This window comes from Oceanicaulis sp. UBA2681, from assembly GCF_002354675.1.
GTDB classification, from domain to species: Bacteria; Pseudomonadota; Alphaproteobacteria; order Caulobacterales; family Maricaulaceae; genus Oceanicaulis; species Oceanicaulis alexandrii.
The window spans coordinates 564,623-622,293 of record NZ_DEMB01000016.1; the positions used below are offsets into that span (position 1 = coordinate 564,623).

At 60.3% G+C, this 57,671-nt stretch carries 50 protein-coding genes, 1 tRNA gene and 1 pseudogene (1 of these 52 cut by a window edge); 29 read left to right on the plus strand and 23 right to left on the minus strand.

Features of this window, described 5'->3' with window-relative positions:
* Positions 1-293 (minus strand): annotated as a pseudogene (locus B3M53_RS14070) (peptidylprolyl isomerase); the annotation flags it as partial.
* Positions 294-548: 255 nt separating this feature from the next.
* Here B3M53_RS14070 and secA point away from each other — a divergent pair.
* From secA to B3M53_RS14085, 3 genes are all read left to right on the plus strand, one after another.
* Positions 549-3,329 (plus strand): preprotein translocase subunit SecA, encoded by a 2,781-nt coding sequence (gene secA, locus B3M53_RS14075; RefSeq protein WP_286800789.1) that lies wholly within the window; start codon positions 549-551, stop codon positions 3,327-3,329.
* 24 nt (positions 3,330-3,353) lie between these two features.
* On the plus strand, positions 3,354-3,830 hold the full coding sequence (locus B3M53_RS14080; RefSeq protein ID WP_286800791.1) for a GNAT family N-acetyltransferase: 477 nt from the start codon (positions 3,354-3,356) through the stop codon (positions 3,828-3,830).
* Positions 3,831-3,901: 71 nt separating this feature from the next.
* Entirely contained in the window at positions 3,902-4,993 is a 1,092-nt protein-coding gene (locus B3M53_RS14085; RefSeq protein ID WP_286800792.1) for a DUF2235 domain-containing protein, read from the plus strand.
* Positions 4,994-5,001: 8 nt separating this feature from the next.
* Here B3M53_RS14085 and B3M53_RS14090 read toward each other — a convergent pair whose 3' ends face one another.
* The 4 genes from B3M53_RS14090 to B3M53_RS14105 all read right to left on the minus strand — a co-directional run bounded on the left by B3M53_RS14090 (position 5,002) and on the right by B3M53_RS14105 (position 8,788).
* Entirely contained in the window at positions 5,002-5,982 is a 981-nt protein-coding gene (locus B3M53_RS14090; protein WP_286800794.1) for an acetyl-CoA carboxylase carboxyltransferase subunit alpha, read from the minus strand.
* Between the two features lie 100 nt (positions 5,983-6,082).
* Positions 6,083-7,024 (minus strand): site-specific tyrosine recombinase XerD, encoded by a 942-nt coding sequence (locus B3M53_RS14095; protein WP_286800796.1) that lies wholly within the window; start codon positions 7,022-7,024, stop codon positions 6,083-6,085.
* Positions 7,021-8,664, minus strand: a complete 1,644-nt coding sequence (locus B3M53_RS14100) for a hypothetical protein (RefSeq protein WP_286800797.1) — start codon at positions 8,662-8,664, stop codon at positions 7,021-7,023. Before B3M53_RS14100 ends, B3M53_RS14095 begins: the two co-directional genes overlap by 4 nt.
* On the minus strand, positions 8,648-8,788 hold the full coding sequence (locus B3M53_RS14105) for a hypothetical protein (protein ID WP_022700305.1): 141 nt from the start codon (positions 8,786-8,788) through the stop codon (positions 8,648-8,650). Before B3M53_RS14105 ends, B3M53_RS14100 begins: the two co-directional genes overlap by 17 nt.
* Before the next feature lie 121 nt (positions 8,789-8,909).
* On the opposite strand from B3M53_RS14105, the gene B3M53_RS14110 reads away from it, so the two are divergent.
* Genes B3M53_RS14110 through B3M53_RS14120 form a run of 3 tightly spaced genes read left to right on the plus strand, consistent with a single transcriptional unit; the run spans position 8,910 to position 11,859 of the window.
* The gene (locus B3M53_RS14110; RefSeq protein ID WP_286800798.1) at positions 8,910-9,470 is read left to right on the plus strand and encodes a shikimate kinase; all 561 of its coding nucleotides are present in this window, start codon (positions 8,910-8,912) and stop codon (positions 9,468-9,470) included.
* A complete protein-coding gene (gene aroB, locus B3M53_RS14115) occupies positions 9,467-10,576 on the plus strand; it encodes a 3-dehydroquinate synthase (protein ID WP_286800799.1) in 1,110 nt (369 codons plus the stop codon). The genes B3M53_RS14110 and aroB overlap by 4 nt, the downstream gene beginning before the upstream one ends.
* The gene (locus B3M53_RS14120) at positions 10,573-11,859 is read left to right on the plus strand and encodes an HlyC/CorC family transporter (protein WP_286800800.1); all 1,287 of its coding nucleotides are present in this window, start codon (positions 10,573-10,575) and stop codon (positions 11,857-11,859) included. The genes aroB and B3M53_RS14120 overlap by 4 nt, the downstream gene beginning before the upstream one ends.
* Here the strand turns inward: B3M53_RS14120 and B3M53_RS14125 are convergent, their stop codons facing one another.
* Positions 11,860-12,135 (minus strand): BolA family protein, encoded by a 276-nt coding sequence (locus B3M53_RS14125; RefSeq protein WP_022700309.1) that lies wholly within the window; start codon positions 12,133-12,135, stop codon positions 11,860-11,862.
* A 136-nt stretch (positions 12,136-12,271) separates the two neighbouring features.
* Here B3M53_RS14125 and B3M53_RS14130 point away from each other — a divergent pair, with 136 nt between their 5' ends.
* Positions 12,272-12,820 carry a J domain-containing protein gene (locus B3M53_RS14130; RefSeq protein WP_233345984.1) on the plus strand — a complete coding sequence of 183 codons (549 nt, stop codon included), beginning with the start codon at positions 12,272-12,274 and terminating at the stop codon, positions 12,818-12,820.
* Here the strand turns inward: B3M53_RS14130 and B3M53_RS14135 are convergent.
* Positions 12,817-13,683 carry a hypothetical protein gene (locus tag B3M53_RS14135; RefSeq protein WP_286800801.1) on the minus strand — a complete coding sequence of 289 codons (867 nt, stop codon included), beginning with the start codon at positions 13,681-13,683 and terminating at the stop codon, positions 12,817-12,819. The two genes, B3M53_RS14130 and B3M53_RS14135, sit on opposite strands and share 4 nt — an antisense overlap.
* Positions 13,684-13,854: 171 nt before the next feature.
* On the opposite strand from B3M53_RS14135, the gene B3M53_RS14140 reads away from it, so the two are divergent.
* The 4 genes from B3M53_RS14140 (at position 13,855) to B3M53_RS14155 (ending at position 18,947) form a co-directional block, all read left to right on the plus strand.
* Entirely contained in the window at positions 13,855-14,862 is a 1,008-nt protein-coding gene (locus B3M53_RS14140) for a hypothetical protein (protein WP_286800803.1), read from the plus strand.
* 116 nt (positions 14,863-14,978) lie between these two features.
* A complete protein-coding gene (gene cobS / locus B3M53_RS14145; RefSeq protein ID WP_286800804.1) occupies positions 14,979-15,968 on the plus strand; it encodes a cobaltochelatase subunit CobS in 990 nt (329 codons plus the stop codon).
* A gap of 9 nt (positions 15,969-15,977) precedes the next feature.
* The gene (cobT, locus tag B3M53_RS14150; RefSeq protein WP_286800805.1) at positions 15,978-17,912 is read left to right on the plus strand and encodes a cobaltochelatase subunit CobT; all 1,935 of its coding nucleotides are present in this window, start codon (positions 15,978-15,980) and stop codon (positions 17,910-17,912) included.
* A gap of 27 nt (positions 17,913-17,939) precedes the next feature.
* Complete coding sequence (locus B3M53_RS14155; RefSeq protein WP_286800807.1) at positions 17,940-18,947, plus strand: esterase-like activity of phytase family protein; 1,008 nt, start codon at positions 17,940-17,942, stop codon at positions 18,945-18,947.
* Between the two features lie 75 nt (positions 18,948-19,022).
* Here B3M53_RS14155 and rpmB read toward each other — a convergent pair whose 3' ends face one another.
* The gene (gene rpmB / locus B3M53_RS14160; RefSeq protein ID WP_022700315.1) at positions 19,023-19,310 is read right to left on the minus strand and encodes a 50S ribosomal protein L28; all 288 of its coding nucleotides are present in this window, start codon (positions 19,308-19,310) and stop codon (positions 19,023-19,025) included.
* 204 nt (positions 19,311-19,514) lie between these two features.
* On the opposite strand from rpmB, the gene B3M53_RS14165 reads away from it, so the two are divergent.
* The 7 genes from B3M53_RS14165 (at position 19,515) to B3M53_RS14195 (ending at position 26,242) form a co-directional block, all read left to right on the plus strand.
* A complete protein-coding gene (locus B3M53_RS14165) occupies positions 19,515-20,324 on the plus strand; it encodes a DUF3108 domain-containing protein (protein ID WP_022700316.1) in 810 nt (269 codons plus the stop codon).
* Positions 20,325-20,370: 46 nt separating this feature from the next.
* Entirely contained in the window at positions 20,371-23,205 is a 2,835-nt protein-coding gene (locus B3M53_RS14170) for a helicase-related protein (RefSeq protein WP_286800810.1), read from the plus strand.
* A complete protein-coding gene (locus B3M53_RS14175) occupies positions 23,202-23,486 on the plus strand; it encodes a S4 domain-containing protein (RefSeq protein ID WP_286800812.1) in 285 nt (94 codons plus the stop codon). The genes B3M53_RS14170 and B3M53_RS14175 overlap by 4 nt, the downstream gene beginning before the upstream one ends.
* 24 nt (positions 23,487-23,510) lie before the next feature.
* Complete coding sequence (locus B3M53_RS14180) at positions 23,511-23,945, plus strand: TerB family tellurite resistance protein (protein WP_040705221.1); 435 nt, start codon at positions 23,511-23,513, stop codon at positions 23,943-23,945.
* A 72-nt stretch (positions 23,946-24,017) separates the two neighbouring features.
* Positions 24,018-24,350 carry a ferredoxin FdxA gene (gene fdxA / locus B3M53_RS14185; RefSeq protein ID WP_286800813.1) on the plus strand — a complete coding sequence of 111 codons (333 nt, stop codon included), beginning with the start codon at positions 24,018-24,020 and terminating at the stop codon, positions 24,348-24,350.
* Between the two features lie 284 nt (positions 24,351-24,634).
* Entirely contained in the window at positions 24,635-25,153 is a 519-nt protein-coding gene (locus tag B3M53_RS14190) for a CarD family transcriptional regulator (protein ID WP_022700321.1), read from the plus strand.
* A gap of 183 nt (positions 25,154-25,336) precedes the next feature.
* On the plus strand, positions 25,337-26,242 hold the full coding sequence (locus B3M53_RS14195) for an RNA polymerase factor sigma-32 (RefSeq protein ID WP_286800814.1): 906 nt from the start codon (positions 25,337-25,339) through the stop codon (positions 26,240-26,242).
* 3 nt (positions 26,243-26,245) lie between these two features.
* Here the strand turns inward: B3M53_RS14195 and B3M53_RS14200 are convergent, their stop codons facing one another.
* From B3M53_RS14200 to B3M53_RS14215, 4 genes are all read right to left on the minus strand, one after another.
* The gene (locus tag B3M53_RS14200) at positions 26,246-27,037 is read right to left on the minus strand and encodes a hypothetical protein (protein WP_286800815.1); all 792 of its coding nucleotides are present in this window, start codon (positions 27,035-27,037) and stop codon (positions 26,246-26,248) included.
* A 55-nt stretch (positions 27,038-27,092) separates the two neighbouring features.
* On the minus strand, positions 27,093-29,204 hold the full coding sequence (locus B3M53_RS14205) for a TonB-dependent receptor plug domain-containing protein (RefSeq protein ID WP_286800816.1): 2,112 nt from the start codon (positions 29,202-29,204) through the stop codon (positions 27,093-27,095).
* Between the two features lie 84 nt (positions 29,205-29,288).
* Positions 29,289-29,699 (minus strand): hypothetical protein, encoded by a 411-nt coding sequence (locus B3M53_RS14210; protein ID WP_286800817.1) that lies wholly within the window; start codon positions 29,697-29,699, stop codon positions 29,289-29,291.
* 136 nt (positions 29,700-29,835) lie between these two features.
* The gene (locus tag B3M53_RS14215) at positions 29,836-32,622 is read right to left on the minus strand and encodes a TonB-dependent receptor (protein ID WP_286800818.1); all 2,787 of its coding nucleotides are present in this window, start codon (positions 32,620-32,622) and stop codon (positions 29,836-29,838) included.
* 235 nt (positions 32,623-32,857) lie between these two features.
* Between B3M53_RS14215 and B3M53_RS14220 the strand changes: the two genes are divergently transcribed.
* On the plus strand, positions 32,858-33,910 hold the full coding sequence (locus B3M53_RS14220) for a phytase (RefSeq protein ID WP_286800820.1): 1,053 nt from the start codon (positions 32,858-32,860) through the stop codon (positions 33,908-33,910).
* 582 nt (positions 33,911-34,492) lie between these two features.
* On the plus strand, positions 34,493-35,488 hold the full coding sequence (locus tag B3M53_RS14225) for a tyrosine-type recombinase/integrase (RefSeq protein WP_286800821.1): 996 nt from the start codon (positions 34,493-34,495) through the stop codon (positions 35,486-35,488).
* A gap of 20 nt (positions 35,489-35,508) precedes the next feature.
* Here B3M53_RS14225 and B3M53_RS14720 read toward each other — a convergent pair whose 3' ends face one another.
* Entirely contained in the window at positions 35,509-35,721 is a 213-nt protein-coding gene (locus tag B3M53_RS14720; RefSeq protein ID WP_349678846.1) for a helix-turn-helix transcriptional regulator, read from the minus strand.
* 75 nt (positions 35,722-35,796) lie between these two features.
* On the opposite strand from B3M53_RS14720, the gene B3M53_RS14230 reads away from it, so the two are divergent.
* Entirely contained in the window at positions 35,797-36,420 is a 624-nt protein-coding gene (locus tag B3M53_RS14230) for a hypothetical protein (RefSeq protein ID WP_286800822.1), read from the plus strand.
* A 109-nt stretch (positions 36,421-36,529) separates the two neighbouring features.
* Positions 36,530-37,189, plus strand: a complete 660-nt coding sequence (locus B3M53_RS14235; RefSeq protein ID WP_286800824.1) for a hypothetical protein — start codon at positions 36,530-36,532, stop codon at positions 37,187-37,189.
* Here the strand turns inward: B3M53_RS14235 and B3M53_RS14240 are convergent.
* The 3 genes from B3M53_RS14240 to B3M53_RS14250 all read right to left on the minus strand — a co-directional run bounded on the left by B3M53_RS14240 (position 37,156) and on the right by B3M53_RS14250 (position 40,876).
* Positions 37,156-39,474 carry a ThiF family adenylyltransferase gene (locus tag B3M53_RS14240; RefSeq protein ID WP_286800826.1) on the minus strand — a complete coding sequence of 773 codons (2,319 nt, stop codon included), beginning with the start codon at positions 39,472-39,474 and terminating at the stop codon, positions 37,156-37,158. The two genes, B3M53_RS14235 and B3M53_RS14240, sit on opposite strands and share 34 nt — an antisense overlap.
* On the minus strand, positions 39,467-40,564 hold the full coding sequence (locus B3M53_RS14245) for a hypothetical protein (RefSeq protein ID WP_286800827.1): 1,098 nt from the start codon (positions 40,562-40,564) through the stop codon (positions 39,467-39,469). The genes B3M53_RS14240 and B3M53_RS14245 overlap by 8 nt, the downstream gene beginning before the upstream one ends.
* A gap of 235 nt (positions 40,565-40,799) precedes the next feature.
* Positions 40,800-40,876: transfer RNA gene (locus B3M53_RS14250), tRNA-Arg, on the minus strand.
* An 81-nt stretch (positions 40,877-40,957) separates the two neighbouring features.
* Here B3M53_RS14250 and B3M53_RS14255 point away from each other — a divergent pair.
* The 3 genes from B3M53_RS14255 (at position 40,958) to B3M53_RS14260 (ending at position 44,059) form a co-directional block, all read left to right on the plus strand.
* Positions 40,958-41,512, plus strand: a complete 555-nt coding sequence (locus tag B3M53_RS14255; RefSeq protein ID WP_286800830.1) for a hypothetical protein — start codon at positions 40,958-40,960, stop codon at positions 41,510-41,512.
* A 76-nt stretch (positions 41,513-41,588) separates the two neighbouring features.
* A complete protein-coding gene (locus B3M53_RS14750) occupies positions 41,589-41,858 on the plus strand; it encodes a helix-turn-helix domain-containing protein (RefSeq protein WP_414690722.1) in 270 nt (89 codons plus the stop codon).
* Positions 41,855-44,059 carry a DUF5906 domain-containing protein gene (locus tag B3M53_RS14260; protein ID WP_286800832.1) on the plus strand — a complete coding sequence of 735 codons (2,205 nt, stop codon included), beginning with the start codon at positions 41,855-41,857 and terminating at the stop codon, positions 44,057-44,059. Before B3M53_RS14750 ends, B3M53_RS14260 begins: the two co-directional genes overlap by 4 nt.
* A 450-nt stretch (positions 44,060-44,509) precedes the next feature.
* Here the strand turns inward: B3M53_RS14260 and B3M53_RS14265 are convergent, their stop codons facing one another.
* Positions 44,510-48,328 carry a hypothetical protein gene (locus B3M53_RS14265; RefSeq protein WP_286800833.1) on the minus strand — a complete coding sequence of 1,273 codons (3,819 nt, stop codon included), beginning with the start codon at positions 48,326-48,328 and terminating at the stop codon, positions 44,510-44,512.
* A gap of 750 nt (positions 48,329-49,078) precedes the next feature.
* On the opposite strand from B3M53_RS14265, the gene B3M53_RS14270 reads away from it, so the two are divergent.
* From B3M53_RS14270 to B3M53_RS14285, 4 genes are all read left to right on the plus strand, one after another.
* On the plus strand, positions 49,079-49,498 hold the full coding sequence (locus tag B3M53_RS14270) for a response regulator (protein WP_286800834.1): 420 nt from the start codon (positions 49,079-49,081) through the stop codon (positions 49,496-49,498).
* A 78-nt stretch (positions 49,499-49,576) separates the two neighbouring features.
* Positions 49,577-50,371, plus strand: a complete 795-nt coding sequence (locus tag B3M53_RS14275) for an SDR family NAD(P)-dependent oxidoreductase (protein ID WP_286800835.1) — start codon at positions 49,577-49,579, stop codon at positions 50,369-50,371.
* Positions 50,372-50,413: 42 nt separating this feature from the next.
* Positions 50,414-51,844 (plus strand): bifunctional enoyl-CoA hydratase/phosphate acetyltransferase, encoded by a 1,431-nt coding sequence (locus tag B3M53_RS14280; protein WP_286800836.1) that lies wholly within the window; start codon positions 50,414-50,416, stop codon positions 51,842-51,844.
* The gene (locus tag B3M53_RS14285) at positions 51,841-53,001 is read left to right on the plus strand and encodes an acetate/propionate family kinase (RefSeq protein ID WP_286800838.1); all 1,161 of its coding nucleotides are present in this window, start codon (positions 51,841-51,843) and stop codon (positions 52,999-53,001) included. The genes B3M53_RS14280 and B3M53_RS14285 overlap by 4 nt, the downstream gene beginning before the upstream one ends.
* On the opposite strand, the gene pgeF is transcribed toward B3M53_RS14285, so the two are convergent.
* From pgeF to B3M53_RS14315, 6 genes are all read right to left on the minus strand, one after another.
* Positions 52,998-53,780, minus strand: coding sequence for a peptidoglycan editing factor PgeF (pgeF, locus tag B3M53_RS14290; RefSeq protein ID WP_286800839.1), 783 nt, complete (start codon positions 53,778-53,780; stop codon positions 52,998-53,000). The two genes, B3M53_RS14285 and pgeF, sit on opposite strands and share 4 nt — an antisense overlap.
* Positions 53,781-53,783: 3 nt before the next feature.
* Positions 53,784-55,226: a protein adenylyltransferase SelO family protein gene (locus B3M53_RS14295; RefSeq protein WP_286800840.1), complete on the minus strand. Its 1,443-nt coding sequence runs from the start codon at positions 55,224-55,226 to the stop codon at positions 53,784-53,786.
* 38 nt (positions 55,227-55,264) lie between these two features.
* The gene (locus B3M53_RS14300) at positions 55,265-56,191 is read right to left on the minus strand and encodes an alpha/beta hydrolase (protein ID WP_286800841.1); all 927 of its coding nucleotides are present in this window, start codon (positions 56,189-56,191) and stop codon (positions 55,265-55,267) included.
* Between the two features lie 60 nt (positions 56,192-56,251).
* Positions 56,252-56,482: a hypothetical protein gene (locus tag B3M53_RS14305; protein ID WP_286800842.1), complete on the minus strand. Its 231-nt coding sequence runs from the start codon at positions 56,480-56,482 to the stop codon at positions 56,252-56,254.
* 127 nt (positions 56,483-56,609) lie between these two features.
* Complete coding sequence (locus tag B3M53_RS14310; RefSeq protein ID WP_022700336.1) at positions 56,610-57,191, minus strand: DUF924 family protein; 582 nt, start codon at positions 57,189-57,191, stop codon at positions 56,610-56,612.
* 2 nt (positions 57,192-57,193) lie between these two features.
* Positions 57,194-57,671, minus strand: the end of a protein-coding gene (locus B3M53_RS14315; RefSeq protein ID WP_286800844.1) for a long-chain-acyl-CoA synthetase. It continues 1,337 nt past the right edge of the window; 478 of the gene's 1,815 nt are visible here — the last part of the coding sequence; the start codon falls outside the window, past its right edge; it ends in the stop codon at positions 57,194-57,196.

Here is a 57,671-nt window from a genome sequence, read left to right on the forward strand (position 1 = left end):
GCAATGGCGTTCTCCACCAGGATATTGCCCAGGATGCGCTCCTCAGCAGCAGCGAGCCGGAGACGGGCTTCCTCCTCGTCCTGAATGTCGCGCGCCACCGCTTCCAGCGCCAGAAGACGCTGATCGATGAGGTCAGAGAGCGTATCGCGAAACGCCTGGTCAGAGGGGCGCAGCGCTTGCGGCGCCTCGCTCAACCCCAGAGCGGCCGCTTCTCGCCGCACATCGTCAACGGTGATGACAGTGCCGCCCACGCGCGCGGCGATCTGGGATCGCTGCGCGTCGCGCTCCGCCATGAAGCGCAGTCCGCCCTGTGACGACAGGGCGCTGGAGGGCGATGATTCTTCAGCCTCTGGCGGGTTACAGCCCGAAAGAAACGCGATTGTGATGAGCGCGGCTGCTACATGCAGTCGGCGGGCTTGATTGACAGTCAATCAGGGCCTCCTTAAGTGACCTTTGACCTTACACGACGTGACAGTTGCGCCCAGGCGGCCGCTTCGGGCGCTCACGTCGTCTTTAATTCATTGTTCGCCCGTCAAGGCAGATACGTCATGCTCAACATCGCCCGCAAGCTTTTCGGCTCCTCCAATGACCGCGAGGTCAAGCGCATGCGTCCCATGGTGGACCAGATCAATGCGCTGGAGCCAGACTTTCAGGGGCTCGATGACGCAGCTTTGGCGCAGAAAACCGTCGAGTTCCGCGAGCGCCATGAAAACGGCGAAAGCCTGGACAAGCTCTTGCCTGAAGCGTTCGCCGCTGTGCGCGAAGCCGCCAAGCGCGCCCTGGGGCAACGCCATTACGATGTGCAGCTGATGGGCGGCATCGTGCTGCACCGGGGCAATATCGCCGAGATGCGCACGGGTGAAGGCAAGACGCTGGTCTCCACCCTCGCCGCCTATCTCAACGCCCTGCCGGGCAAGGGCGTGCACGTGGTGACGGTGAACGATTACCTCGCCCAGCGTGACTCTGAATGGATGGGCCGGGTCTTCGCCAAGCTGGGCATGACCACCGGCGTGATCATTCACGGCATGAGCGACCCGGAGCGCCGCGCCGCCTATGGCTGCGACATCACCTACGGCACCAACAACGAACTGGGCTTTGACTATCTGCGCGACAACATGAAGTACGCGCTCAATGACATGGTCCAGTTTGGCGGCCGACCGCTTGAAAAGGCTGAGCACCATTTCGCCATCGTCGACGAAGTGGACTCCATCCTGATCGACGAAGCGCGCACGCCGTTGATCATTTCGGGACAGACCGAAGACCGCACCGACTTTTACAAGACCATCGACCAGATCATCCCGATGCTGGACGATGAAGACTTCACCATCGACGAAAAGGCCCGCTCGTGCACCTTCACCGAAGAAGGCAACGAGCATATCGAACAGCTGCTGAAAGAACGCGAGCTGCTCGATGGCGACGCCGACCTCTACGACATCGAGAACATCTCTGTCGTCCACCACGTCAACCAGGGCCTGAAGGCGCACAAGCTGTTCGTGCGCGACAAGGATTACATCGTTCGCGAGGGCAAAGTCGTCCTGATCGATGAATTTACGGGCCGCATGATGCCGGGCCGCCGTCTGTCGGATGGTCTGCACCAGGCCATCGAAGCCAAGGAAACCGTCGAAATTCAGCCTGAGAACCAGACGCTGGCCTCGATCACGTTCCAGAACTATTTCCGCCTGTACAAGAAGCTCGGCGGCATGACCGGCACCGCCGCCACCGAGGCGGACGAATTTCATGACATCTACAAGCTGGGCGTGAACGAAATTCCGACCAATCGCCCGGTGCAGCGGATTGATGAGGAAGACGAGCTTTACCGGACCGAGGACGAAAAGTTCCAGGCCATTCTCAAAGCCATCGAAGAAGCCCACGCCAAAAACCAGCCGGTTCTGGTGGGCACGGTGTCGATCGAGAAATCCGAGCGCCTGTCTGACTTCCTCAAGAAGAAGAAGATCGTTCACCAGGTTCTGAACGCGCGCTATCACGAGCAGGAAGCCGGCATCATCGCCCAGGCCGGCGCGCCAGGGGCTGTGACCATAGCGACCAACATGGCCGGCCGCGGCACTGATATCCAGCTTGGCGGCAATGTGGACTACAATCTGCAAGAATGGGTGGATGCGGAAAAAGCCGCCGGTCGCGAACCCGATGACGCCGCGCTTAAAGCCAAGCGCGAGCAGTTCGAAGCGGAAGTCGCCGACAAGAAACAACAGGCGCTCGACGCGGGCGGCTTGTTCGTCATCGGTACAGAGCGCCATGAAAGCCGCCGCATCGACAACCAGCTGCGCGGACGTTCTGGCCGTCAGGGCGATCCGGGGCGCTCCGCCTTCTTCCTGTCGGTGGAAGACGATCTGCTGCGGATCTTCGCGCCGGAACGCCTGGACGGCATCATGCGCACGCTCGGCCTGAAAGAAGGCGAAGCCATTCAGCACCCCTGGATGTCGAAAGCGGTGGAGACCAGCCAGAAAAAAGTCGAGCAGCGCAACTACGACATCCGCAAGAACATACTCAAATACGATGATGTCATGAATGATCAGCGCAAGGCGATCTTTGAACAGCGCATCGAGTTCATGACCGCGAAAGACGTCTCTGACGTCATAACCGACATGCGCGAGACCACGGTCGAGGACCTGGTCACCCAGCATATCCCGCCGCGCGCCTATGCTGACCAGTGGAATATCGACGGGCTCAACGAAGAAGTGGTCAAGCACTTCAATCTCGAGCTGCCGATCAAGGAATGGGCCGCCGAGGAAGGCATCGCGGACGAAGAGATGCGCGAGCGCCTGATGAAGGTCGTCGACGAGACCTATGCCGAAAAGGCCGCCAATATCGGACCGGAGCTGATGCGCCGGATCGAAAAGCAGATCCTCTTGCAGACCATCGACCAGAACTGGCGCGACCATTTGCAGAACCTGGACGCTCTGCGTTCGGCAGTGGGCCTGCGCGGCTATGCGCAGCGTGATCCGCTCAATGAATTCAAGACCGAGGCGTTTGAACTGTTCGAACATCTGCTGGACCAGCTGCGCTATGAGACCACGCGCGTCCTGTTCCATCTGCGCATGGCGCAAAGCTCGCCGGCGCCCGAAGCGCCGCAACCGCCCAAGAACATCCAGGCTCAGCACATCGACCCGCAGACCGGCCGGAACGAGATGGAAGACAGCGACGCCCGCCCCGCACAATCCACCCCGTCCCCGACCGCCACGCGCGTCGCCGCCCAAAGCGTTGACCCCAAGGATCCGGGCACCTGGGGGCGCGTGCCGCGCAACGCCGCCTGCCCGTGCGGCTCAGGCAAGAAGTTCAAGCATTGCCACGGCGCCATCGGCCAAGCCTGAGCCTGAACTCCTTAGAGGCGCTTGATGTCTGACATACGCCTTTCACGCCTGGAGCCGGATCAGTTTGACGCCGTCAACGCCATGATCCTGCGCTCCAAGGCGTATTGGGGTTATGGCGAGGACATGATGGCCAAGATGGAAACAGTGCTGCGGCTCGACCCTGACGCCGCGCGAGAAGGTCGCGCCATCGCCGCCTGGACCGATGACGTCCCGCTCGGACTGGCGCAAATCAGCGCCCCCCGTGACGAGACTGTCGGACGGTGCGTCATGCTCGATTTGCTGTTCATTTCCCCAGACGCCATCGGGTCGGGTCTCGGCAAGCGGCTTTACGACTGGGCGCTGGAGCAGGCGCGTATGGCGGACGCGGATATCCTGCAAATCCTCTCTGACCCGAACGCACGCGGGTTTTATACCGCGATGGGCGCCAGTTTCATCGAGGACCGCCCCTCCAGGCTTATCCCGGGCAGAAGCCTGCCCTGGCTGGAGCACCGGCTCGCCTGAAGAGATAAATCCCTGATTGCATAATCCACCCCTATGAGTCAGTGTTCTATACATGACGGACGGAGGTGGTGATGAAACGACTGATCGTATGCTCTGACGGCACATGGCAAACCATCAGCCAGCAGGTGCCCACCAATGTGGCCAAGCTGGCGTTTTCATTAAGCGCTGCCGACACCACCACTCCCGCACGCCCGATCGAGCAGATCGTGTTTTACGATTCTGGCGTCGGCACGCCGTTCACCCAGAGCGATTCAAACTGGTTCAAACGCATCCTCAGTTCGCTGCGCAAGAAACGTCAGGGCGCGTTCGGCGGGGGTCTGGAAGAGAAGATTTATGACGCCTATCGCTTCTTGTCCTTAAACTATTGCGAGGGCGATGAAATCTGGCTGTTCGGATTTTCACGCGGCGCCTACACGGTGCGCTCGCTGGCGGGGCTCATCTATAATTCGGGGCTTCTGCATCGGCGCAATCTGGGCAAGCTGTCTGAAGCCTATGAGCTTTACCGCTCCAAGACCCTCAAGCCCTCATCCTGGAAGTGCCGAGAGTTTCGCGAACGCAACGGGTTTGAGCCCGACATTCATTTTCTGGGATGCTGGGACACGGTGGGCGCCTTGGGCATCCCCGACCTCTCTGACGATCATGAGATCAATGAACGCCTGAACGCGGAATACCGGTTTCACGACGCGCAACTGAACCGCAAAGTGCTTCACGCCCGTCATGCCTGCGCGCTGGATGAAACTCGAAAAGCCTTTCCTCTCACCCCGATGGAAGCCTCCAAAGACGCCCTGAACGAGATCGATCCCTTGCGGCAGGTCTGGTTTATCGGGCCGCATGGCGGTGTGGGGGGCGGTGAAGCGGCCAACACGCCCTTATCGGACATCGCCCTGAAATGGATGGCCGACCAGGCGCGCGAGCAAGGATTGTCAATTGAATACGCCGTCCTTGATTCCCGGCTTGACCCCGACCCGTTGTGCCCGTTCAAAGCGCCGGGCGGTCTCTTGAGCGCATTGGGTGACAAGGTGCGTGAAGCGCCGCCCCCCTCACAGGAGGCGCTGGCGTGTTTCCATCCCAGCGTCTGGGTCCGCTTTGATGATGAAGACGCGCACTATCGTCCCGCATCCATGAAGGACTGGGTTGATGTGGATCGCGACGCTCTGACCTGACGCTGGCGTCAGGTCTCCAGAAGCGAACGACCAATAGTCAGAAAGCGATCCCGGCGGCGCTGGCGCAACTCAGCGGGGCTCAACCCGTCAAGGCTCGCCAGTGCGGTCTCAACCGCATCCCCCACCCGCCGGATGGTGTCTGCGCGATCGCGGTGCGCGCCGCCCAGAGGCTCGTCGATGATTGAATCAATGATCTTGAGCTCGATCAGATCCTGCGCGCTGACTTTCATGGCGAGCGCTGCGTCACGGGCGCGAGCGCCGTCGCGCCAGAGAATGGACGCGCAGCCTTCAGGCGAAATCACCGAGTAGATCGAGTGTTCCAGCATCATCACCGTGTTGGCGGACGCCAGCGCCACAGCGCCGCCTGATCCGCCTTCGCCGGTCACCACGCTGACCATCGGCGTGCCCAGCGTCAGGCAGCGCTCGGTGGAGCGGGCGATCGCTTCAGCTTGGCCGCGTTCTTCCGCGCCAATGCCGGGATAGGCGCCCGCCGTATCCACCAAAGTGACCACCGGCAGATCGAACCGTTCCGCCAAGTCCATCAAACGCATGGCCTTGCGATACCCTTCAGGCCGCGCCATGCCGAAATTGTGCTTGAGACGGGTCTGCGTGTCATGGCCCTTTTCATGGCCCATGATCACGACCGGACGGCCTTTCAGACGGCCCAGACCGCCCACGATCGCATGGTCTTCCCCAAAGCGGCGATCACCGGCCAGATCTTCGAAATCCGTCACAAGGCCGGAAATATAATCGCGCAGGTGCGGACGCTCGGGATGACGCGCCACCATGGTTTTGCGCCAGGCGTCGAGCTTGGAATACATCGATTTGAGCTGATCGGACGACTTCTGCCGCAGTTTGGCGATCTCGTCCGCCGCATCCGGCGCGTCTTCGCCGTTCCGGGACAGGACGCTTTCAAGTTCTTCAATCTTGGCGTCAAGCTCGGCGATCGGCCGTTCGAAATCGAGATAGGTGCGCGTTGTATCTGACATGGACGGTCCTGGTGGATGGGCCCCGGTGGAGGGCGCAAACTAAAGGGCGCTCAAGCGCGAAGCAATCTATGCACTGTTATGAGCAAATGCCGGGCCGGTTTCACCCCTCAGAGCCTGTCTCATCATGGCTCAGCGGGTGCGCGTCATGCACCAGCGCCTTGAGTCGCGCCTCCAGCACATGCGTATAAATCTCGGTCGTTGAGACATCGGCATGTCCCAGCAAGGTCTGAACGCTGCGCAGATCCGCGCCATTGGCCAGAAGATGCGTCGCAAAGGCATGGCGCATCACGTGCGGACTGACCCGTTGAGGATCAAGACCCGCAGCCAGAGTCAGTTCTTTGAGACGTTGGGCGAACCGTTCGCGCGTCAAATGCCCGCCCTGCGCGGTGCGCGACGGGAACAGATAACGCGCCGCTATTGCATAGGCCGGCGCTTTCGGCTGGGGCAAATGCTCCGCCCGCACCGCCTTGTAGGCGTCCACAGCTTCCAGCGCAGCGTCGGTCAGGGGAATAAGGCGGTCCTTGCCGCCTTTGCCTGTGACGATCAGGCAGCGTTCAGAACGAGCGAAGCCTGACAGCGGCAAGGTCACAAGCTCGCTGACGCGCAAGCCGCCGGCATACAGCAACTCCAGCAATGCGCGCAGTCGCAGCCCCTCCGCCCCCTCCATGCGGTCCGCCGCGTCAAACAGCGCCTCGACTTGCGCTTCGCTCAAGACTTTCGGCAAAGGCCGCGGCTTTTTGGGGCCGGACAGGGTCTTGGCCGGATCATCGCCGCGCAGGCCTTCCTTGAGCAAGAACCGGTAATAGCGCTTCAGCGCGGAGAGCCGGCGCGCGGCGGTAGCGGGCGACAGACCGTCCGCAGCCAGGTCCGCCAGCAAGGCTTCCACATCACGGGTTTGCGCCTGTTCAAGACCAACGCCGCGCCCGCCCAGACGCGCGGCGGCGTCTTCAAGATCGCGACGATAGGCGTCGAGCGTATTGCGAGCGGCGCCGCGCTCAGCCGCCATCATGTCGAGGAAGAGATCAATCGAGCGCGCGCTCACGCAGCGTCCTCAATGACCCGCGCCAAGAGGTATTGAAGCGCCTGCCGACGCAGACCGGCGTGATCGAGCGCCAGCATGGCCGCAGCGCAGGTTTCAGCGTCAGCGGGATGGCGTTCCAGCAAGGACGCAGCGTGCAATTGCGTCTCGCCCAGAGCCCCGGCCCCGGACGCCAGCAGCAGCGGCCCCAAAGCGGGGGGCGTAACGCCCGTCTGGCGGGTCAGACCAGACAGCGCCTGTTGCAATTCACCCTGATCATCCGCGCCGAGCGCCACAAGGCCAGCCGCCTGACACAAGCGCTCAGGCGTCGCCGTCTCCAGTCGCGCCGCCAATAGCGCCATGAACGCATCATCCTCAATCTGATCGAGTGCTATGGCGTGGGCGAAATCAATCGCCACCATCAGGCCCGGCGCAGGCGGCTGCCACGCCGGAGCCGGCGTTTTCTCGTCTGCGTCTGGTTCAAAACCAGCGCCATCCAATGCCGGCAAACCGCCCAATTCGGAGACGGGTTGAGGCATGGGTTCAGGTTCTGGCGGACCGTCGAGCAAGGCTTCGCGCCAACGCTCGGCGGCGACGAGGTCGTCCGTCGCCAGGGCGGCCAGGACGAAATGGACGCCATGGGCGAGCGTGTTTTCGGTAATCGGCAGACTCGCCACTTCCGGCCCGAAGGTCAGAGCGGCTTCCATGAACAGGCCTTGCTGCGCCGCGTCCGACAGGCGGATGGCGAGAGCCTCGGCGGCGATCTCGCGATCGAGATCCTGGCCGATCAAGGCGCCCAGTGCCGCGGCGCGCTCAGCGCCCTCCATGGTCACCGCCGCTTCCAGCGCTTCAGGCAGAGTTTCAGGCAGGGCGATGGTGGGGCCGGTGCGTTCCGCCGCCAGATGCAGCCAGTTGGGCGCATCCTCATGCGGATACAGGCGCACGCCTGGCGCCAGCGCTTCCAGCAAGGTCAGCTGCAGCGCGGTGCGCGGACGAAAGCCTTCAGGCGCCGGCTGATTGAGCGTCAGGGCGTCAAACACCTGATCGAAAGCGGGCGTTTGCGCTTGGGCGCGCGCCAGTTCGGCGGTCAGCTCGGCGGCGGGGATGCGACCGTCCAGCGCCAGACAGCTGGCGCGCAATCGCAGCCAATAGGCCGCGTCCCGACCTTCCAGCAACGCATCCGCAGCCCGGCAAGCCTCTTGTGTGCGGCCCATCGCCAGCGCGGTTTCCGCATAGACACGTGACAACGCGTCTGATTCGTTCACCCGCGGCGTGCGCGCCATCAATTCATAGACCAGCTGAGCGCGGCCTGCGGATAAAGCCCGGTCTGCGCGTTTCGCGGCGAGCACAAAATCATCGCGTCCGCCGCGGGGCGGCTCGCTCGAGGACCGCAAAGCGGCCAAAGCCAGTCTCGCCGCAGCCGGGTTGCTCCATCCGGCGCTGGCGCGATCGGGCAGAACCGACAACGCACCGTTCAGCGCGCCCGCATGCCCTGAATTCCAGACTGTTTCGGGCAGGACTGAATTGACGCCCACTTCGAACGGATCGACAGCGCCCAGCTCGGCCACTTCAATCTGACCATCGGCAGGCCGGGCCTGGGCGAACGCCTGGCCGCATGCAAACACGCTTGCGGCCAGCAAAGCGGCTTTAATCGACCAATGCATCAGTCACCTCGACACGCACTTCTTCAGGGGTCGGCGCATTACTGTCCGCCAGTCCCAGCAAAGCAATGAACCCGCCGATAATGACCACCAGCCCTACGCCCAAGCCGATCAGAATGGTTTTCATGAGAGTGCCTTTTCCATGTCGCTCGCCCTGTGAGGATACTAAAGCAGGCGAATGCGGCGTTTTCCAGACGTCAGCAGTGATTGCTCGCCCGCGCAGCATTGGCGTATAGCCTTACAGTGTGATGACAAATTCTGAAAACCCGCTCGCGCTGACCCGGCATCTGGCGCTGGTCGGCCTGATGGGCGTCGGCAAAACAACGATTGGACGCAGGCTCGCCCGGCGGCTGGAGGCCGAGTTTCGCGACGCTGACGAAGAAGTCGAACGCGCCGCGGGCCGCAGCGTCAGCGAGATTTTCGCCGATTTCGGCGAACCGGCCTTCCGCGATGGTGAGCGCAAGGTGATTGGCCGTCTGCTGGAGGAGCCAGATCCTCTAATCATCGGGCTGGGCGGCGGCGCCTTCATCCAGGAGGATACGCGGGCGCTGGTGAAAGACAAAGCCATCTCCATCTGGCTCAAAGCCGATATCGACGTGCTGATCGAGCGGGTGGGCCGCAAGCCCGGCGCCCGCCCTTTATTGTCACAAGGCGATCCCGCCGAGATCATGGCCCGGCTTGAACGCGAACGCTCTCCCCTCTACGCCGAGGCGGACATTGTGGTGGACACCTCGGTCGGCAGCCATGAACAATCGGCCGACCAGGTGATGGACGCCCTCAGGACTTATCAAGAAGGAGTGCGCGGATGAGCGTGCTGCGCGTGATCGAGGTGAACGCGGCCTCAGGCGCCTACGAAGTCGTGATCGGGCGCGACGCTCTGTCCGCACGTGCGGACCGGCTGGCGAACCGCGCCCCACGCGGACGCGTTGTCATCGTCGCGGATTCACACGCGCTCAAACATCACGAGACACGCCTGGCCCAGGCGTTTGACGCGGCGAACCTCAAGATCGAACTCATCGAGATTGAGGGCGGCGAAAGCGCCAAGAGCTGGCGCGGGCTGGAAGCTCTCTGTGATCGTCTGCTGGATCTGAATGTGGAGCGCAGCGAGCCGGTGATCGCCTTTGGCGGCGGCACTGTGGGCGACCTGACCGGCTTCGCTTCGGCGGTTCTCAAGCGCGGCACGCGCTTCATACAGATCCCGACGACCCTGTTGGCTCAGGTCGACAGCTCGGTCGGCGGCAAGACCGGCATCAACACGCAGCACGGCAAAAACCTGATCGGCGCGTTTCATCAGCCAGACCTGGTGATCGCAGACACTGCCTTTCTCGACACCCTGCCCCGGCGCGAAGTCCTGGCGGGCTATGCCGAGATCGTCAAAGCCGGCCTCATCCAGGATGCGCCGCTGTTTGACCGCCTTGAAGCTCAGGGCGTAGACGCCGTGACGGGAGACGGTCTGGTCCAGGCCGTCGCGGACGCCGTTGCGTTCAAGGCCCGGATTGTCGCCGAGGATGAACGTGAAAGCGGCGTGCGCGCCTTGCTCAATCTTGGCCATACGTTCGGACACGCGTTTGAGGCGGAAGCGACAAAAAGCGCGCTGGTTCATGGCGAGGCCGTCGCGTGCGGGTTGGCGCTCGCTTTCCGGTTTTCTGAACGACAGGGCCTGTGCGCGCCTGAAGATGCGCGCCGCGTCGAACGTCATCTGAAGGCTGTGGGTCTTCCGTCCCGGATTTCAGAACTGCCCGGCGGGCCTTACACTGCGGATCGTTTGCTGGCGCGGATGCAGGACGACAAGAAAAATTCAGGCGGCGCGATTACATTGATCCTTGCGCGCGGCATCGGGAATGCCTTCATCACACGCGATGTGGATCACAAGGATCTGGCGGCGTTTTTGTCGAACGAGGTTGAAGACCAATGACTTTTGAACCGTGGATGGCCTGGACCGGACTTGGCATTTTGTGCCTGCTGGCCTTTTCAGGGTTCTTTTCAGGCTCTGAAACCGCGCTGACCGCCACTTCCAAGGCGCGCATGCTGACCCTTGAAAAAGAAAAGGATCACCGCGCGCGGCGGGTCAATCTGCTGATTGATGATCGCGAAAGCCTGATCGGCGCGATCCTGCTGGGCAATAACCTCGTCAATATTCTGGCCGCGTCGCTGGCGTCGGCGGTGTTTCTGGCCATGTTCGGCGAAGCGGGCGTCCCCATCGCCACTTTGGTGATGACGCTTTTGGTGCTGATCTTCGCTGAAGTGCTGCCCAAGACCTATGCCCTGTCGAACCCGGACCGTATGGCGCTGACCGTGTCCCTGCCGATCCGCATTTTCGTGATGCTGTTCGCGCCTGTGGTGGCCGCCGTACAATGGCTGGTGCGCGCGACTTTGCGCATTCTGGGTCTGTCGGTGGAAGGACCGGTCCTGTCCGCCCATGACGAGATCCGCGGTCAGATTGACCTGCACCACCAGGAAGGCGGCGTGGTGAAAACCGACCGCGACATGCTGGGCGGCGTGCTCGATCTGCGCGAGCTGACGGTGGACGACGTCATGGTCCACCGCAAAAGCCTGGTGATGTTCGACATCGACCAACCGGTCGAACAATTGGTGGCCGATGCGCTGAGCTGCCCGCACACCCGCCTGCCGCTCTATCGCGACGACGCGGAGAACATTGTCGGGATCCTGCATGTCCGCGACCTGGCGCGTGAACTGCACAATGCAGGCGGGGATTCCAGCAAGCTCGATATTGAATCCATCAAGCGCGAACCGTGGTTCATCCCTGAAACCACCGAACTGCTTGAACAGCTGACGGCGTTCCGCCAGAAGCGCGAGCACTTCGCCCTGGTGGTGGACGAGTACGGCGCCTTGATGGGCGTTGTGACGCTGGAAGACATCATCGAGGAAATCGTCGGCGAGATCGAGGACGAGCACGATGTCACCGTTGAGGGGGTCACCCCCCTGCCCGACGGCTTTATCCTGGTGGATGGCGGCGCCCCCATTCGCGACGTGAACCGCGCGCTGGACTGGGAATTGCCCGACGACGAAGCGGTCACCATTGCGGGCCTTGTGATCCACGAAGCTCAGACCATCCCCGAAGCGGGGCAGATCTTCCGCTTTCACGGGGTGCAATTTGAAATCCTGGAACGCCGCCGCAACCAGATCACCCGCATGCGGCTCAAGAAAGAGCCCGAGGCCGCAGACACGGACGATTGATCAACCCGCTTCGGCGGGCGCTTTCGCCTTGATGGCGAGGGCGTGAACCTGCGCTTTCAGCAGCTCGCCCAGCGCCTGATTGACCAGACGGTGACGCTGGACGCGGCTCTGGTCCGTGAAAGCGTCAGACACGATCTCGACGGTGAAATGGCTTTCCCCCGCGCGCGCCTGCTCGGAATGACCGGCATGAAGTGCGCTGTCATCAGTGACTTTCAATAGGGTCGGCGCCAGCGCCTGGGTCAGTTGGTCTTCGATTTGCTGCTTTACGCTGGACATTGTCATCCTCTGTTTATTGTCCGTCAGGCCGGTGCGCCCCATACTTGGGGTTATGGACGGCTCGTACAAATACCGACCCAAATTTAAAGACATCCGCATCAAGCCGCCCAAAACCGAGGCGCGGCAAGAGGATAAGGTGTGCGAGCATCCCCAGTGCCGGTCGAAAGCGACCGCGCGCGCGCCCAAGAGCCCGGCCAACCGGACCGAGTTCTACTGGTTCTGCCAACAACACGCCGCCCAGTACAACAAGGAATGGAATTTCTTTGAGGGCATGAGCGAGGATGCGGCCAAGGCCCATGCCGCGGCCGACATGTATGGCCATCGCCCCACCTGGGGGTTCGCGTCCGGCTCCAGCGCCCGCCGCGCCGCGCAGAACGCCAGCAAGGATTTCAAGGACGGTTTCGTCGATCCGTTCAATCTGTTCGGCGACGGCCCGCCCCCCGGACAGGAACGCGCCCAGCGCGAAGCCGAAGACCCGAACGCCGGGATGGGGCGGCTTCAAAAGCGCGCCCTCGATACGCTCAATCTCGACCCCAAGGCGAACAAGACCGCCATCCGCCGACGCTATGCCGAGCTGGTGCGCCAATATCATCCGGACTCCAATGGCGGCGACCGCTCGATGGAAGAACTGCTTCAGAAAGTGGTCGAGGCCTACCAGATCCTCAAAAGCTGCGGCATGGGCTAGGACTTTGTTACAGCCACCAGCTGACAACCTAACTCCCATGCCTCCATCCCAAGGGCAGCAAATTCTGCATCATCCTCAGTTTTAGACCGAGAGTATAAATCTTCACGCAGCCTCTTCTGCGCATCCCTATATTCTCGGAAAACTATCCTGTAAATCAATTCATCATTTCCAGTTTGATATAAATCATCATATATCTTTATCTGCCTGTATTCATCAAAACCCTTAAGTGTTGCATTTATTATTTTTGCTAAACTAGCATTCTTACTTTCATATAATTTGTACCTCCAAGCACTAGTCATTGCATCAACAGTTAAACCTTGCGCCTCCGTCGGATCGGAGCACACTGCAATATTATTTTGATCATAAACTACTTTATGGATTCCGTCGCCTTGGCCAGAAATTTGAAGTAAATTTTCTATCTCAGACGGACACATTATCAAAGACTCATGCAATATTCTTTTATTTTTATAAGCGAATGAATAATCATTCCAATTTGAAAACTTTGGCGCAATATAATATACTTCAGCACCTGATTTCTCAGCTTTCAGAAGGCGATCATACTGTCCATTCGGCTCAGCCGTGTCGACTTCAAACCTCCAAAATGGGCTGTTAAGTGTAGGCTTTTGCATCGATGGACTAGACCGCCGAAACCTCTTCAGCTCGTGCCCCAGTTTAAACTGAATTAAAAGCGGAAAACCCGGCTTATCAAAATGCACATCACACCCTATTTCTGCCTCATGTATCAAACTTGGCAAAAAGGGAGTTACCGAAAATCCGAGAGAAACAAGAAGCTCTTCACACTCTCTAGTCACCCCATAACCATATGAAAACTCTGAGAGCTTATGCGATATATTTAATAGCAATTCCCACCCCCTCAAACAAACTGGCACAACTTAACAATAACCGCCAAATTTCCGGCTTTGACAGCACACATTAACCTTTCGAGACAACATATTTCAAAAGCTTAATCTGTCGGACAGAACCCAGATAGGTGACCGTGGTCATTTTGCGTTCTCCACACTGGGGAGGACCACATGTTTCTGACATCACTTGCGCTCACGCTGACGTTGGCGAATTGCCCGGCAAACGCCCATTGCCTTGAAGACGAGAACCTGCTCGCCGTTTCCACCAGCGCAGAGCGCGCCGAGCTGATACTGTCCGCCATGCAGACGGCGGAAGCGCGCTTTGCCGACGTGTTCAAACGCATGCCGGGCCTCACCGCTGTCGTCGAGGACAGTTCGGAGTTTCCCGGCTTCACCTCCGCGCTTGATGAGGCAGGTTATATCGTCAAACCCTGGGTCTCCCCTGAAGCCATGCGCGCCCAGCTTGAAGCCCAGGTGCGACCGGCGGTCGAGGCGCAAATGGCGGGCTCGCCGCAAGCGGTGATCGACGCGACAATCGAAGCCGCCCTGACAGGCCGGGTCGAGAACAATGAAAAGGTCCGCCACGCCGAGGCGATCATTGCGCATGAGCTGGGGCATATGTGGGTGAAGGATCTCTATGAATGGCCGCAGGTCGATACAGGCGACGCCCGCGCCTATGGGGCCGCAGCGGCTCCGGACTGGTTTGATGAAACCGCCGCGGTGCTGATGGAGAGCGAGGCGCTGACGCAAAGCCGACGCTCATCCTTGTGCGAGACCGCAAGCGATGATCTTCCGGGTCAGTTCGAACGTTATTTCAGCATGGAGCATCCGCTGTTGCAGCTGACGTCGCTGGCGGCGGACCGCGCTGCGGCGGCCGCAGCCGCAGCTGGGGAGTCCTCTGACGGTCCGCGCATCATGGTGATGTCCGGCGATACCCTTGCAGCCCAGGGCGCGGACATGATCGGCACCCTGCAATTCTACGGGCTGACCCGCGCCCTTATCGACTATCTGGTCATCCAGACCGGCTCCGAAGCCGTCTTTGATGAGCTGGCGCAGGCGCTCGCATCCGGTCAGTCTTTCGACGACTGGCTGGCGACGGGCGAGCACGGGCTTCCTGAAAGTCGCCAAGCGCTCATCGAGACGTTGACCGCAGGCGTGACGTCAGACTGCGCGGCCTGATCCCTTTGGGCCAGACGCGGTGCTGAACAGCAGTGGCGACAGGGCTTGGACACTCTATGTCTGGGGCTTATGGTTTGAACCACCCTGTCGCGCTGCAACAAAGAGCCCTTCCGCGTATGACCGACGATACCCTGATCAGCCTCACCCCCGACACGACCGCCGATTGTCAGGCCTTGTTTGGCTTTGATCCCGGATTTGAGGTCCCCGCCTTTTCCGGTCGCGATTCCCACGTGCCAGATATTGACGACACCTATGTGTTCGACCCCGCCACCACGCGGGCCATTCTGGCGGGTTTCGCCTTCAACCGCCGCGTCATGGTTCAGGGCTATCACGGCACGGGTAAATCCACCCATATCGAACAGGTCGCCGCGCGTCTGAACTGGCCGATGATCCGGGTCAATCTCGACAGCCATGTGAGCCGGATCGACATGGTGGGCAAGGACGCCATTGTCCTCAAAGACGGCCAGCAAATCACCGAGTTCCAGGAAGGCATCCTGCCCTGGGCCGTCCAGCGCCCGGTCGCCTTGTTGTTTGACGAATATGACGCCGGTCGCCCCGACGTGATGTTCGTGATCCAGCGCGTTCTGGAAGCCTCAGGCTCTCTGACCTTGCTCGACCAGAACCGTGTGATCCGTCCGAACCCGAATTTCCGCCTATTCGCCACCACCAATACGGTGGGCCTGGGCGATACGACGGGGCTTTATCACGGCACCCAGCAGATCAACCAGGGTCAGATGGACCGTTGGTCTCTGGTCGCGACGCTGAACTATCTGCCCGCCGAGACCGAACGCCAGATCGTCGCCGCCAAGCTGGGCGAAGTGGGCAAATCGGAAGCCGGCGCCAAGATGATCGCCGACATGGTGACGGTCGCCGATCTCAGCCGCGAAGCCTTCATCAATGGCGATCTGTCCACCGTGATGAGCCCGCGCACCGTTCTGACCTGGGCGGAGAACACCCAGATTTTCGGTGACGCCGGCATCGCCTTCCGTCTCACCTTCCTGAACAAATGCGACGAGCTGGAACGCCCGATCGTGTCGGAATTCTATCAGCGGGTCTTTGGCGAGGATCTGCCGGAAAGCGCCCTCGCCGCCGGCACTGCAGCCTAAAGGCTTTTCATGTCTGACGCTTCGCCTGCTGACCAGTTCCGGCGCGCGCTGTCCGCTGCGACGCGCGCCATCTCTCACGACCGCGAACTGGACGTGAAGTTCGGCGGCGACTCCGCGGCGTTGTCGAACGGCAAGGTCGTGCTGCCCAATCCGCCGGAGAAACTGACCGCGGATGATGCAGCAAAATTGCGCGGCAAGGCCGATGCGCTGGCGCTGCGTCTGCAGCTTCATAATGCACGCTCGCATCAGACCGCCCTGCCGCCGGGCGCCCGGGCGCGGCAAATCTTTGACGCCGCCGAACAGGCGCGAGTGGAAGCCCTGGGCGCGCGCGCCATGCGCGGCGTGGCCGATAATCTGGACGCCGCGCTGGCCGATCGCTGCCGCCGCGAAGGCTGGAACCATGCCGAGGACCGGCAAACCGCGCCGCTGGCGGACGCCATCTCCATGCTGGTGCGTGAGCGAGTGACGGGCCGTCCGGCGCCCGAAGACGCCAAGGGCCTGATGCAGGTCTGGCGCGAGGATCTGGAAAGCAGCGCAGGCGGCGCGCTGGATGCGCTGGCGGGCGCGGTTGATGATCAAACCGCCTTTGCCCATGCTCTGCGGCAGGTGATCCGTGATCTCGACCTGACAGACGAGCTGGGCGAGCACGACCAGGACGAAGATGACACTGACGACAGCCAGGATGACGCCGGCGTCGAGCAAGAGCCCGAAGCGGGCCAGGACGATACGGACAACGATCCTGATCAGGGCGAGGATGAGGACGACGCCGCCGACGCCAAGGGCACCGCAGCGGACACCGATGACATCCATTTCGCCGAGGACAGCCAGACCCGCGTCGAGGCCGATGACGAGCCCAGCGAGTCCATGCAATCGGCGAAACCCAACTGGGTCAGCCCGCCGGGCGAAGACCCCAACGCCTACAAAGTCTTCACCGACAAGTTCGACGAGGTGATCCAGGCCTCCGACCTGTGCGACACCGCCGAGCTCAATCGTCTGCGCCGCACGCTCGACCAGCACCTTAAAGGGCTCGAAAGCGCGGTCGGCCGCCTCGCCAACCGCCTGCAACGCCGCCTGATGGCCCAGCAGCAGCGCTCCTGGTCGTTCGATCTTGAAGAAGGCATGCTCGACCCGGCGCGCCTGCCCCGCATCATCATGGACCCGATGATGCCCTTGAGCTTCAAGCAGGAAAAAGACACCGATTTCCGCGACACGGTCGTCACCTTGCTGCTGGATAATTCAGGCTCCATGCGCGGACGACCGATTCTGGTGGCGGCGGCCTGCGCCGACATTCTGGCGCGCACGCTGGAGCGGTGCGGCGTGAAGACCGAAATTCTGGGCTTCACCACCCGCGCCTGGAAGGGCGGACGCTCAAAAGAGGAATGGCTCAGCCAGGGCAAGCCGCCTCATCCCGGCCGCCTCAATGATCTGCGTCATATCATCTACAAGGCCGCCGACGCGCCCTGGCGGCGCGCGCGACCCAATCTGGGCCTGATGCTGCGCGACGGCCTGCTCAAGGAAAACATCGACGGCGAGGCTTTGCTCTGGGCCCATAAACGCCTCATGGCGCGCCCCGAACAGCGCCGCATCATGATGGTGATCTCCGATGGCGCTCCGGTGGATGACGGCACTCAATCGGCGAACTCGCCTGCCTATCTTGAAAAACATCTGCGCGAAGTCATCGCCATGATCGAGAACAAATCCGATGTGGAATTGCTCGCCATCGGCATCGGTCATGACGTGACCCGTTATTACCGCAAGGCGGTCACCATCGTGGATGTGGAACAACTGGCGGGCGCGATGACCGACCAGCTGGCGGCTCTGTTTGATGAGAAACGCGACCGCAAAGCCGACAGCAAAATTCGCGCAAAAGGCGAAAACAAGGTGCGCCCGTCCAGCGGCTCGGCTATGAAACGGGCTGTGACCGGTACGCGCGCTCGACGCTAGGGGCGCGCCTTTCTCAAGAGGCTCGCCATGATCCGTACGGCTCTCACCGCCGCCCTTTTCAGCCTGACAGCCGCGTGCGGCGGACAGGCTCAGGACGAGTCGCCCTCATCAGACGCAGGCTTGTCCGTCGGCGCTGAGCACGTGGTGCTGTTTCCAGATGACCCCGGCCGCATGCGCGTCGGCGATCTTCGCTATACCGGCGGAGTTGAGCTGAGCAGCACTGATGAGCGCTTCGGCGGCTGGTCCGCCTTGCACGTCAGCGGCGCCTCCGACTCCCTTGAGCTGATAGTGGTGTCAGACCGGGGTGGGCTGGCTTATGGACGGCTGGAACTGGATGACCGGCAGAGCCCGCTTGCTGTTCAATTGGATCGCTATGAACCGATGACGGACCTGAACGGAGCGCCGCTGGAGGGCGCCGCAGCTGATGCGGAAGGCCTGGCGATGCTCTCCGAGAATGAGATGGCCGTCAGTTTCGAACGCGACCACCGCATGTGGCGGTACCAGCGCGAATCGCCGTTGATCGCAACGCCTCTGGCCTTGCCCCCTCGCACGCAAGGCGTCGGCGACAATGCGGGCCTTGAAGGGTTGGCGATTGACGACGCCTCTTTATGGGCCAGTGTCGAATACCCGATCCGGGGCGAGGAGACTCACACGCTCTGGCGCTATGACCGCGCGGATATGGACGCGGCTCCAACTGAATTTCAGCTCGCGCTCGATCCCGATTACGGAATCACCAGCCTTGAAACCGACAGCGCCGGCGGTCTGTACCTGTTGCAGCGTTTCTACCGGCGCGATGTGGGCAACCGGATTCGCATCCTGCACCTCACGGCGGATCAAATCGCAGCGGCGGGTGAGGCGGCGCTAGAGCCCGCGCTTCTGGCGGAGCTGACTGAAGACATGACGGTGGACAATTTTGAAGGAATGACAGTCACAGAGATCAATGGCGAGACGCGCCTGTTGCTGATCTCGGACGACAATTTCAACGAGGCTCAACGCACGCTCCTGCTGAGCTTCGCCCTCGAACCACGAGACTGAGTCCCGGGCATCACGCACAGAAAAACGCCCGCCGTTTCCGGCGGGCGTTGTTTCTCGCGTCAAGCTCAGAGCAGCTTAGGCAGCTGCAGCGGCTTTCTTCAGCTCGCGCTTGATCTTCAGCGCGGCGCCAGAGAGCTGCTCATCACGAGCTTTCAGCAGGAATTGGTCCAGACCGCCAACATGGTCAACGCTGCGCAGCGCCTTGGCGGCGATACGCAGACGGAAAGACCGGCCCAGAGACTCAGACGCCAGCGTCACCTGACACAGGTTCGGCAGAAAGCGGCGCTTGGTCTTGTTGTTGGCGTGGGAAACGTTGTTGCCCGAAACCGGACCCGTCCCAGTAAGTTCGCAGCGGCGCGACATAGCTTCCACCTTGTTCCACAACAGTCGTAAAATCATATGCGACCGCTTACATGGAAAATCCAAGGTGCGGCGCGAGAGCGGGCGATGTACCGGTCTGGACCGCCTGCGTCAAGGCATAGGCGCACAGAGACTGGCGTTCATCTTGCAGCCAGATCGCGTTAGATAGGATGCAAACTCGGCTGGGGCCGAAGGAATTAGAGTGAAATGCTGACTGTGTCGAATTACGCCCGCATGACTTTGGCGACCCTGGCTGTCGCGAGCCTTCCTGTGACCGCCAGCGCCCAGAGCGTTGAACCGCCCCAGCAAATCTACGCCCAGTATTCAGGCTCGGTGCTGATCTTGAAAGTCGCTGACATCTCCCTGTCCGCCGCCTTTCAGGACGGCACCTATTCGGCGGCCGCGACCTTTGAAAGCGGCGGTTTGCTGCGCTGGTTCGACGACACCAATATCGAGGCGACCACATCGGGCTATCGCGCGCCGGACTCACTGCGTCCCTATCGCTATGAGCACATCAATCACGCCAGCAACAAGGGACGCGTCGTCGGCATCAATTTCGATGACGGTGTCGCCATGCCGGACGTTCAGCCGCCCTTCGGCTCCATGGGCGAGCCGCCCGCCAATGATGAAGAACGCGCGGGCGCGCTTGATCCGATCTCGACCCTGCTCGGTCTGATGCTGTCGATACAATCAGGCGAGGACGAGATCTGCCAGGGTCGCCTGCCCGTCTTTGACGGCAAGGCGCGCTATGATCTGCGCTTTAATAACGCTGGCCCGGATGACGTCCGCACCCGCGGTTGGAGCGGCGAGGCTATCCGCTGCCAGGCCTATATCGAGCCGATCAGCGGCTATGATGAAGGCGATCGCCCGGACGCTGAGGAAACCAATCGCCCGGTGACGATCTGGCTGGCGCCGATCGAGAGCGTCTATGTGCCGGTGCGGTTCCGCGCCCAGACCCGGATCGGGTCGATCAACATCACCGCGACGCAACTCTATGCGGGCGACGCTTCGCAATAAGCCCTTGCCCACCTATCTGTAAGGCGAAACCACGCTGGAGAGCGTCATGTCACGCGCCCGCGCTGGCGATAGCCGTATCGCCGCGATCCTAGGCCCCACCAATACCGGCAAGACCCATCTGGCGCTTGAACGCATGATGGCGCACAGCACCGGTGTGTTCGGCCTGCCGCTACGGCTGCTGGCGAGAGAGCTTTATGACAAGGTCGTCAAGGCCAAGGGTTCCGCCGCCGTCGCCCTGATCACGGGCGAGGAAAAGATCGTGCCCCCGACCGCGCGGTTCTTTCTGTGCACGGTCGAGGCGATGCCATTGAACATGCGCCCGGCCTTTCTCGCCATTGATGAAATCCAGCTCGCCGCAGACCCCGAGCGTGGGCACATCTTCACCGACCGGCTGCTTCATGCGCGCGGCACTGCGGAGACCCTGTTTCTGGGCTCCACCACCATGCGGCCTATCCTGCGCCACCTGATCCCGGAAGCCGAGATCGAGGAGCGCGAACGCTTCTCGGTGCTGACCTATGCCGGCGCCAAGAAGCTGACCAAACTTCCCCGGCGCTCCGCCATCGTCGCTTTCAGCTCCGAGGACGTCTATTCCATCGCCGAGCTCGTGCGTCGTCAGCGCGGCGGCGCGGCGGTCGTCATGGGCGCGCTCAGCCCCCGCACCCGCAACGCGCAGGTGGAGCTTTACCAGTCTGGCGAAGTGGACTTTCTGATCGCGACAGACGCGATCGGCATGGGGCTGAACATGGATGTGGACCATGTGGCCTTTGCCAGTTTCTCCAAGTTCGACGGGCGCAAGCGCCGTCAGCTCTTCCCCCATGAGATCGGGCAGATCGCCGGACGCGCAGGCCGGTTCCGCTCTGACGGCACGTTTGGACAAACCGCCGACGCCCGGCCTCTGGACACAGATATCATCGAGCGGGTTGAGAACCACACCTTTGAACCTGTCCGCAAGCTGACCTGGCGAGAGACCCTGCTTGACCTGCGCTCGCTGGACACGCTTCGCCGGTCCTTGAACCAGCCTTCTCCCGATCCCGTGCTGGAGCGCGTCCGCAATGCAGCCGATGAGCATGTGCTCGACCTTGTGTCGCGCGACAGCGATATTCGCGAGCGCGCCGCCGCTCGCGACGGGACCGCGCGCTTGTGGGATGTGTGCCGAACGCCGGACTTCCGCAAATCCAGCCCGGAAGAACATGCGCGTCTGGTTTCAACACTTTACATGCACCTGACTAGCGCCAAGGGCTATTTGCCCGACAGCTGGCTGGACGCCCAGTTGACGCGGCTGGCCAAGACCGCTGGAGACGTGGATGCGCTGGCGCAAAGACTGGCTTATGTCCGCACCTGGTCTTACGCCGCCCACCGGAAAGACTGGACAAAAGACCCTGAATATTGGACGAGCCGTACCCGAGAGGTTGAAGATCAGCTCTCGGACGCGCTTCATGAGCGCCTGACGGCCCGTTTCATCGACCGGCGCACCAGCGCGCTGATGAAAGGGCTGCGTGAGAAAACCGATTTGCAATCCGGGCTCAACCGCCTGGGCGAGGTCACTGTGGAGGGCCATTTCGTGGGACGATTGAACGGGCTGAGCTTTGAAGCCGACGCTGCGGGCGAGCCTTTGGCGCGCCGGGCCGTGGCGAACGCCGCCATGAAAGCCGTCCGTCCGGAAGTGAACCGGCTCCTGTCCCAGCTCTCCCAGGCTGACGATGCGGAACTGGCTCTGGGCGAAGACGGCCTGCTGAACTGGAAAGACGATCCTGTGGGGCGCCTGAAAGCGGGCGGTGATCCGTTCACCCCCGGCGTTGATCTGATCGGCGGCGAGCTGGGGTCCAGCGAACTGATCGCGCAGGCCGAAAAACGCCTGATGACATACGCCGCCGAACAGGCGAAGGCCCGGCTCGAACCGCTTCTCGATATGCGCAAGGCGCTCAAGGAAGAAGGTCGCCTCGACGGCCTGGCGCGCGGCGTCGCCTATCAGCTGGTGGAAAATTTTGGCGCCATGTCACGCGCCAAGCTGGCGGATGAATTGTCCGCCCTGTCCGTGCCCGAGCGCCAGTCCTTGCGGCGCGCCGGCGTGCGCATCGGCGAGCATGCGGTCTTCATGCCGGCATTGCTCAAGCCCGGCGCCGCGCGGCTCCTGTCCATGCTTAAGGCGGTGCATGAGGGCGATATCGATCGGGCGGTCAATCCGCCGCCAGGCCTGACCAGCATTCCCAATGATCGCCGTTACACCCTGGCTGATTATGCGGCGGCCGGTTTTCAGCCGTGTGGGCCGCGCGCTGTGCGTCTCGACATGCTGGAGCGTCTCGCCGATCTGATCCGGGATCAGCGCTCTGAAAACAAGGAACGGCGGTTCGAGCCCAATGCGCCCATGACGGCGCTGCTGGGGTGCTCCAATGAAGATCTGCGCGAGGTTCTGAAAGCCCTGGGCTATCGCCGCGTGCAGACCGCGACCGAAGAGCAACCCGAATTGTGGGCGGGCCGGTCACGCTCCAGCGCCCGTCCGGCGCTAGGCGGAAACAAGCCCCACGGCAAGGGCAAAGGTCCGCGCAAGGATGCGCGCGCCGCCAAGCCCGCCCCGGTTCAGGACAAGCCGATCGACCCGGATTCGCCCTTCGCCGCGCTCGCAGCGCTGGATCTGGAGCAACCCAAACCCGCCGCCCAGAAACGCCGCAAGCCGCGCAAGAAGTCCAAGGCCAAGCCCGCCGAAGCGCATGCAGACGAAACTGCGCCGGAGGCGGCATCCGAGCAGTCGCCCTCGCCGACCGATGCGCTGGACGCTCAACAGGCTGCGCCTGCAACGCCGGCAGAGACGACCTCAGATGAGACCCAGGCAGACACCGAAGCCGCATCTGACACGGCGGAGACGACACAAGAGCGCTCATGAGTGAGCACGGCCCAGCCCAGCGCTGCGATGTCTGGCTGTTCCGGACACGATTGTTCAAGTCGCGCGCGCTGGCGGGACAGATGGTCGAGAAAGGCGCCGTCCGCATTGACCGCGGGGGCAAGGTGATGCGCCTGACCAAAGCCTCAAGCCCGGTCCGCGCGGGCGATCAGCTGGTGATCCGGCGCGGCGATGCGCCCTTCCGGCTTGTCATAGTGGACCTGCCAGAGCGGCGCGGTCCTGCCATTGAAGCCCAGGCGTGCTACAGCCTTGCCACTGACTAAAGCATCAAGTTTTCTGGATTGATCATGTTTGAAACCCTGAAACGCCTTTTCACATCCGCAGAGCCCGCAGCCCGGGACGCTCTGACCCCGGAAGTGTGCACCGCCGCGCTGATGGTTGAAGCTGCGCTCTCAGACGGCATTTACGCCGATGTTGAGGAAGCCGAGATCGTATCCGTGCTTCGCACCGGTTTTGACCTCGATGAAACCAAGGCCGCCGAGGTGTTGCAAGAAGCGGAGGAACTGGCGGAAGCCGCCGTGGACCATCACCGCTTCACACGCGTGGTCAAGCAATTGCCGCGCGATCAACGGCTCACGATCCTGACCGATCTGTGGCGCGTGGTCCTTGCGGATGGCGAACGGGACGCGCATGAAGATGCATTGATCCGACGCTTGGCGCCGCTGCTGGGCCTGTCAGATCGTGACCGCGCCGAAGCGCGGCAAGCCGCCTCGGAGCGTTGACAAACGCCCTGCAGGGGGCCATGTCCCCGCCAACTTATCGTCTCTTATTCCTGTCCCGAGGCCGCCCGAGCGATGACCTATATCGTCACTGACGCCTGCATTCGCTGCAAATTCACCGACTGTGTCGAAGTCTGTCCTGTGGACTGCTTTTATGAAGGCGAGAACATGCTTGTCATTCATCCTGACGAGTGCATTGACTGCGGCGTCTGCGAGCCTGAATGTCCGGTTGAAGCCATCAAGCCGGACACGGAAGACGATGCAGACGGCAAGTGGCTGGCGCTGAACTCAAAATACGCCACCGTCTGGCCGAACATCACGGTGCGTAAAGACCCGCCTGCCGACTATAAAGAGTTCGAGACCATCATGAACAAGCTGGAGAAATACTTCTCCGAAAAACCGGCTTGAAAATCTCTGATCTCATTCAAAATCTTAGCGATCGGTTAACCGCGCTCCGCGTGCGGAATAGACACGACTGCGCATCAAGTTGAGTTTTTGCAGTTTTTCTGTTATGATCTCTGTCTTCGGTAAGCGCACAAGCGCGTATTCCGGGACAGCAACCGCCTTGATGTAACTGTATCATAGAAAGTCCGACCGCTGATCTTCCACTTAGATCAGATCGGGTTTTCGTGTGGTCTATTCTGACCCGCAAACATGACCAGTTCGGCAGGCTTTGGACGAGAGGGCCTCGTATGACCAAGAAATCCGCCAACGATAATAAGACGTTCAAGAAAAGCGACTATGTGGTCTATCCAGCCCATGGCGTGGGCCGCGTTGTGGGCGTCGAAAAAGAAAGCGTCGCCGGATTTGATATCGAGGTCTACGTCGTCTCCTTCGAGCAAGACAAAATGACCCTGCGCGTGCCGACCGCCAAGGCGACCGATGCGGGGATGCGCCCTCTGGCCAGTGACGATGTCCTGCAGAACGCGCTCAAAACCCTGAAGGGCAAGCCCAAGGTCAAGCGCACCATGTGGAGCCGCCGCGCCCAGGAATATGAAGCCAAGATCAATTCCGGCGATCTGATCTCCATCGCGGAAGTCGTACGCGACCTGCACCGTCAGGAAGATCAGCCCGAGCCGTCCTATTCCGAGCGCCAGCTTTATGAATCCGCGCTCGACCGCATGGTCCGCGAAGTGGCGGCGGTTGAAAAAGTCGATCGCGAGGAAGCGCTTGAGCTTCTGACCACCACCCTGACCAAAAAAGCCGCCTAAACCCCGCTTCGTCCCGTCAGGACATTCACAGTTCAACGCCCCGCCAGAACGATCTGGCGGGGCGTTTTGCGTTCCACCCCAGCAAATTGTGAACTATCACATCAGAGCGTGATCCAGGTCCGGGCATCGTTCGTATAAGCTCATGAACAAGTTAGTGGCCCATGCGAAACGAAAGCGAACAAGATGTCACAATCTGCGCCGACTCGCTCCGCCCCATCGCGCTCCGTCGACCCTGATCGGCGTTATATGAAGCAGGCGATGGATGCTCCTTTGCTCGAGCGTCAGCAAGAGCTGGACCTCGCCACCGCCTGGAAAGAAAAGGGCGATGAAGAGGCGCTGCATGCGCTGACCACGGCCTATATGAGGCTGGTCATCTCCATCGCCGCCAAGTTTCGCAATTACGGCCTGCCGTTCCCCGACCTGGTTTCGGAAGGCAATATCGGTCTGATGCAGGCTGCCGCGCGCTTCGAACCGGAACGCGAGGTTCGCTTCTCCACCTACGCCACCTGGTGGATCAGGGCCTCCATTCAGGATTACGTCCTGCGCAACTGGTCCATTGTGCGCACCGGCACCACCGCGGCCCAGAAATCATTGTTCTTCAATCTCCGCCGTCTGCGCTCCCTGATCAAGGACACCAGCTCTGGCGCGCTGACACCGGAAAACCGCGCCTATGTGGCCCAGGCCCTGCGCGTCGGCGAAGACGATGTGGAGAAGATGGCGAGCCGCCTGGCTGCTGTGGATCGCTCCCTGAACGCCCCCTTCACTGAGGATGGTGAAGGCGAATGGCAGGACTTGCTACAGGATGACAACCCGGACCCTGAAACGCAGGTCATGGAAGGCCGCGACCAGAACCAACGCGCGCAATGGCTCGGCCAGGCGCTGGGCCGGTTGAGCGAGCGAGAACAGCTGATCATCCGTGAGCGCCGTCTGGGCGAGAATTCTGTCACGCTTGAGAAACTGGGCGAACGTCTGGGCATCTCAAAAGAACGGGTCCGCCAAGTGGAGCATCAGGCGCTGAAAAAACTCAAACAATATCTGACCGAAGTGGTCGGAGACCCGGAAGAAGCCGGCCTGATCCCTACCGACTGACGTTCAAGGCAAAGGTGTCGGGTCTGGCGCATCGAGGATTTCGATCTGCGCCGGACTCGACACATGGATCATGGGTCCATTCTCTGCATACAGCCAACCTCGTACGCGAATGACGGCGCCCTCCAACTCGGCCGGGTCCGAAAGCCCCTGCGCTTCAAACCGCTCGCGGTCCGCCCGGTTCAGGCTCACCGTGAAATCTGTGCGCCAATTCAGGCCAAAATTGAGATAGAGGCGGCCATTGCGCGCCTCTCCCACCGCCACGACGCGGCCTTCAATGATCTGGGCGCTGTCGAGTGTCTGGGCCAGGCGATCGGGGTCCGGATCGCGGATTGTAAAATCACCGCTGCCCCAAGCTCCCTCTGCGGCCAGTCGCGCTTCCGCTTCCAGCGCATACAGACTATAGGCGCGCTCGTCCGCGCCAGGTCTGGGCCAGACCATCGCCTGCCCTGAGCGAACCATGTCCGCGTCGAGGTACGCCTCACCCTCCATCCGATCAAACAGCGCCAGAACCACAGCCCGGTCATATCGGTCGCGTCCCGCCTCTGTTTCAATCAGCATCAGCGCCGGCCCTGCTTCATCAAGAAGACGTTGAAGCTGTTCACGGGAGTCTGGCGTCTCCGCGCCTCGTATTCCTGCAAGCAGGGCGGTTTGCCGTGCGCCCTCTTCATCCAGATAAGTGAAGCTGTGGCCCGAGCGCGCACCCAGAGGCGCGACGCTCGAAACCTCGGCCCGTTCCGGCGCATGACAGGCTGACAGGCTGGCCAAAACCAACACGCAAAGCGCGATTTTGAGCATTTAGAACTCCCCCAGAAGGAGAGCATACTGCCTGTCAGCCTCACAAGGTCAAAGCCTAGAAGCGAGTATTGAGCCGCAACCAGACCCCCGCGCCGGCGCCCGGCAGACGTTCGCCAACGGGCACGCCGAGACCTGAATTGCGATTATAGCCCGCCAGGTGATCGCGATAGGGCTGGTCGAGAATGTTCTCGACGCCCGCAGACAGGCTGACCTGATCATTGACCGCCCAGCGCCCGTAAGCGTTCAGCACCACATGACCCGGAGTTTCCAGCTCGCTGTTCTCAGCGGACACCTTGTCCTGCTCGGCGACCATGAGCGTTTCGACGGTCGCGGACCACACCGCCTGCTCATAGGTGGCGCTCAGGAGCAAGCTGGCGGGGGTGATGCGGTAGAGGTCATCGTCCACATCATCGCGTTCGCCGCGCACATAGGTCAGCACGCCGTCCAAGCGCCAGCTCGGCGTCAGGACCAGGCCGAAATCCGCATCGAAGCCGTACAGCCGTGCGTCCACATTGGAGAAGCGCAAGGGCGTCGGGTCCCCGTTCATCGCCGACACCATTTCAAGCGGCGTATCGGCGACGCCGGGCGTATTTGGATCGGCCGGAACGCCCTGGATGTAATCATCGACCCAAGCGACATAGACGGTCGGCCGCAGATACGCTCGATCCGAAGCATAGTCGAAACCCGCTTCAAGGCTCGTCGCGACTTCCGGGTTCAGATCCAGCGTCCCCACATAGGTGTTGCCGTCCGCCAGACCGCCAGACGCTGTGATCGGAAGCCAGCCATAACGTTCAACCTGCCCGGCGACGCGGGATTTGCGCGCCAGCGCGCCCCGCAGCGTCAGGGTTTCTGTGACGGGCCGCGCAAGGCGCAGCAGGCCGTCCACCGTCACATCATCCCAGGAGTGATCCGCCGAAGAGAACGCCGCCGCCAACATGCGCGGCCCCATGGGCAGCGCCGCTCCGAGAGACGGCTCACCCGCATCTGCGTCATGAGCGTCAAGCCGTACGCCGGCATACAGCTCGTAAGCGGAGAGCGGCCCTTCCCATTCGGCATAGACGCCCGTGCGCGCCAGCTCCACATCAGGGAATGGCGTGACGAAAAAATCCGCATTCATCGGATTGGTGATGGTGGTGTCATGGCGAATGTCTGCGCGGTCCAGTCCGAGACGCAAGACACCGTCACGCAGGGCGCGTTCCGCATCGAACCCGAATGTCACGGTTTCAGAACTCGCCAGAGTCTCTCGCAAGCGCATGGGCGCCGGCGCCGGGCGTTGATCAAAGTTGTTCATCGCGTGATCGACGCGCGCATGCTCGGCGCGCACTGACAAGCTCCATGCCTCAACCTGCGTAGTCAGGCCCAGACGGCTTGTGGAGGTGTCCATATAGCGAATGTCCATGGGGAAAGGCGGGTTACCCGTCTCACCGCCTTCCTGGCGCCGGAAATCCGCCGTCACTTCAGTGTTCGCGGTCAGGCGCAGGCCATAGCCCATACCGTAGACATCGCGCGCATGGCCGGTCCCGCTCAGGGTTCCATAGGGCGTGTCTCGATCCTCACCGCGCTCTGTGGATGCGATCACTTCAAAGCGCTGACGATCCGTCGCAATCCCGGCTACGCCGCCGACGGCATAGCTTTCATCCACGCTGCGCACGATGGAGGTGATATCCGCGCTCAAAACGGGGCTGGTGGTCTCGGCATAGTCGACATGCTTGAACACCGCGTTCACGCCCGCGCTCAGGGACGGCCCCTGGCTCACCGGCGCCGGGCCGCGTGTCACTTCCAGCCGCTCCAGCAAGGGCGCCGGCGCATAATGCAGCGGCGGATCCATCAGGTTGGGGCCGCCCGAATGGAAGGCCTGCCCATCAAGGCGAACAGCGACACGCGCGCCATAAAGACCGCGATACTGGACCTGACCCGATAGCGCGCCGTTATCCACGAGCGCCGCGCCAGGCAGGCGCGCGGCGAGACCGGCGGCGTCCGGCGCCACCGCGGGCGCCAACTCGGTCGGGACGGCGGTCGCATCCGGAGACAGGGGCGAACGGCCCGTAACGGTGATGACATCCACCCAGCGTGGATTGTCAGACTGGGGCGCAGCCTCGGCTGTTGAGGTTGAGGCGGCGGCGGACAAGGCGAGCGCAGACGCGCCCGCAAACAGGATGACAGACATGGTTTCTCGTTTCACAGAACAGATTCCGCGCCCGCCCCACGGGACAGACGCCGACACGCGCCTTCCGGCGCGGCGAGGAGAAGATCAGCTGTAAAACGGAGGCGCGCGCAGCCCGACGGGAGGGCCGGTGGGCGTGCGAGGGCTCGCCTGGTCAATCCGCACACACACGGGCTCGCACTGGATCGGTGTTCGGTGCGCCAGGCGCGGCGCGTCTGCAACCAGCGCCGCAACATGCCCCAGCGCGCAGGCGACGCAGTCATAGGGTTCAAAGCCTGATGGGTGGTCCTGTGGCTCTTCCAGTCCGGTCAGTGCGACCAGTTCGGCGATCTGGGCGCGGGCTTCCGCGTCCAGCTCCATCGCCAGCGTGCCGCACAGATATTTCGCCTCATCAAACCCTGCGGCATAGGCCGTCGCCGCCATGGACGGCCACAGCGCCTGCAAGGCGATGAAGGCCGCCGCAATCCGGCACAGGACAGGGTGAGACGCACGAAACATGACTGCGCTATAAGACAAGCTCGCCTTTTTTGGAAATACCCGGCGCGCGACATAGTGCAGCGGACAGCAAAGCGCCCCGGAGCTATTCGCTCCGGGGCGCTTGCAGTCCATGGGGCGTCGTTAAAGACGCTCAGGCCTAGCCGCCAAAGGTGTAGCGGAAGCCGAACTGGGTCTGCCAGCCATACTCTTCATACTGGGAGTTCAACTCAACTCCGCCATCGCGGAAGGCCGCACGGAACGGCTCGTCAAAGGCGTTCTTGAAGTCGAAATACAGACGCAGAGTATCGGTCAGATCGTACTTGGCGGAGAAATCAATCTGGGTGTGTTCCAGAGCGATCCGGTCTTCCGCCGCTTCGCCGCCCAGCTCATCAATGAAATCGTCGCGATACGACAGCGCAGCGCGCAGATCGAGACGTCCGTCATCATAGCCAAGCATCAGGTTGAAAACGTTCTGGGACTGCAGCGGCAGCGTGATCTCACGGCCATCCGCCAAGGTCGCTTCGGAGTCCACATAGGTGTAATTGGCGCCGATGATGGTGTGCTGCAGAACGCTCGGCAGCATGGTGAGCGCCTGCTGGTAGTTGAACTCGAAGCCCAGCAGATCAGCCTCGTCAATATTTGCGAATGTGGTCAGCTCGTTGATGTCTGCGCCATTCAGCTGGCCCGGATTGTCATCCACAAAAGTCGCGATCAGATTGTCGATCGACTTGTAGAACACGCCGCCGGAGATCACAGCGTCTTCGGTGGGATAGTACTCCACCATCAGATCAAAGTTCTGGGCCTGCTGGCGATCGAGATCCGGATTGCCGGCTTCGGCCTCGTCATCATCGTCGATGACGATGCGCGGCGCCGTCTGCGCCAGGTTCGGGCGCGAGATCGAAGCGTAGTATGCACCGCGCACGATCACGTTCTCGGACGCTTCATAGCGCAGGTTCACGCTCGGCAGCCAGTCGTTGTAGGCGTTCTCGGCGCTGACCGAGGTGACGCTCTCAAGATCTTCGTCGATCTGGTTGCCAGTGGTGTCAAACTGGGTGTCTTCAACCCGGACGCCCGCAACGATACGAAGGGCGTCGATGTCCACAGAGCCCATCAGATAGGCCGAGAAGACATCTTCCGAGGCGGAATAATCATCCCCGGCGCTGGCGAACAGCGTATCGGTGTCATCGAGTTCGAAATTGGCGCGGTTGGCGTTGAAGAAGCCGCGAACCGTCTGAGGCACGGCAGCCGGACCGAACTGACCCAGCGGATACTCCACCGACGATGCGAAACCGGCCAGGGTCAGGTCATCGCCGGACCCGTTGTCATAGCCGCCATACACCAAGGCGGTCGCATCATAGGACTTCTCACGCGTGCGATACTGGACGCCGCTCTTGATGAAGCCGAAATACTGTCCGAACGCCATGTCGCGCTGAACGTTGAACTGGAAGGACCATTCATCGTCCTCTGCAACGCCGTTCAGGAATTCGAGACCATCAAACTCATAGTTTGACGCATCCAGATAGGCGGCCTCAGCGGCAGCGTCGCCGAAAATCACTTGCGGCAGCATGGCGTCGTTCACATTGACGCCGAAAACGCCCTCATCGAACTTGGCGCGGAACCCGGTATCGATCCGGTCGGGCTCGGCTTCTTCGGCATAGGCGTAGGCCAGCTGGTAATCGAGCGTCCAGGGACCGGTGAAGGTCTCGCCGCCCACAGCGATGGCGTAGATGGTCTGCTCTTCCAGACGATCCTTGATGTCGCGGTCGACTTCGAACTCATCGCCCGTGGACGCGTCAAAGAAGGCGCCGCCGCCAGACGAGCTGTCGAGATAATCAGGGTCTTCAAACTTGTTCTCGACCCGCGAGCGATATTCCTGATCGGAGAAATCGGAATAAGTCGAGCGCAGATAGAGGTTCGTGGATTCAGTGGCGTCAAAATCGAGATTGAAGACCACGGAGGTGCGTTCGCGCGTGATGTCGTAATTGCGGTTCTCAAACTCACCCGGGAACGGAACCGACACGCCCGTTTCCCAGCCACCATCCACTTCGGCGTTTTCCGAGCCGAACTTGCGGAGCTGGTCGGAGATTGACAGAGCGACGCCCAGACGGCCATCCATGAAGTTGTCCGCGAACGTCAAAGAGCCGCGATAGCCGAACTCTTCCACCACGTCCGCATAAATGCCGCGCAGGCTGAGCTGCAGCAGGCGCTCGTCCTGATCCAGGCCCGAAAGCGTCTCGATCTCGATATTGCCGCCAATGGTGTCGCCCGACATGTCCGGGGTCAGCGACTTTGAAATCACGATCGAGGACAGGACATCGGAATCGATCACATCGAGCGGAACCTGGCGGTTGTCCGCTTCCGGGGACGGCAGGCGCACGCCGTTCACCGTGGTGGTGTTCAGGTTCGGGTCAATGCCGCGGATCGAGACGAAGCGGCCTTCGCCCTGGTCATTGAGCACGTTGACGCCCGCGATGCGGCGCGCGGCCTCCGCCACGTTTTCGTCAGGCAGGCGGTCCACAGCGTCGGCGGACAGAACCGAAATGAGACCTGCTGCGGCCCGCTGTCGGTTCAGCGCGCTGGTCAGCTGACCGCGCTGACCGATAATGAGAATATTGTCATCGGCGGCGACGTCCGCGCCCAGCACGAAATTGGTCTCGACCTGATCGTCGGCGCTGATCAGGGTGACGGAGCGGGTCTGGGCGTCCGCGCCCAGATAATCCACCATCAGGGTGAAATCACCTGCCGGGACATTGCTGAGACGGAAGGAGCCGTCGCGCGCGGAGGACACCGTCTGACCGGTCTCGGAAATCCGGACAATGGCGCCCTGAAGACCGACCGTTCCGGTCGATTCTGTCACACGGCCGGTAATCTCGCCCGCCTGGGCCGCCCCCGCCGCAAGCGCCATCATGGACGCCGCACCCAGCAAACTGGTCATACGCTTCATCTGAAAGTCCCCCGACATATATCAAGACGCAATAAGTCACGCGCAAACCTGCACGCTGATAGGAAGGGGTTATGAAGAGCTCTGGCGACACTTTCATGTTGCGTGGAACACGGCTTTGTGTCGGCTGTACGCACTCAATATGACAATGCTTGAACGCGACTTGTCCAAGACAGGACACTCCCTTTATGCAAGCTGCCGAGAGAACCGGTTCAGTCCGACAAAAGGGGGATGCGTTATGCGCGCGACAGTTTCTATGCTCTTTGTGACAGCGTGTGCAGGCGTATTGAGCGCCTGCTCAGAGGCGCCAGGTCCGAGCCTTCCACGCGTCTCTGTCCCCGCCAGCATGGAAACAGCTGCGGTCGCCGGCGCTGGCGACGCGGCGGATGATCCCGCCCTGTGGCGCGCCACAAACCCGGCCCAGTCGCGCATCCTGGGCACAGACAAGAAAAGCGGGCTCTACGTTTACACGCTGGACGGGGAAACCGCCCAATACCTGGCCGCCGGGCGCATGAACAATGTCGATGTGCGCTATGGGTTTGAAGCCGGTGAGGAGACCGTGGACATCGCGGTCGCCTCAGACCGCACCAATATCGCGTTGGCGGTCTTCTTCATCGATCGTGAAACGGGAACGCTGAGCGCGGCGCCCGGCGGGGTCCTGCCGCTCGATTTTGTCGACCCCTATGGCCTGTGCCTGTATCAGCGCCCGTCCGATAACGCCCTGTTCGCCTTTGTCACAGAAGACGACACCGGTCGCCTGATGCAGCAACGCCTGTGGTTTGAAGATGGCGCCATGCGCAGCGAAACCGTTCGCAGCTTCTCTCTGGGAACGATCACCGAAGGCTGCGCCGTCGATGATCAGACAGGCACGCTCTATATCGCCGAAGAGAATGTGGCGGTCTGGATCTATGACGCAGAGCCAGATGGCGGCGAAGCGCGCACCAAGCTGGCGGATGTGAACTCTGACAGCCTGATCGCCGATGCGGAAGGCGTGGCCCTGTGGCCGCAAGACGGCGCGGCGCCCTGGCTCGTCGTCTCCAGCCAGGGCGATAACGCCTATGCTGTCTTCAACACCGCTGACAATGGCCTGATTGGCCGTTTCGAGATCAATGGCGGCGAAATCGACCGCACCAGCGAGACCGACGGCATCGACGTTCACGCCCTGCCTTTGCCTGGCTACCCAGAGGGCGTGTTCCTGGCGCAAGACGACGCCGAAGACACGGGTGGCCAGAACTTCAAGCTTGCAGACCTGGCGGCGGTCCGCGCTGCGCTGACCCAGGCGCCGCAATAAGCATTCGCCGGGGTGACGCGCCCGTCATCCCGGCTTATTTTCCGCGAGCGTGTCCCCGTAGCTCAGCAGGATAGAGCATCAGATTCCTAATTAAGTTCAATGGCTTAGATGGATTTGGATCTAGATAGCTCGGCTTCCCTTTTTTAGTGGTAAAAATACCGGTTAATTGGACGACGATGTATGTATCCGCAGGGACTTTGACACGTCGCGTTACCATTGCGCTCCAAAGGCTTTCGGTGCGTTACAAGTTGCTGCGAACGACTTGGAAGAGCTTTGAGCAAGCTCCCATACCGCTACCAGGCTGTTCGCATTGCTACAACGACGCCATAGGAAGGGGCTCCCCATAACTGATCGGGAGACCCATATTGTCGCTTCAGACACCAATCAACGCGCCCACCTCTTTGAAGCTCAAGCTGACAACGGCTGCTATCCAGAAACACCTTGTTCCACCGCTCACGGCGGGCAAACCGACTGTCCTTTACGACACTGAGGTTACCGGTTTCGGAGCCTACAGAACGTCCGCCAAAATGCCTGGAAGTTTCTTTATTCACTTCCGCATCGGCAAGCGGATGAGAAAAAAAGGTGATTGCTCGCGTATCTGAGATTTCCGTCGCGGACGCCCGGGCAGAAGCCATCGAGCTCAAGCTAGCGGGACGCAAAGGCGAAGACCTCATTCAGGCACGAAGGCTGGCGGCTGAACGCGGGCTCACTCTGGGAGATGCCTATCCGCCTTACTTGGAAGCGCTGAAGCGCAAAGGTGGCTCACCGCGGACGTTCAGCCAGTACAAGTCCAATTGGAAGCTCTGCCTGTTGCCCAATGCCAACAGACCGCTGGCGCAGATCACTAAGCACGACCTGCGAAGCTGGCACACCAGCTGGGGCAAGCGCGGGCCGACCACAGCGAACAAAGCTCTGGCCCTGTTTCGTGCGATCTACAATCACGCCATAAGGACCACTGATGGCTTGCCACCAAACCCTGCCATGGCAATTGACCCGTTTCAGGAACGGAACTCTCAGCCCGTCTTGACTTGGGAGGCGCTGCCGGAATGGCTGGATCTTGTCGATCAGCTGGAGAACCCTACGAGAAGGGCGTTCTGGCGCTTCGTTCTTTACTCGGGCCTTCGCAAGAGGGACGCCTGCACGGTCCGTTGGGATGAGGTCTTTGAAGACCGTGTTCACCGGCCCAATCCAAAAGGGGGACGGAACAAGGCCTTTGACCTACCGCTATCAAGCCAGCTGAAAGCGATACTCGCGGATGCTCGTGAAGCGCACACGGTGTTCATGCCGAACTCACCGTTCGTGTTCCCAGCAGCGCGCAGTGTGGACGGCCACATTGAGCGCACGAGCGAGAAGACGATCCCTGGAGTGACCCCACACGTGCTTCGGAGAACATTTGCGACGGCGTGTGTTGAAGCGGGCCTGGACCCATACACCACGAAGCGCCTGCTCAATCACACCACTGCTCGAGGTGATGTAACGGCGCTGTACGTGAAACCATCGAGCGATTTTCTCTTGGAAAGCATGGGGCGAGTGAGCGACTACATCGACCGGAAGTCAGGCAAACCTGCAGTGCCCTAGCCTAAGGAGCTCGCCATCTTTTAGCCTCGCGGCTTCAGAAGCTGCCATGGTTCAACATCGAGAGCTGTGGCAAGCCGCGAGAGGACGCCGACTGTGGGGTTGCGAACGCCGCGCTCTATACCGCTGATGTAAGTCCGATCCATACCCGCATGGTCGGCGAAAGCTTCCTGGCTAAAGCCTCGCTCGCGCCGCAAACGCTGGATATTAAGGGCAAGGACGTGACGCAACTCCATCGGACTTGCGTCTACGGTTGATGACTAAAATACCACGGGTTATGAGTCACAATCGATGTGAGCATCGAGGGTGGCTTGAAGACTCTTTCCGACTACGGCCTAGACGGGCGGGAGGCGCTGGCCGGTGTCATCCGGCAAACCGCCTATCGCGACCTAGCGCAGGCTGTTGCCTCTCTTACAATCTTCAGTCATCCGGACACCGTCGCTCAAACGGGTGCACGAGCCCTGTTCCCTATCGTGCGCGATGCCCGACGGCGTGGAGAGACTGAGGAACGAGAAGGGCGGATTATTGGGTTTGATGACAACAAGGCACCGACAGACGCATTTTTGTGGGCCAACGAGATTAAGCGGAGACCACAGGACCTTCAGTTCAATCATGTCTATGCGCTCAGTGACGATGTGGAATGCTACACCAACCTCGCCAACCTCTGCGTCTCACCCGCGTTTCTTGCAAAGCTGACCGACACCAATCCGGAGATCACAGAGCTTCTCAAATTCCGCGTGTTCGACCTTTATGGCTGGTATCCGGATGGGACCCGACCGCCGAATCAGCCTGATCGCTATACCAAGTTGGAATGGTCCGATACTCTTCCTGTAATTCGAGGTGTTGGGGCGGTAGTGTCGGATCAACTAGCTCGAAGGTCAGACCGTACCGCCAGGATGATCAGTGTGACGGGCTGGCTGCTCAGTGAATCGTAGGCGCAATCAAGCATGGACCCTCGCTTCGGCTGGATGAAATATGCGGGTGACTTCAGATTGTTAAACGGTACGCGGCAAGTGAGAGACTATTGGGACATGGGACGCTGACGTGAAGTTTGAGGCCTACGACTATATCGGTGTGATCGTGCCCGGATCGATCCTGGTCGTGACTGCGTCGCTCCTCTTCCCTGAGTGGACGTCCTTGCTTGGGGCTTCCATAACGCTTGGTGATCTGGGTTTGGTCTTAATCTTGGCCTTCCTCGCCGGACATTTGCTTCAAGCGGTTGGCAATCTGTGGGAGACCATCGTTTGGAGTGTGATGGGTGGAATGCCCTCGTCATGGCCTGCAAGGGTCAAGACGCTCCTACTAAGCGATGACCAACTCAATCGGTTGGACGAGCGGCTTCAAGCAGACTTCTCGATTGATCGAACCGAGCTTGCGGATGGACGCGCTATGATCCGAGAAATCATGGTCCGGATAAAACGACAAGGCGATGTAGAGCGGATTGAGCGATTCAACCGGAACTATGGTTTGATGCGCGGCGTTGCTGCGGGGTTGCTCGTGGCTGGCCTACTTGTCCTAGTGCTGGAGAGCGAGTCCTGGCCGATCGCTGTAATGCTTGGCGTGGCTGCAGGTGTCGCAACTTACCGAATGGTGCGGTTCGGAATCCACTACGGACGCGAAATGTATGTCGAGTACTTAAGCCTTCCAGTTCCCGATACGCAGCAGACAGATCAATCCAAAGCGTCGTCAGGCTCCAAGACATAAAATCGATCAGCGGACACCCCCGTAATCGCCATCAAGGTCGGTAGACCACGTTGCGCATCCTGATCGACAAAGCGGTCAAGCGTTTGACGGTCCGTTTCGGATGCCGTGGCGCTGGAATTGGGGTGGGAATGCCAGGTTCCAACTACGCCAATCCTATTGAACGTGCGCCGGATAAACGCGCGCTCCTGCCCGGTTCGTCCAGACCGAGCGAGATCTATGCGAGAGGGCCCAGCTTTGCTTCCGGGAGGCTCCGGCGAGGCATAGAGGACATAAATGTCCGATGTGGCTTCGTCGATTACGCCATAAAGATACCCGCCAGTTTCTGAGGGGCTGTTCTGCTCACGCTGAGAATGCATGGCGTCGAGGGCGGACTGCACCACCACCACCCGCCAATTGCGAAGATCGGCGACATTCTTAAACGCGTGAACTGGCTCCGGTTCAATGACACGCGTCTCTTTGGTGAGACCATGTTCGTCGATCTCGTGGAGCAGGACGGCAGGCTCGGACGTCTCGCCGAGCCGCGACTTTGCAAAAGCAAATGCGGTCGACGCGTGAGCGTCGACTTTGTACGCGGGCATGCGGGTGGTCAAAGAGCGGCACCCGAATCCGACCAGCAATTCTTCGTCCTTGAACGTGCGCGATTGTTCATATTCCAACCATGCGCGGATTACAGGCTCCTGGTGATGGAGCGCAATGAGCTGGTGGTAGAGGCAAGCCAGTGTTTGGGGGGCGCCTGTCTCGGTGATGAAGGTGACGCCAAGGCGGCCTTTATGAAAAACCTCAGAACGCACAATTGGACGCGCGCTCCATCTACGATGCGAGAGCCGCGACCGAACTTGCGGCTCGGCTGTTAGGTCGATCACGACCTCGGCAGCTTTGATTTCAGCGTCGAGCGTCTCCGTTGAAAGAAGGAGAACGTCCTCTGAGCGAGCGGCTACCGAAGCGTCCTCAGATCGAAGCTGGACCAAATCACGCGCAATCTCGCTCTTGCGTTCCCTTACATAAAATAGGTCGGCCTGGTGTCTCGCGACATTGTGAGGCAAAAAATAATCCTCATCGATCACGCGAATTGCACGTGTCCCGCCGCGACTTGCGTAGTTAAGGAAGGCCGAACCCAAGGCTCCAGCACCGATGATCAATGGCGATGGGAGAGGCTTTTCGCCTGAGACGGCCGACAGCGTATCGGCTGTCGCCGGCGCGAGACCGATGAGATCTCGAACGGTCGTCCCGATCGCCCAGCAATCATCGACAGACGATCCGCGTTCAAGGTAGAAAGCGCGAAGTTCGAGCGACCGCGCGGTTTCGTTTTCGGCAAGCCCGGCGATTGTCGGGTCGAGCGGGCTAGGGCGCCAAAGGCCGACGACAAGGACGAAGGCCCGCCTATCATTAGGAAGCTTGTCCGGTACGCGTACCTTTGGAGAGCTGTCGCCGAAATAGAGGCCCACTGTTACCGCGGCTTCCTCTGCGGCGCCCCACAATCCGGCCTCTTGCAAACCGACCTTCAGGCTTTTCATATCCCGCCAGCGATTAAATCGGGGGACATGGTCTATGCGCGACTGCTCGGGCCAGCAAAAGATGACCGGAATAGCTGCACCGAACGGACTGCCAGGTGGCGGGCCGTTGAGCATCTCATGCTTTGCGGCCTTCCGCTTGGTCTCATCCGCCGTGTCGATGATCGGCGTGTCAGCTCTAAGGAGGACGTCTTGCCCATTTCCGATTCTCACATGGGCTGAAAGGAAGGCGTAGCCTCCTTGGGGAAGGCTTTCTGCATGGGTTTGCAAGGCTTTCGCGTCTAGATAGCCGAACGCCCAGTTTTTCGAAAACCCCAGCGGAACAGGATCCCATCCATCGTCCGACAGAGCGCCAATTTTGGCGTCAGCAAGCCAGTCGCTCAGCCTGAGCAAAACACCTTCAATACCGGTGCGGTCGTAAATGGCTTGAACGCCGGAGCGGGCGAGGCAGAGCCAAGCCGGGTCATCGTCCGCAGTCGGATTAAGGTGTGGCAAATCTCTTGGAAAGTCAGCCCGACCACTATGAACCCACGGGGCTCGGCGCCCAACTGCGTCCAAAGTCTGATAGATCAGCCGGATCGGCTCCACGTCGAGAATGGGGGCGTCAGGCACGCCGTCCAATAGCTGGTCAGTCCTAAAATCAAACTGGATTTCGATCCTGTCGTGCTCGTCTCCTGCTAGCACGACAGTCCCATCAATAACCGCCGGGAAGCGCTTGATCCGCGCAAGCTCCCAAAGGATTTGACGCGGCGGCGTGTCGTCTTTTTCAGCCATATCCGCCGCCGCCAGCAGACGCAGGCGTCGCGCCTGCGGCAGCCCCTGTGCCGGCGATGCTCAGCACAGGCCCTAAGCTGGTCAGTCGAAACACGATATCCTTGGCTTTCTCGCCCTTCTTTCCCGCCGTAACACGGAACCTGGAGCGGACGGCGTCGTTAACTGCCGCGCCTTGAGCGAGCATCTTGTGGTACCTGTCCCTAGCTAGAGGGTTCGGCGGCGTCTTCTCGGTAAACTTCCGAGAGCTCGAGACAATGTGCGGAGAAGAACCGACAGGGTTGTTTAGCCCGTTATAGGCGTCGTCTGACCACTCGAAGCTTTCCTTGCCATCTTTCTTCACTGCGCGCCCCATCGAGTGGCGGGAACAGTGATGAGGGGCGAGAAGAACGTTCCAATTTTTCTGATCGAAGTTGTAGTCGTGGTTGATCCGCTCCCACACATCGACGGTCGAATCACCACCCAGGACGATCTTCGACACCTTTCCGCCAACCTTGACGGACCACTGAATGACCAAGCTAGACGGGTTGGAGCTGTTTTTCGGCTGGTCGCCGGTTGCCTTCGGGATATCGGCTTCTTCAACCGTTGGCGCGAGCAGCCGCCATTCGACACCCGGGGCAAGGGACTCTGCCGCTCCGTTTGTTGCCGTAAGGATCCGAAGCCGGTTACCAGCTTTACTGCCAGCTGGCGTACCCATCAGGGCTTTTCGGCGTGCAATTTCATCAAGAACAGGTTTTGAGGTGTCGGTCGTATAGTTTGGATCAGCGGCGTAGGGGGAGCACCAGATCTCATCCACAACAATTGAGACGTCGCCTTCGTCCGGATCGGAATCCCGTTTATCCGGATCACCGAGGTGGAAGACCTCACTAAAGCCTAGCAGGTGGTCTTCATCGGGATGGGTGAGCACAAAAACATCCAACTGATCGTTGTCGCAGGCGTCGCGAATAGTCGGCGCAAAGTCATTAAAGTCGTCATCATCATCCGTACACCCGGCCCTGTAACGGATGTCTGTCATCACAGTTTTTCCATGCGCCTCAAGTAGCACGGCGTCCCCGTTGTCGACTGAGAAAAATGTAATCTGGTGTGTTGTCATGGCCAGCCTGTCCTTACATCACGATCCAGAACATATTGGAAACGGAGAAGCGCGGCGCAAGGGCTGAATCTTAAAAAGTTCAGCATATGTTCTCTGGATACTAATTTCACTTTCCAACTATGACCTGAGTCCCGCGCCGCCCTCAATTGTGATGAGATTCCACTGGTCGGCAGTGGCCTGCATCGATCCAATTTTGTTGGATTTTGTCCAACGTCCTGTGACGTCCGACAAGCGGTGGTGTCCCCGGCAGGATTCGAACCTGCGACCCCTAGATTAGGAATCCAGTGCTCTATCCGACTGAGCTACGGGGACTGAACCAAGACGAATATCGTATGCTAGCGGCTGATACCACCAAGCATTTCGGATTGAACGGGATGTTGCTATTATCAGACGATGGAATGGGACGATTTTCAACGGGCAAGTCAGCTGGGTCGCGCAAACTTGAAACGCGCGGCAGCAGACCTCAATTATGCTCGCGAACTCGCTGGTAAAGCACTCGCTATAGAAGACGGCTGGAACCGGCGCGGGCGGGCGATACAGAAGCCGTTGAAGTGCCTGTTGAAAGCAATTCGAGCCCAACCTGAAGAAGTCGTCGAACACCTCAATGCACTAGGTAATAGCTTCGGCCGGAATGCAGATCTCAACGATGTTGAAATGGTGGTGCGCGAGGCGCTCGACCTAATGAGCATGGATGGGCGCAAGCCACTGCCTATTCGTGGGGCAGTCCAATGGCTACTGATCCACTATCACGGACAAGGCAACCAGATCACCAATACACTTTATGGTCCCGACGGTGTTGCCGATCGACCGAGCGCTTGTGTCAAGTGGCTTGTCGGAGAGCTCGGAAAACTCAGGCCTGGTACTCACGAGGGTGAAGTTTATGACCTCCTTCGCAGTCGAGAGCTCAAATCCTTTTTAGCAAACTTACAAAAACCCGGCGCAGTCTGAGGTCCGGTTTCCGCTCAGTGCAACAAATGCTTCGAGTGAAGAGGTTTGCTCCTCCATTAACCGGCGGAGCAAAACAATGGCATTCAAGACACAAACGCCGACTCACAATCCAAGCGATCCTGATGGAGCTGCAATAAGAGGAAGCGATTGGCTGACGACAAACCAGCTTGCTCGATTGCTGCAGATTTCACCATCAACTTTAGAGAAAGCTCGTTCAACGGGACGAGGTCTATTCGCGCGACTAGCCTACAGAAAATTGGGCCGAAGCGTCCGCTACAGCCGCGACGAGGTCTTGGAGTTTTTGAACTCCACCCGTGTGGAAGGCAATCGCGGGAGGCTGTCATGAGCTACGACATCATCAAGGCCGTGAAAGCCGAAATCAAAACCCGGGGCTACGCTGAGACAGCCCGCGCGCTCTTTCCGAACGCAGTCTCTCAAGGAGACACCGTCGTGATGGGCTCCATTCAGGCTGAGGCAGGTGAAAGCCTGAAGATCAATACTAAAAAAGGCTTCTGGAAGGACTTTGCGACGGGCCAAAAAGGAGGTGACCTAATTGCGTTGTGGCAAGCGCACCGTGGAGTAGGCACGCGGAGCGATGCGGCCTGCGAACTCGCCACCAAGCTGAGCATCAAAATTGGCAAAGCCAAAGCGAAAGCTCAAGATCGGGCGCTAATACCGGTCCCCACAGATGCAACTGGCCCGAACCTAAAGTTGGGGCAGTCGTTCCCCGGCAAAAGCAACTACAAGCTGGTGAGCTCATGGCCGTATCACACTGAGTCTGGGGATATCGCGTTCTATCGCCTTCGCTTCGAAGACGGGGCCAAGAAGCTGTTCACACCATACTGCTGGTTTGGCAAAGAGTTGAGCTGGCGGATGAAAGGCCCAGGTTTAGATCGACATCCGCTTTACCGAGTGCATGAGCTCGTTTCACAATGTGACAAGCCGGTCCTGATGGTTGAAGGCGAGAAGACCTGCGACACTGCGGCTGAATTATTCCCAGACCATATCTGCATCACCTGGGCAAATGGCGCTGGGGCGGTTGGTAAAACAGATGCAACGCCGCTAGCCGGTCGTGATGTCGTGCTCTGGCCTGACAATGACGAGGCTGGGCGTAAAAGCGTAGAGGCATGGTCAAATCAACTGGCGAAAGTCGGGGCAAAATCCCTTGCTGTAGTCGATCCATCCTCTGTCGGGGTCGAAGGCTGGGATATTGCCGATCCTGCACCGGATGGCGTGGATCTTCACTCACTGCTGACAGATGCCAAGCCCATCAAGCTGTCCGACATCCGAACATTTAACGCCTTGAGCATTCAAGAACTTGCAAAAAGACTGATCTACGTCGGAGGCATTGAAATCCTAGTCGACACAGTAACGGGCCGCAGGTTTGAGCTACGCGACTTTGACAATCTGTTTCGACATGTCGACAGGAAGCCTTCAACATCGCTCTTGGAGGATCGCGACTTCCGGAAGGTGGAGGATGTGGTTTTTCGCCCGAAGGGTGACCGCCCAATCGTAAGCCTCGGCGATGGGATGCGTGGGCTAAACACTTGGCTGCCGACAGACGTGCAGCCAGAGGAAGGCTCTGCATGGCCTTTTGTGAGGTGGGTGCGCCGCCTTTGCGAAAACAAAAAAGAGGCTGAGACGCTGATCCGCTGGCTAGCGCATCTTATTCAAAGGCCCAATCACAAGATCAAGTATGCTGTCGTCCTGGTGGGCGGACAGGGCACCGGTAAGAGCCTTTTGGCTCAAACTATCATCCGGCTTCTTGGGCGCACCAATTGCGGCACAGTGAACCCGACCCAGCTAAAGAGTCAGTTCAATCCCTACATGGATTCTCGCATCCTAAACGTGGTGGAGGAAGCCATCGACTTCGGTAGGCTCGAGGTTTCGAATAAGATGAAGGAACTAATCACTGAGCCTAGGGTTGTGATCGAAGATAAATACAAACGTAGCTATGAGATGGAAAATTTTGTCCACTTCATGTTTCTGACGAACCATTCAAATGCGCTAATTTTGGCGCCAGATGATCGTCGCTACTTCGTTGTGAACACTAGGCGGCCAAGACCGTCGCCAGAGTACTTCAAGCGGCTCGTAGCGTGGCGTGACCGCTCGCTGGGCGTCATTCTGCACTATCTGCAGAACGTCGATCTCTCCAAATACAACCCAGACGCCGCGCCACCTTCGACGGCTGGCAAGGAGATCATGATCTCCCAGTCGATCGATGAGCTGGAGGCGGTAATCACTGAGAAGATCGCGAACTATGAGCCCCCCTTCGAGTGTGATCTGATTGATCTTCGGGCTATCCAAAAATCCCTGAGGGCCGAACTGCCCAGCGAGGTTCGAACAACGACCAAGCGTATCATCGCAATATTTCACGAGATCGGGGTAATTTCCCTTGGTCAGAAAAAGGGACGGCTGAACGGGCGTGATTTTCGGGCAAGTCTTTGGGCGTGCCGGAATGCGCAGCACTATCAAGATATGAGCTCTCAGGATTTGCTGGACCGCTTCAATGGCGCCGGACCGGCCACCGAAAAGCTTCCGATCTAGGTGGCGCATTCGCTGAGTGTCGGGGCAGTGGGATAGGCATCTAGGTATGGATAAGTTCAAAATATAAACCCACGGTCATTATCCATAGCTAGATGCTTAGACCTATAGGTCTGCGTATCTGGCTCTCAATGCCATCGGGTTCCGCGAATGATTGGTGGTGCCAATTGGGTGCCCGTTGCATCCCAGAGCTTCAACAGTGCACCGGAGTATGGACTCGAAGACCTTTTGCTCAGGCCGAAAGCCCTCCGAAATTATGCCCTGGTTAAAACGACCCCTTATGCTGCAGCTACGCGCCACACAATTTATAGGTAGATGATCTGGGATCCGGTCTTCGAAGGGATGGTCGCCGGCAAACGTGGCAGAGATGAAAAGTGCTCGCGTAGGTATGCTGCCGAAACCGTCATTGGATCCGGCGCGGAAGTGCCTTTTTCCTGCTCCCAATGATGCCAGCTAGGGAGCGATCCAGCCGTCAGGCAGCAAATCTGACCGCTCGAATGTTTTCTCTATCTTGTCGCGCTCATCTAAGATTTCTTGTCGCCGCTTCTGCAGAAGCTCGGTTAGGTCGTTCGTATCGCCAGCTATTCGTATTATCTTCGCGATCAACCGGTCGCAGGTTCCGAAAATCACGGGAGGGCGCTCTTTACACAAGAATGTGAGGATTTTGATCGCTTCCTCCTGCAGTTCAGTATCCGCAACAGCGAACGCGGAATTCGCTAACTTGAGCAGCGTGAGATCATTTTCCAGCCGATCGGCGAGTTCGTTTTGGTCGCGTTCCTCGCAAAGCCACTCTTTGATCTCTGAGACGTCATCAAGAATGGCGGGTGAGGCCTCGAACATGCGGTCAAGCCAGCAGCGGTATTCGTCAGCACCTCCCTGGCGCAGTACAGCCGCCCAAGCCTGAGGCATAAAGTTACCGGTGCAGCCCACTTTTAAACGCAGCAGAATCTCCAGCATTCGTTCAGCGTTCTCGGCGCCGAGATCAGTGACAATGAGCGCCACGCGCTCGCCGTCACCGGTGAATGCGCAGTGTTCTTGGGCGAGCTCCCACTGTGAGTGGTCTGGGCGACGTGCAACAGCCTCCATAACCGGTTCCCAAATCGCCTCTCCGCTGTGGTGCGTACCAAGCCACCACAAGGGCTGGGGTCTGCCAGCATAGACGTGGATCGCTGCGTTCAAGAGCGCTGGCGGCAATATATCGATCAATTGATCGGCAGGGTGATTTAGACTTGTGCCCTTGGGCAGGAGCGCGTCTGTTATGGTCGATGGAACCGTCGATCGCGTCAACGCGACCGCCTGCATCCAGCGGGTGTCCGGTGCGTCGCGTAGCAGGTGAGCAAGCACAGCCTCTTGCTCATCGATGCGGAGTGCCTTCCAATGGTCGATGAGGTCGGCCATGAATCTAACTCTCGCACCTGTGCCGTTGAAGGAAAGCAGGCGCTCGATCCGATCATCACGAGACACAGGTTCAGAAGTCGTCGCCATAATGACGATATCGGCAACACCGAGTGAGAAGTCACTCGGTAGGCGGCCGGTACGTTCACTACGCTCCAGCCAGTCGATCCAGCCATCGCAAAAAGCGAGCATCGAAGTGGTGGAAATCTCGTCGACGGCTGTACTAGCGACGTGGAACAAGCGAGCGTCATTGAACACCGCGTTGTCCGGCAAGGCCATCATTACAACAGGCATAAGCGCTTCAAAAATCGACCAAGGCGGATTCTTGCCGGTCTTCTCGACCCGGTCAAACACCACCAAATGGTTGAGCATCGCAGCCGCAGCCGCACGATCAGCTGCGACCGCCGCCAAACCGTCCAGAAGGCGTGTGCGCCGCTCAGAGGACGCGGCCTCCCAGCCCGCGATCGCGCCTTTAAGCAAGCCAAGCGCGCAGCTTGGATGACGATCAGTGAAAATGCGGTCGAGGACAATGTCATCCTCGGTCCGGGAGCGGCTAAGCCAGAGTCTTGTCGCTTCGGCGCGCAGTACCGCCTCGTCATAGCTCAAAAGGCGTCCAGCCATTGTCGGCGTCATAGCGCCGGGATCAGTTGCGAGATATCGCAATGCCCTGGCCGCCTGCTCAGGGCTTGCAGCGCCTTCCGGAGCATCCAGCAGCGCTATTTCAGCCGCGACATCCTGTTTGCTCACGCTCTGACAAAAGAAATCCACATAATCGACGCCCGATTTGCCGCCAACGGGCAAGCGCGCTTCACCATCACTCCATTCGAGATCCTTCAAGGATACCGACGTGACGCGGGAGATCCACCTTGAGAGATCTTGCTGTTGTTCCTCCGGCAGAGCGTCCAGATGGTTGAGCAAGAAACGGAAGCATAGATCTCGCGTCGCCGGGTAGACCGAACCCAACCCATCAATAGCGTGCTGAACAATAGCCGATCGCTGCACCGTGCGCTGCTTCAGCTGTTTGAACACCCAATCCAAGTTTCGAGCTGTCGCGCGCGAGGTGCGCGGCGACCTGCAGAACAAGCCGCGTTCAAGCATCTGCTCAATTTTTTGCGCGGTTATTAAGGTAGGCGTGTCGACGAGTGATTCAGCAGCGGCGCGGTAGAAGGCATGGGTGAAGTTGGTCGCGTCTAAGTCGTCAAATTCGATGAAGTGTCTTCTTTCGAGGGTTTCCAGGCCGGCACTATCAGCCTCCGCGACTTCTGGGGGGTGCTCATAGGCGGGGTCGACCCTCTTTGAGGGAGACGGGTCGCCAAGACTGATTATCCTGCCGAATCCACTCTTCTTGCCTGGTAGAACGTCGCCGCCGCTCCCGCGAACAAAGGCGAGCTCGGTGAGGTGAATCGGTTCATACGCTGCGGTGGAGAGCGCGAGGCTGATCGCAAGACTGTCCAATCCATCTGCCGCTAGCCCGTCGCCCAGTTGTTTTGCGTCTTCGCGGGCGATCCGCTCGATCTCTTCATTGCTCGCCGCAACGCTCAGCCTGTCGAGGTTTGCGACAAGGTGCTCCAGACAACCCGGCTCGAGGACCAGCGCGCCTTCCTGCAACGCCTCTGTAACGCGGTCGCAAACGGCTCCCTCGACTTTCGCAGCCGAGGTCTGTGACTGCCAGACGCGTGAAAGGAATTTCCCCTCAATGTCGCCCAAGTCTCTCCAGCGTCGTTTCGCAGTAACAACCTCATCGAGGGAGCGCCTTCTAGTAACGGAGAGAAGAGGGCCGAGCCCTTGTGCAACTAGCAGTTTGCGCTGCGGTGTCGTACGCGGTATCAGAGCTGTTAGATTCGCCAGCGCACGAGCCGCGTCGCTCGAGACCTGTGATCCGCCCAACGGGTCGTCGAGCAGCGCCAACCGCAGGGCAGTTCCAGGATCCCGTAGGAACCGGTCGGCCGCTTTTACATCGACGAATTCCCGAACGTCGTATCCAGAACCCATGAACTGCTCGGCAACCGATCGTGCTGTATAGCTCTTGCCGACCCTTGGCATGCCCGAAAGCAAGAGGACGTTGTCCCGCGAAAGCGCGTCGAACAGTTCGTGTTCGAGCCCGCGCGGTACATAGCCCTCTGGCTCGATAGACGATGGCGATGCCTTGGAGATAATGCTGCGGACCAATGGAAACGCGTCGAGCTTGGACTTCTTGGCTTCAACGACCGCACTATGCAGCTCTTGCAACACTGCTTCTATCCGGTCGCTCGGCACGCGATGGTCGCGGCGCAGGTGCTCTGAACAGCATGCTTGCAATCTCGTGTCATCCACCTGATCGAACACGATCAGCCTCGACAGGGTCGGGAATACGTCGTGGTAATCTAGAGCCGCTGCGCGTTCCTTATTGCGTTCTCGGCGTCGGGTCGCGAGTGGTCCGTCCGGCTTGCCACCGACATTAGCAGCAGCGTAGGCCGCAAGAAGCTGGCCAGCGTGCTCGTGCGTAAGCTTCGACGTATCATGGGCTTCTCCATGCCAGTTGCAGCTGCCCAAGTATCGCGCACATGCATCGTCCGCACGCCCGCTCATTACAAGGACTGCCTGCCGATGGGTGTCGTTCAAAACACGATCAAACAGTGTCGGTTCAGCTTTATGGGGTGGCGCGTGTGCTAGGCACGCTGCGATCTCAGCTTGCGTGACGGCACCCCGCGCCCCCTTCACTTGTATTTCAAGAGTGGTTTCGTGCCCGTCCAAATTCAAAGTCAGCTCAGCGTCTTCGCCACCCTCTGGCTCGATGAAAAGAGTGGCCTCATCATGAGTGAAAAAACGGAGCATCGTCTCGATGCAGACAAGGTCCTGAAAGGCATACTTCTCTTGCCCGATGATCGCTATCGACATGGGTGCCCTTTCCACCAATAGCTCAAAGCGGCCAGCCACCACTCAGGCAAACTTTTACCAGACGGCTAGGTTTGCTCATCGCTGCTGGCCTTGCGCTTTCAGTTGCAGCGCATGTGAAATGCAAACATAAGGCCCAATAGCTATCAGCTCAGGTTCTTTCTGAATTCGGTAGACTGAAAAGCCGGACACCACTCACGATTCCACCTTATTGTGCTGCGAAGGTGCTCACAAAATTTGAGCTGAGACTTACACCTTCAAGTCGCAAGTAATCAAGCACCTCATATTGTTGGCCTATCTTGTGCCTGAAAGGCTCAGGTCACATACTTCCTAATCTGAGGGCCACTGGTTCGAATCCAGTCGGGGACACCAGCCTGCTGACGGCCAGACCTTAGCCTGTCCCTATCAAAGAACCGCCGAAAGCCGAATCAGCACGGACGCGTCTGAGATTCGGCCTCTTCGCAGGCTGCGACATGAAGACCGCTCGCGCGGCGGCCCAATCTGTCGCTTCGGTTACAAAATGAACACAAAGATGAACAGAACCGCCCTTCAACACTGGAGGGAGGTAAGCGCCTGTGTAGCAATCATTATCACAGGCCACAGCAAACACGGCCTGAACAAGCCTTAACTTGATCTCTGAGAATGCTTCTTAGCAACTGTTGAAAATTCAACATTATCCGATATATCGCTTTTCACAGTTAAAACGTCACACTAGCGTCAACATGGACAGAAATTTAGGCTTGGGGATGCCCTATGAAGGCGATGGGAACATACAAACCTACTCTGCTCCTGGTTGAGGATGACGACCAAGAGGCGTTTCTGTTCGAGAAAATGCTTCGCGAAGAATCCGGAGCGGCCGTTATCGATCGCGCCGTGGAAGGTGAGCAGACCCTGGACCTTGTGCGCTCCAATCCTGATTATGATTGTATTGTCCTTGACCTGAAGCTCGCGGGTGAAGACGGCGTCTGGGTTCTTGAGCAGCTGTCTCAGAATCCCGCCTATTCCCATATCCCGGTGATTGTCTTCTCGGGCGATGCAGAGCGCCTGCAACAGGCCTGCTCACAGTACGCCAATGTGGTCTCGTCCGTACGCAAGCCTGAAACGCTTGAGCAATATCGCGCTGCCCTGACCATCGTCATGGCGATCCTCCACGCAGCGCTGGATGTGGCCTGATCCGGCGCCCACCTTGCGCCTTGCGACTTGTCCTTAACCGTTTAAGCTTCTTGCAAAGCCATGCGGGAGGACAGAGCAGTGGATCTCAACGGTAAAATCGCCATCGTCACCGGCGGCGCCAGCGGCATCGGCAAGGCTTGCGCATCCGCCTTTCATGCGCGCGGCGCCAAAGTCGTCATCGCAGACCTCAATCATGACGCCGCCAAAGCGGCGGGTAAACACTTCGGCGGGTTCGGCCTGGGCGTCGACGTCACCGATGAAGCCGCGCTGGCGCGTCTGGTCAACCGGGTGGAGCGTCAGCTGGGGCCTGTGGACATCTTCATGTCAAACGCCGGCATCGGCGTCTCTGACGGCCCTGGCTGGGGCGCAGGCGATGCGCCAACCCCGTCCTGGGACGCCTGCTGGCAGGTCAATGTCATGGCCAGCGTCTTCGCTGCACGCATGCTGGCGCGCTCCATGGCGGAGCGGCACGGTCACTTCATTATCACAGCTTCGGCCGCCGGCTTGCTCAACCAGATCGGCGACGCGCCTTATTCCGCCACCAAGGCGGCGGCGGTATCCTTTGCCGAGAGTTTGGCGATCACCCATGGCGATGACGGCCTGAAGGTTCAGTGCCTGTGCCCGGAAGGCGTGAATACGCCGCTGGTGAAGGGCATTGAAGGCGGCGCTCAGGGGCTGAGCGGCTATATCGAACCTGAACAGGTCGCGGAGACGCTGCTCAAGGCCATGGAGGAGAACCGCTTCCTGGTCACCACCCACGCCCAGACCCCCGAATACGTCGCCAAGAAAGGCGCCGAGCGCGACCGCTGGGTCGGCGGCATGCGTAAACTGCGCCGCATGCTGGTTGAAGCCAATAACGGTCGACCTTTGTAGCGCTCGGGCACACAATACGCGCTCAAAGACACGGAGTGCGCCATGACCGAGACAGCGGGCCGACAGGGGCTTGATCTTTCCGCCCTGAGCGTCGGGCAACGCGCAGAGGAGGTGCGGCGGATCACGCCCAATGCATTGGTGTTCTATACCCACGCGTCGGGCGACCTCAATCCGCTGCATATTCCGGAACTGGATGGCGATGGCGACGGCAAACCAGAAGGGATTTGCCCGCCCGCCTTTCTCGCCAGCCTGATCTCTTCAGTGGTCGGCCAACGCCTGCCCGGCCCAGGATCGCGCGAGCGCGCCTGGCGCTTTGAAACCGGCGAACCTGTGTGCATCGGCGATGAAGTGGCGATCCGGGTGCACATCATCGCCAAGCACAAGGATTACGTCACGCTCTCCGCCAGCGTGGACGGCCCGGACGGTCCAGCCTTGAGTGCTGAACTGGACGTGGTCCCGCCCAGCCAGTCGCGTCATTTCGACCCGTATGACTTGCCCGACCTGATGGTGCAGCGCCATCGCCATTTCGAGCGCTTGCTGACCGCCTGCAGCGATATCGCCCCTGCCGTCACAGCCGTCGTTTGCCCCCAGAGTGAAGATGCCTTGGCGGGCGCGATGGCGGCGGCGGATCGCGACTTGATCACGCCGATACTGGTGGGCGATCCAGACGCCATCGCCAAGGCGGCGCAAGCGGCCGGGCGCTCCTTTGACGGCATCCGCATTGAAGCGGCGCCGGACGCCCAAAGCGCGGCGGCGCTCGCCTGCAAGCTGGTGGCGGACGGGCAGGCGCAAAGCCTGATGAAGGGGCACCTGCATACCGACACCCTGCTGCGCGCCGTGCTGAACCGCAGCCATGGGCTGCGCACCGAACGCCGCTTGTCCCATGTCTTCGTGATGGACGTGCCCGCCCATGACAAGCTTTTGCTGGTCACGGATGCGGCGGTGAACATCGCACCCGACCTGTCGGCCAAGGCCGACATCACCCAGAACGCCATCGACCTGGCCCGCGCGCTTGGAATTGCACTGCCCAAGGCCGGCATCCTGTCCGCCGTCGAGACCATCAACCCGGCCCTGCCGTCGACGCTCGACGCCGCCGCCCTGTCGAAAATGGCGGATCGCGGCCAGATCACCGGCGGGCTGGTGGACGGTCCGCTGGCCATGGATAACGCCGTGGATCTGGAAGCGGCGCGGGTGAAGGGTCTGACGGGCGCAGTCGCCGGTCGCGCCGACATTCTTGTCGCGCCCAATCTCGAGGCGGGCAACATGCTGGCCAAGGAACTGACGTTCGTGGCGCGCGCGGAAAGCGCTGGCGTCGTATTGGGCGCGGCGGCCCCCGTGATCCTGACCAGCCGCGCAGATTCTGAATTCTCACGCCTGATGTCCTGCGCGGTGGCGGCGCTGCACGCCCAATGGCTGAAGACCGGTCATCCGGCGCCCGCCCTCACTCAACCTGCGCCAGAGGCCGCACAATGAGTCTTGTAGTGCTAAATGCGGGCTCATCCTCGCTCAAATTCGCCGTCTTCACCGCCAATGGCCAGAACCGTCAGCTCACCGGACATATCGACGGCGTCGGCGAAGCCATGCAGCTGACCGTGAAAAGAAACGGCGTTGAAGAGCATCGCCCTGTCCCGGCCGCCGCTGATCATGGCGGCGCCATGGCGGCCGCGCTCGATATCCTGGCCGATGAAATCGACGATCAGGTGCGCGGCGTCGGGCACAGGATCGTGCATGGGGGGACCCGCTTCACCGACCCTGTGATCCTGACCCCGGAGGTTGAAGCGGATCTTGACGCGCTCAGCCCGCTCGCCCCTCTGCACCAGCCGCACAATCTGGCGGGCGTGCAGGCGGCGCGGCGCGCCTTTCCTGACGCTATTCAGATCGGATGCTTCGACACCGCGTTTCACCGCACCCATCCATGGGTGAACGACACCTTCGCCCTGCCCCTGGAATACTTTGACAAAGGCGTGCGCCGCTACGGGTTTCACGGCCTGTCCTATAAATGGCTGACACGGCGCATGGAAGATCTGTCTCCGGGCGGGCGCCCGCAAAGAATGATTCTGGCGCATCTGGGCGCCGGGGCGTCCATGTGCGCGGTGAAGGATGGCCGCTCCATCGGCTCCACCATGGGATTTTCTGCGCTGGACGGGCTGCCCATGGCGACGCGGTGCGGCCAGATCGATCCCGGGGTCCTGCTTCACCTGATGGAATCAGAAGGCATGGACGCAATTGCCCTGACCGAGCTTTTGTACAAACAGAGCGGGCTGAAAGGCCTGTCGGGGCTGTCCGGCGACATGCGCGTCCTGGAGGCCAGCGAGACCCAAGAGGCGGCGCAAGCGCTCGACTATTTCGTCTTTCGTTGCCGCCGGGAGATCGGAGCGTTGACGGGCGTGTTGGAAGGTCTTGATGCGCTGGTGTTCGCGGGCGGCGTCGGCGAGAACGCGCAATCCCTGCGCTCACGCATCTGTTCAGGTTTTGAATACCTTGGTCTCGCGATCGATGAGGACGCCAATAGGGCTGTGCGCGGCGACGCCGCCCGGATCAGCGCAGCGGATAGCCATGTCGATGTCTGGATGATCCCGACCGATGAAGAGGCGGTGATCGCCGACGCCATGGTCGAGCTTCTGTCCTAAGCCGTCAGCATGATGACGCCGCATTGGCCGCCGAAATGACCGGCATGGCCGTCCCGCGCCGCGCGGCGGCACGAGAAGAAACGGTCTGCGTCCGCAAAGGTGCACGCCTGGAGCCAGCGAATGGCGTCTTCTGACACCCCGGCGCGAAGCAGCTGACGCCGCGCGCCCTCAGAGACGTTTAGCCCTGCGCCGCCCTCGCTGTCGCGCGGCAAGGCTAGTCCGTCATCAAGCGGGCCGAACAGCACCTCAAATTGCTCAAGCACTTCTGGACCGACCCGATAGTTTTCAGGAGCGACGGCGGGGCCGATCACGGCCTGCAGGGCCTCAGGGCGGCTGCCATAGGCTTTGTTCAAGGCGTTGATCGCCGCAGGAATGACCTCGGCGATCACCCCGCGCCACCCGGAATGAATGGCGGCGATGGCGGCGTTCTCGGGATCATAAAGCAGGACCGGCGTGCAATCGGCGGTCTGGGCGCACAAGGCGAGGCCGGGCTGATTGGTGATCAGCGCATCGCCTTCGCCAGCGGACCAGTCCTCAGGGGCGGCGTCCACCTTCAGGACTGTCGCGCCATGAACCTGATTGGCGAAGACCAGACGGGCGTCGCCGAACGCTTGGGACACGCGGGCGCGATTGGCTTCGACGGCGGCTTTGTCGTCGCCACGCGACCAGGACAGGTTCAGGCTGGCGTAAGGACCGGTGCTGGTCCCGCCTGTGCGCGTGGTGAAGCCATGCGCTATGCGGTCATCGCCAAACCCGTCAGCACGTAGAATGTCCAGCATGCCCTACTCCGACAGAAAGCCGATCCGGTCCCGGCCCAGATCATAAGCGCGGCGAGCCTCACTCACATCCGCCAATGTCTGCTCGAACGCCGACCAGTCATCATCGGCGGCGATGGGCGCCCAGAGGCCTTCCACATGGTCAATCGTCATATGAACAGGATCCTCGCGCTGGAAATAGGAATGAGACAGGCGCTCGGGCCGCACAGGCGTCCGCGCGCTCAGCGCCTCGATCACCGGGGTGAAGGCGTCCTGACGATACAGGCCTGACCGGTCTGAATGCAGCGCGCGTTCGCGCGACGCCTCACCGCCGAACCAGTCAAAAAACAGGGCTTCAAACGGGACCTGAAGCTCGCGACCAGCGTTCAAAAGACCGCTGACCAGTTCACCGTCGCTGTCATCGCCCAACGCTTCAACACCCAGCCTGTGATGAAAGGCGCGGGTGATCTCGCGCTTGTAAAGCTCAGGGTACCGTTCCAGCGCCTGGATCAGGCCGTCGCGTTCGCCCACAAGGCTCAGCGCCGCCGCCAGTTGCTGAAGCGCCCAGAATACGCTCTCGGGCTGACGCGCATACGCGTACAGCCCCTGTTCGTCAAAATACGCGGCGGTGAAGCCCGGTTCAAAATACGGCAGGAAGCGCCAGGGGCCGTAATCAAAACTCTCGCCCGTCACCACCAGATTATCGGTGTTCAGAACGCCGTGAACAAACCCCGCCGCCATCCATTGCGCCGCCAGCGTCGCCGACCGTCGCACCACAGCCTCCAGCAAGGCCGTCGCCCGATCCCCCTCAAGCTCAGCGGCTTCGGGGACCAGGTTTTCAATCGCATATTCGACCAGTTCAGAGATCAGGTCCGTCCGGTCATGATAGGCATGACGCTGAAACACCCCGAAGCGCAGATGGGAATGCTGCAGCCGGGTCATCACGGCGGAGCGGGTCGGGGACGGTTCATCGCCGCGGTGAAGCTGTTCGCCGGTCTCAAACACCGCAAAGGTCTTGGACGTATAGACGCCCAGAGCCTCCAGCATTTCAGAGGCCAGCACCTCACGCACCGCGCCCTTGAGCGTCAAACGCCCATCGCCGGAGCGCGAATAGGGCGTCTGGCCCGAGCCTTTGGTCCCCAGATCCAGCAAGCGGTCATGGCTGTCACGAAGCTGGGCGTGAAGAAAGCCCCGCCCGTCGCCAATTTGCGGATTGTAAACGCGAAACTGGTGGCCGTGATAGCGCAGGGCGCGCGGCTCGGCCTGGTTGTCCGGCAAGGGCGAGAAGCGATGGAAATGCGCCTGACGCTCTGCGTCATCCAGCGCCTCCAACCCGACCTCCTGCGCCCAGCGCGCATTCCACCAGCGCAAATGCGCCTTGGGGAAGTCGGCAGGTTCCACAGTGTCAGAAAAGGCGTCGCCCAAAGCGGCGAAACGCGGATCGGCTTTGTATCTGGATGTGACGCTCATGGCATTGAGCTAAGACATGCACCCGCCCTCGGCAAGGCTCAGGCCTCAAAGGTCTTGCTGAGAGAGCGTGCAGACGCCTCTATCGCCGAAATGCAGGCGGGAAACAGGCGCGACATGTTCAAGAAGCCGTGCGGCACGGTCTTCCAGAGCTTGTATTCCACCGGCACGCCCGAGGCTGCCAGCCGGTCTCGATAGGCCGCGCCCTCATCAAGCAGCGGGTCCATCTCAGCGGCAAGGATATAGGCGGACGGCAAGCCCAGCAGATCGTCCGCCAGAAGCGGCGAAATCCGCACATCGGCCGGGTCGGCGCTGGCGATGTAATGCTTGCGGATCTCTTCGAGCGTGAACTCGGACAACAAAGGACCTTCCTGCCAGCGCGGACGGTCTTTCTTGGTCTGCAAAAGCTGCATCAGCGGATAGAGCAAGAGCTGATAGTGCAGCTGATCGCGGCGTTCACGCGCGACGCTCGCCGCCAGATTGCCGCCCGCAGAATCCCCGCCGACCGCGAGACGGTCTGCATCAAAGCCGTAGGCGGAAAGCTCCCCAGCCAACGCTGCGTCCATGGCGGCGAAGGCGTCATCAACGGCTGCGGGAAAAGGATGCTCGGGCGCCAGGCGATAATCGACCGAACAGATACGCACGCCCGACACCGCTGCGAGACGACGGCATAACGGATCATGCGATTTGAGCGAGCCCACCATGAACCCGCCGCCATGATAGAAAATCAGGCCCGGTCCGCTGTCAGGTTGCGCGCCATAGGGCAGATACACGCGCGCCGGGCGCGCGCCGGCGCCGCCTGCGATCTCGATATCATGGATGGCTGCGACCGGAGGCGGCGCGACCTCCACCAGTTCTTCCATCCGCGCCATGGCGTCGCGCATGGCGGTGACGGTTTTCTGCGGGTTGAACAATTCGTTCAGCCCGGCCTGACTGATCCAGGTGTCGAAGAGTGAAGGGTCGCTCATGGCTTAAAGCTGTCGAAGCCCGTGCAGCATGGCAAGACATACTGCCATGTCATTCGCGCACTATTGCATCTGGATCGGACTTTCACGGACAATCACGCCCGCCAGCGCATCCTGAATTTCCCAACGCAGCACCCGCCAGGCGTTGGCGCTTTCATCTTCGCCCTTTTCTTCAAGCTCCGTCACGGCAAGATCAGCATAGTTCAGCGCCTGATCGCCATGGCGGTCCACCAGGGTGAAGGCGATGGCGCGAATATCGAGCGGCGTGATGCGGGACTGGCGTTGGGCGGACATGGACGGGGGCTCCTGAGAAATCGCTTCTGGCCCGTCTTGCAAAGCGCCTGCCGAACTCAACGCCTAATAAATCAATTGGTTAGATTAAATTCTCAAGACCAGCGCTGAGTCAGGACTGCCCTTGGGATTATTTTGCCGGGCGTTTCAAGCCTGGGGCATATCCGCCCTCTTCCAGAAACCGGATCTCTTCGGCGCGCGGCGTGCGCCCCAGCACGGCGTTGCGATGAGGGAAGCGGCCAAAGCGCGCGATCACATCCATATGCGCGCGAGCATGGCGCGTATTCTCGCTGTCCGGTCCCAACCGCTCTTCGCACATCAGGACCGCCAGGGCCTGATCCTCAATGTCTTCAGAATGTGAGAACGGCAAATAGACAAAGGCCCGGCGCTCTTTGGGCAAAGCCCAGTCAAACCCGGCCTCCAGCATGGCCATGGCGGCTTCGCGCGCCAGCGGGTCCAGCCTGAACGCGGCGTTCGAGCCACGCCAGACATTGCGCGGCGCCTGATCGAGCACGATCACCAGCGCGAGTGCGCTGTCGGGCTCGACCATCCAGGGATGATCCAGCACGGAACGGGTCTGTAGAAAGCTGTGACAAGCCGGGCCCAGCATCCGGCGGACACGGGCGTCAAAGGCCGCATCCACCGAAAACCAGGCTTTGGGTCCAGCCTGCTCGAACCAGAAGTCGAGAACGTCTTCCGGCAACAACACCATGATCAGACCCGCTTTTCGCCGGAAATGATCTGGGCGCGAATCTCCGCGGTCAGCGGAATGTATTCCCCCGCTTCGGGATCATCGAAATACACAGGTTCGGGAATCGCTTCGGGGTCCCAGCCCTGTTTGACCAGGTCCGTCTTCTTCAATTTGAACGTGCCGGTCGTGTTCTCGTCCTGAGTATCTTTGCTCAGGCGAATGAAGAGCGGGCGTGCAAAGTGCGGCAGCTCTTTCGTCACATGCGCATGAAGCGATTTGAGGTCCAGCCCGTCTTCCGCCACCAGCGCCACCATCCCGGCCTTACCCGAATAATCAGCCACTTCCACGCCATAGACATTGGCCTGAACGACTTTGTCGTGCGTGCCGAACACTTCCGCGACTTCATTGGTGGAGACGTTTTCCGACTTCCAGCGGAAGGTGTCGCCCACCCGGTCGACGAAATAGAAATAGCCTTGCGCGTCGCGCTTCATCAGATCGCCG

Coding starts and splice junctions, on each gene's coding strand:
- secA (WP_286800789.1), top strand. CDS start 549: ATGCTCAACATCGCCCGCAAGCTTTTCGGCTCCTCCAATGACCGCGAG.
- B3M53_RS14080 (WP_286800791.1), top strand. CDS start 3,354: ATGTCTGACATACGCCTTTCACGCCTGGAGCCGGATCAGTTTGACGCC.
- B3M53_RS14085 (WP_286800792.1), top strand. CDS start 3,902: ATGAAACGACTGATCGTATGCTCTGACGGCACATGGCAAACCATCAGC.
- B3M53_RS14090 (WP_286800794.1), bottom strand. CDS start 5,982: ATGTCAGATACAACGCGCACCTATCTCGATTTCGAACGGCCGATCGCC.
- B3M53_RS14100 (WP_286800797.1), bottom strand. CDS start 8,664: ATGCATTGGTCGATTAAAGCCGCTTTGCTGGCCGCAAGCGTGTTTGCA.
- B3M53_RS14105 (WP_022700305.1), bottom strand. CDS start 8,788: ATGAAAACCATTCTGATCGGCTTGGGCGTAGGGCTGGTGGTCATTATC.
- B3M53_RS14110 (WP_286800798.1), top strand. CDS start 8,910: ATGACAAATTCTGAAAACCCGCTCGCGCTGACCCGGCATCTGGCGCTG.
- aroB (WP_286800799.1), top strand. CDS start 9,467: ATGAGCGTGCTGCGCGTGATCGAGGTGAACGCGGCCTCAGGCGCCTAC.
- B3M53_RS14120 (WP_286800800.1), top strand. CDS start 10,573: ATGACTTTTGAACCGTGGATGGCCTGGACCGGACTTGGCATTTTGTGC.
- B3M53_RS14125 (WP_022700309.1), bottom strand. CDS start 12,135: ATGTCCAGCGTAAAGCAGCAAATCGAAGACCAACTGACCCAGGCGCTG.
- B3M53_RS14140 (WP_286800803.1), top strand. CDS start 13,855: ATGTTTCTGACATCACTTGCGCTCACGCTGACGTTGGCGAATTGCCCG.
- cobS (WP_286800804.1), top strand. CDS start 14,979: ATGACCGACGATACCCTGATCAGCCTCACCCCCGACACGACCGCCGAT.
- cobT (WP_286800805.1), top strand. CDS start 15,978: ATGTCTGACGCTTCGCCTGCTGACCAGTTCCGGCGCGCGCTGTCCGCT.
- B3M53_RS14155 (WP_286800807.1), top strand. CDS start 17,940: ATGATCCGTACGGCTCTCACCGCCGCCCTTTTCAGCCTGACAGCCGCG.
- rpmB (WP_022700315.1), bottom strand. CDS start 19,310: ATGTCGCGCCGCTGCGAACTTACTGGGACGGGTCCGGTTTCGGGCAAC.
- B3M53_RS14165 (WP_022700316.1), top strand. CDS start 19,515: ATGCTGACTGTGTCGAATTACGCCCGCATGACTTTGGCGACCCTGGCT.
- B3M53_RS14170 (WP_286800810.1), top strand. CDS start 20,371: ATGTCACGCGCCCGCGCTGGCGATAGCCGTATCGCCGCGATCCTAGGC.
- B3M53_RS14175 (WP_286800812.1), top strand. CDS start 23,202: ATGAGTGAGCACGGCCCAGCCCAGCGCTGCGATGTCTGGCTGTTCCGG.
- B3M53_RS14180 (WP_040705221.1), top strand. CDS start 23,511: ATGTTTGAAACCCTGAAACGCCTTTTCACATCCGCAGAGCCCGCAGCC.
- fdxA (WP_286800813.1), top strand. CDS start 24,018: ATGACCTATATCGTCACTGACGCCTGCATTCGCTGCAAATTCACCGAC.
- B3M53_RS14190 (WP_022700321.1), top strand. CDS start 24,635: ATGACCAAGAAATCCGCCAACGATAATAAGACGTTCAAGAAAAGCGAC.
- B3M53_RS14195 (WP_286800814.1), top strand. CDS start 25,337: ATGTCACAATCTGCGCCGACTCGCTCCGCCCCATCGCGCTCCGTCGAC.
- B3M53_RS14200 (WP_286800815.1), bottom strand. CDS start 27,037: ATGCTCAAAATCGCGCTTTGCGTGTTGGTTTTGGCCAGCCTGTCAGCC.
- B3M53_RS14205 (WP_286800816.1), bottom strand. CDS start 29,204: ATGTCTGTCATCCTGTTTGCGGGCGCGTCTGCGCTCGCCTTGTCCGCC.
- B3M53_RS14210 (WP_286800817.1), bottom strand. CDS start 29,699: ATGTTTCGTGCGTCTCACCCTGTCCTGTGCCGGATTGCGGCGGCCTTC.
- B3M53_RS14215 (WP_286800818.1), bottom strand. CDS start 32,622: ATGAAGCGTATGACCAGTTTGCTGGGTGCGGCGTCCATGATGGCGCTT.
- B3M53_RS14220 (WP_286800820.1), top strand. CDS start 32,858: ATGCGCGCGACAGTTTCTATGCTCTTTGTGACAGCGTGTGCAGGCGTA.
- B3M53_RS14720 (WP_349678846.1), bottom strand. CDS start 35,721: ATGGAGTTGCGTCACGTCCTTGCCCTTAATATCCAGCGTTTGCGGCGC.
- B3M53_RS14240 (WP_286800826.1), bottom strand. CDS start 39,474: ATGGCTGAAAAAGACGACACGCCGCCGCGTCAAATCCTTTGGGAGCTT.
- B3M53_RS14245 (WP_286800827.1), bottom strand. CDS start 40,564: ATGACAACACACCAGATTACATTTTTCTCAGTCGACAACGGGGACGCC.
- B3M53_RS14255 (WP_286800830.1), top strand. CDS start 40,958: ATGGAATGGGACGATTTTCAACGGGCAAGTCAGCTGGGTCGCGCAAAC.
- B3M53_RS14750 (WP_414690722.1), top strand. CDS start 41,589: ATGGCATTCAAGACACAAACGCCGACTCACAATCCAAGCGATCCTGAT.
- B3M53_RS14260 (WP_286800832.1), top strand. CDS start 41,855: ATGAGCTACGACATCATCAAGGCCGTGAAAGCCGAAATCAAAACCCGG.
- B3M53_RS14265 (WP_286800833.1), bottom strand. CDS start 48,328: ATGTCGATAGCGATCATCGGGCAAGAGAAGTATGCCTTTCAGGACCTT.
- B3M53_RS14270 (WP_286800834.1), top strand. CDS start 49,079: ATGAAGGCGATGGGAACATACAAACCTACTCTGCTCCTGGTTGAGGAT.
- B3M53_RS14280 (WP_286800836.1), top strand. CDS start 50,414: ATGACCGAGACAGCGGGCCGACAGGGGCTTGATCTTTCCGCCCTGAGC.
- B3M53_RS14285 (WP_286800838.1), top strand. CDS start 51,841: ATGAGTCTTGTAGTGCTAAATGCGGGCTCATCCTCGCTCAAATTCGCC.
- pgeF (WP_286800839.1), bottom strand. CDS start 53,780: ATGCTGGACATTCTACGTGCTGACGGGTTTGGCGATGACCGCATAGCG.
- B3M53_RS14295 (WP_286800840.1), bottom strand. CDS start 55,226: ATGAGCGTCACATCCAGATACAAAGCCGATCCGCGTTTCGCCGCTTTG.
- B3M53_RS14300 (WP_286800841.1), bottom strand. CDS start 56,191: ATGAGCGACCCTTCACTCTTCGACACCTGGATCAGTCAGGCCGGGCTG.
- B3M53_RS14305 (WP_286800842.1), bottom strand. CDS start 56,482: ATGTCCGCCCAACGCCAGTCCCGCATCACGCCGCTCGATATTCGCGCC.
- B3M53_RS14310 (WP_022700336.1), bottom strand. CDS start 57,191: ATGGTGTTGTTGCCGGAAGACGTTCTCGACTTCTGGTTCGAGCAGGCT.